The sequence below is a fragment of the Oceaniglobus sp. K40-3 genome, assembly GCF_055808395.1.
In genome coordinates this window covers 2602489-2657881 of sequence record NZ_CM147868.1, presented here as the reverse complement: position 1 = coordinate 2657881, position 55393 = coordinate 2602489, and the positions used below count along the sequence as shown (strand labels likewise).

At 62.2% G+C, this 55393-nt stretch carries 57 protein-coding genes, 1 tRNA gene and 4 pseudogenes (2 of these 62 running past the window's edge); 33 read left to right on the top strand and 29 right to left on the bottom strand.

The features are described from left to right. From AC0L7P_RS13780 to AC0L7P_RS13765, 4 genes are all read right to left on the bottom strand, one after another. Positions 1 to 176 carry the start of a recombinase family protein gene (locus AC0L7P_RS13780; RefSeq protein WP_473433260.1) on the bottom strand. Its footprint begins 1150 nt before the window's first position, so 176 of the gene's 1326 nt are visible here — the first part of the coding sequence; it begins with the start codon at positions 174 to 176; its stop codon lies beyond the left edge, outside the window. After that, positions 173 to 673, bottom strand: coding sequence for a DUF2924 domain-containing protein (locus tag AC0L7P_RS13775; RefSeq protein WP_473433259.1), 501 nt, complete (start codon positions 671 to 673; stop codon positions 173 to 175). Before AC0L7P_RS13775 ends, AC0L7P_RS13780 begins: the two co-directional genes overlap by 4 nt. Continuing rightward, a complete protein-coding gene (locus AC0L7P_RS13770; protein ID WP_473433258.1) occupies positions 670 to 891 on the bottom strand; it encodes a hypothetical protein in 222 nt (73 codons plus the stop codon). The genes AC0L7P_RS13775 and AC0L7P_RS13770 overlap by 4 nt, the downstream gene beginning before the upstream one ends. Before the next feature lie 313 nt (positions 892 to 1204). Further along, positions 1205 to 1906, bottom strand: a complete 702-nt coding sequence (locus AC0L7P_RS13765; protein ID WP_473433257.1) for a hypothetical protein — start codon at positions 1904 to 1906, stop codon at positions 1205 to 1207. A 300-nt stretch (positions 1907 to 2206) separates the two neighbouring features. On the opposite strand from AC0L7P_RS13765, the gene AC0L7P_RS13760 reads away from it, so the two are divergent. Together AC0L7P_RS13760 and AC0L7P_RS13755 are read left to right on the top strand one after the other, a co-directional pair. Continuing rightward, a complete protein-coding gene (locus AC0L7P_RS13760; RefSeq protein WP_473433256.1) occupies positions 2207 to 2935 on the top strand; it encodes a hypothetical protein in 729 nt (242 codons plus the stop codon). Position 2936: 1 nt separating this feature from the next. Next, positions 2937 to 3755: a DUF5677 domain-containing protein gene (locus tag AC0L7P_RS13755; RefSeq protein ID WP_473433255.1), complete on the top strand. Its 819-nt coding sequence runs from the start codon at positions 2937 to 2939 to the stop codon at positions 3753 to 3755. Positions 3756 to 3886: 131 nt separating this feature from the next. Here the strand turns inward: AC0L7P_RS13755 and AC0L7P_RS13750 are convergent, their stop codons facing one another. After that, on the bottom strand, positions 3887 to 4612 hold the full coding sequence (locus AC0L7P_RS13750) for a hypothetical protein (RefSeq protein ID WP_473433254.1): 726 nt from the start codon (positions 4610 to 4612) through the stop codon (positions 3887 to 3889). Between the two features lies 1 nt (position 4613). Beyond that, positions 4614 to 5291: a LexA family transcriptional regulator gene (locus AC0L7P_RS13745; RefSeq protein ID WP_473433253.1), complete on the bottom strand. Its 678-nt coding sequence runs from the start codon at positions 5289 to 5291 to the stop codon at positions 4614 to 4616. 108 nt (positions 5292 to 5399) lie between these two features. Between AC0L7P_RS13745 and AC0L7P_RS13740 the strand changes: the two genes are divergently transcribed. The 13 genes from AC0L7P_RS13740 to AC0L7P_RS13680 all read left to right on the top strand — a co-directional run bounded on the left by AC0L7P_RS13740 (position 5400) and on the right by AC0L7P_RS13680 (position 14727). After that, a complete protein-coding gene (locus tag AC0L7P_RS13740; RefSeq protein WP_473433252.1) occupies positions 5400 to 6083 on the top strand; it encodes a hypothetical protein in 684 nt (227 codons plus the stop codon). Positions 6084 to 6298: 215 nt separating this feature from the next. Continuing rightward, positions 6299 to 6508 carry a helix-turn-helix transcriptional regulator gene (locus AC0L7P_RS13735; RefSeq protein ID WP_473433251.1) on the top strand — a complete coding sequence of 70 codons (210 nt, stop codon included), beginning with the start codon at positions 6299 to 6301 and terminating at the stop codon, positions 6506 to 6508. Then, a complete protein-coding gene (locus AC0L7P_RS13730; RefSeq protein WP_473433250.1) occupies positions 6505 to 6864 on the top strand; it encodes a hypothetical protein in 360 nt (119 codons plus the stop codon). The genes AC0L7P_RS13735 and AC0L7P_RS13730 overlap by 4 nt, the downstream gene beginning before the upstream one ends. Positions 6865 to 6908: 44 nt before the next feature. Next, on the top strand, positions 6909 to 7397 hold the full coding sequence (locus AC0L7P_RS13725; protein ID WP_473433249.1) for a hypothetical protein: 489 nt from the start codon (positions 6909 to 6911) through the stop codon (positions 7395 to 7397). Next, positions 7394 to 8269: an ATP-binding protein gene (locus tag AC0L7P_RS13720; protein WP_473433248.1), complete on the top strand. Its 876-nt coding sequence runs from the start codon at positions 7394 to 7396 to the stop codon at positions 8267 to 8269. Before AC0L7P_RS13725 ends, AC0L7P_RS13720 begins: the two co-directional genes overlap by 4 nt. Positions 8270 to 8288: 19 nt before the next feature. Next, complete coding sequence (locus AC0L7P_RS13715; RefSeq protein WP_473433247.1) at positions 8289 to 8882, top strand: hypothetical protein; 594 nt, start codon at positions 8289 to 8291, stop codon at positions 8880 to 8882. A gap of 11 nt (positions 8883 to 8893) precedes the next feature. Further along, on the top strand, positions 8894 to 10579 hold the full coding sequence (locus AC0L7P_RS13710; RefSeq protein WP_473433246.1) for a DEAD/DEAH box helicase: 1686 nt from the start codon (positions 8894 to 8896) through the stop codon (positions 10577 to 10579). Beyond that, positions 10576 to 11001, top strand: coding sequence for a DUF6511 domain-containing protein (locus AC0L7P_RS13705; protein ID WP_473433245.1), 426 nt, complete (start codon positions 10576 to 10578; stop codon positions 10999 to 11001). Before AC0L7P_RS13710 ends, AC0L7P_RS13705 begins: the two co-directional genes overlap by 4 nt. Further along, complete coding sequence (locus AC0L7P_RS13700; protein WP_473433244.1) at positions 11001 to 11759, top strand: hypothetical protein; 759 nt, start codon at positions 11001 to 11003, stop codon at positions 11757 to 11759. Before AC0L7P_RS13705 ends, AC0L7P_RS13700 begins: the two co-directional genes overlap by 1 nt. A gap of 44 nt (positions 11760 to 11803) precedes the next feature. Then, complete coding sequence (locus AC0L7P_RS13695) at positions 11804 to 13237, top strand: AAA family ATPase (RefSeq protein ID WP_473433243.1); 1434 nt, start codon at positions 11804 to 11806, stop codon at positions 13235 to 13237. Beyond that, positions 13173 to 14132 carry an AAA family ATPase gene (locus AC0L7P_RS13690; RefSeq protein ID WP_473433242.1) on the top strand — a complete coding sequence of 320 codons (960 nt, stop codon included), beginning with the start codon at positions 13173 to 13175 and terminating at the stop codon, positions 14130 to 14132. Before AC0L7P_RS13695 ends, AC0L7P_RS13690 begins: the two co-directional genes overlap by 65 nt. Then, a complete protein-coding gene (locus AC0L7P_RS13685; RefSeq protein ID WP_473433241.1) occupies positions 14129 to 14380 on the top strand; it encodes a hypothetical protein in 252 nt (83 codons plus the stop codon). The genes AC0L7P_RS13690 and AC0L7P_RS13685 overlap by 4 nt, the downstream gene beginning before the upstream one ends. A gap of 113 nt (positions 14381 to 14493) precedes the next feature. Beyond that, positions 14494 to 14727: a hypothetical protein gene (locus AC0L7P_RS13680; protein ID WP_473433240.1), complete on the top strand. Its 234-nt coding sequence runs from the start codon at positions 14494 to 14496 to the stop codon at positions 14725 to 14727. Here AC0L7P_RS13680 and AC0L7P_RS13675 read toward each other — a convergent pair. After that, positions 14722 to 15875 (bottom strand): IS3 family transposase gene (locus tag AC0L7P_RS13675; protein WP_473432659.1). Its coding sequence is split into 2 segments (ribosomal slippage): positions 14722 to 15626 and positions 15626 to 15875, totalling 1155 coding nucleotides; the frame shifts between segments, so codons are not numbered across the junction. The genes AC0L7P_RS13680 and AC0L7P_RS13675 overlap by 6 nt on opposite strands. A 258-nt stretch (positions 15876 to 16133) precedes the next feature. On the opposite strand from AC0L7P_RS13675, the pseudogene AC0L7P_RS13670 reads away from it, so the two are divergent. From AC0L7P_RS13670 to AC0L7P_RS13660, 3 genes and pseudogenes are all read left to right on the top strand, one after another. Beyond that, positions 16134 to 16259: pseudogene (locus AC0L7P_RS13670) on the top strand (IS110 family transposase); the annotation flags it as partial. A gap of 484 nt (positions 16260 to 16743) precedes the next feature. Next, on the top strand, positions 16744 to 16998 hold the full coding sequence (locus AC0L7P_RS13665; protein WP_473433239.1) for a ribbon-helix-helix domain-containing protein: 255 nt from the start codon (positions 16744 to 16746) through the stop codon (positions 16996 to 16998). Between the two features lie 4 nt (positions 16999 to 17002). Next, the gene (locus tag AC0L7P_RS13660) at positions 17003 to 17320 is read left to right on the top strand and encodes a type II toxin-antitoxin system RelE/ParE family toxin (protein ID WP_473433238.1); all 318 of its coding nucleotides are present in this window, start codon (positions 17003 to 17005) and stop codon (positions 17318 to 17320) included. An 89-nt stretch (positions 17321 to 17409) separates the two neighbouring features. On the opposite strand, the gene AC0L7P_RS13655 is transcribed toward AC0L7P_RS13660, so the two are convergent. The 8 genes and pseudogenes from AC0L7P_RS13655 to AC0L7P_RS13620 form a co-directional block, all read right to left on the bottom strand. Next, on the bottom strand, positions 17410 to 17559 hold the full coding sequence (locus AC0L7P_RS13655) for a hypothetical protein (protein WP_473433237.1): 150 nt from the start codon (positions 17557 to 17559) through the stop codon (positions 17410 to 17412). 143 nt (positions 17560 to 17702) lie between these two features. Beyond that, the gene (locus AC0L7P_RS13650; RefSeq protein WP_473433236.1) at positions 17703 to 18197 is read right to left on the bottom strand and encodes a phage portal protein; all 495 of its coding nucleotides are present in this window, start codon (positions 18195 to 18197) and stop codon (positions 17703 to 17705) included. Between the two features lie 292 nt (positions 18198 to 18489). Further along, positions 18490 to 18564 (bottom strand) — tRNA-Gly (locus tag AC0L7P_RS13645). Between the two features lie 189 nt (positions 18565 to 18753). Next, positions 18754 to 20052: a xylose isomerase gene (xylA, locus tag AC0L7P_RS13640; protein WP_473433235.1), complete on the bottom strand. Its 1299-nt coding sequence runs from the start codon at positions 20050 to 20052 to the stop codon at positions 18754 to 18756. A 1-nt stretch (position 20053) separates the two neighbouring features. Beyond that, complete coding sequence (gene xylB, locus AC0L7P_RS13635; protein ID WP_473433234.1) at positions 20054 to 21493, bottom strand: xylulokinase; 1440 nt, start codon at positions 21491 to 21493, stop codon at positions 20054 to 20056. Further along, positions 21490 to 22217 (bottom strand): annotated as a pseudogene (locus AC0L7P_RS13630) (ATP-binding cassette domain-containing protein). The gene xylB and the pseudogene AC0L7P_RS13630 overlap by 4 nt, the downstream one beginning before the upstream one ends. Before the next feature lie 40 nt (positions 22218 to 22257). After that, on the bottom strand, positions 22258 to 23580 hold the full coding sequence (locus tag AC0L7P_RS13625) for a sugar ABC transporter permease (RefSeq protein ID WP_473433233.1): 1323 nt from the start codon (positions 23578 to 23580) through the stop codon (positions 22258 to 22260). Between the two features lie 150 nt (positions 23581 to 23730). Then, complete coding sequence (locus AC0L7P_RS13620) at positions 23731 to 24756, bottom strand: substrate-binding domain-containing protein (RefSeq protein WP_473433232.1); 1026 nt, start codon at positions 24754 to 24756, stop codon at positions 23731 to 23733. 193 nt (positions 24757 to 24949) lie between these two features. Between AC0L7P_RS13620 and AC0L7P_RS13615 the strand changes: the two genes are divergently transcribed. Genes AC0L7P_RS13615 through AC0L7P_RS13600 form a run of 4 tightly spaced genes read left to right on the top strand, consistent with a single transcriptional unit; the run spans position 24950 to position 27775 of the window. Next, positions 24950 to 26242, top strand: a complete 1293-nt coding sequence (locus AC0L7P_RS13615) for an ROK family protein (RefSeq protein ID WP_473433231.1) — start codon at positions 24950 to 24952, stop codon at positions 26240 to 26242. Further along, the gene (locus AC0L7P_RS13610; RefSeq protein ID WP_473433230.1) at positions 26239 to 26511 is read left to right on the top strand and encodes a hypothetical protein; all 273 of its coding nucleotides are present in this window, start codon (positions 26239 to 26241) and stop codon (positions 26509 to 26511) included. The genes AC0L7P_RS13615 and AC0L7P_RS13610 overlap by 4 nt, the downstream gene beginning before the upstream one ends. A 5-nt stretch (positions 26512 to 26516) precedes the next feature. Then, positions 26517 to 27401, top strand: a complete 885-nt coding sequence (locus tag AC0L7P_RS13605; protein WP_473433229.1) for an FG-GAP repeat domain-containing protein — start codon at positions 26517 to 26519, stop codon at positions 27399 to 27401. After that, positions 27389 to 27775, top strand: a complete 387-nt coding sequence (locus AC0L7P_RS13600; RefSeq protein WP_473433228.1) for an ASPIC/UnbV domain-containing protein — start codon at positions 27389 to 27391, stop codon at positions 27773 to 27775. The genes AC0L7P_RS13605 and AC0L7P_RS13600 overlap by 13 nt, the downstream gene beginning before the upstream one ends. 2 nt (positions 27776 to 27777) lie before the next feature. Here the strand turns inward: AC0L7P_RS13600 and AC0L7P_RS13595 are convergent, their stop codons facing one another. The 7 genes and pseudogenes from AC0L7P_RS13595 to AC0L7P_RS13565 form a co-directional block, all read right to left on the bottom strand. Continuing rightward, entirely contained in the window at positions 27778 to 29091 is a 1314-nt protein-coding gene (locus AC0L7P_RS13595; protein WP_473433227.1) for a cytochrome-c peroxidase, read from the bottom strand. After that, the gene (locus AC0L7P_RS13590; RefSeq protein ID WP_473433226.1) at positions 29088 to 29774 is read right to left on the bottom strand and encodes a TolB family protein; all 687 of its coding nucleotides are present in this window, start codon (positions 29772 to 29774) and stop codon (positions 29088 to 29090) included. The genes AC0L7P_RS13595 and AC0L7P_RS13590 overlap by 4 nt, the downstream gene beginning before the upstream one ends. 344 nt (positions 29775 to 30118) lie before the next feature. Further along, a complete protein-coding gene (locus tag AC0L7P_RS13585) occupies positions 30119 to 33448 on the bottom strand; it encodes a transglutaminase family protein (RefSeq protein WP_473433225.1) in 3330 nt (1109 codons plus the stop codon). 98 nt (positions 33449 to 33546) lie between these two features. Continuing rightward, positions 33547 to 34533: a zinc-binding metallopeptidase family protein gene (locus AC0L7P_RS13580; protein WP_473433224.1), complete on the bottom strand. Its 987-nt coding sequence runs from the start codon at positions 34531 to 34533 to the stop codon at positions 33547 to 33549. Next, positions 34530 to 35632 (bottom strand): annotated as a pseudogene (locus AC0L7P_RS13575) (pyridoxal phosphate-dependent aminotransferase). The gene AC0L7P_RS13580 and the pseudogene AC0L7P_RS13575 overlap by 4 nt, the downstream one beginning before the upstream one ends. Positions 35633 to 35715: 83 nt before the next feature. Continuing rightward, the gene (locus AC0L7P_RS13570) at positions 35716 to 38847 is read right to left on the bottom strand and encodes a valine--tRNA ligase (RefSeq protein WP_473433223.1); all 3132 of its coding nucleotides are present in this window, start codon (positions 38845 to 38847) and stop codon (positions 35716 to 35718) included. Between the two features lie 198 nt (positions 38848 to 39045). Beyond that, positions 39046 to 39486: an Lrp/AsnC family transcriptional regulator gene (locus tag AC0L7P_RS13565; protein ID WP_473435462.1), complete on the bottom strand. Its 441-nt coding sequence runs from the start codon at positions 39484 to 39486 to the stop codon at positions 39046 to 39048. Positions 39487 to 39707: 221 nt separating this feature from the next. Here AC0L7P_RS13565 and AC0L7P_RS13560 point away from each other — a divergent pair, with 221 nt between their 5' ends. The 4 genes from AC0L7P_RS13560 (at position 39708) to AC0L7P_RS13545 (ending at position 45730) form a co-directional block, all read left to right on the top strand. Further along, positions 39708 to 40850 carry a type III PLP-dependent enzyme gene (locus tag AC0L7P_RS13560; RefSeq protein ID WP_473433222.1) on the top strand — a complete coding sequence of 381 codons (1143 nt, stop codon included), beginning with the start codon at positions 39708 to 39710 and terminating at the stop codon, positions 40848 to 40850. A gap of 77 nt (positions 40851 to 40927) precedes the next feature. After that, on the top strand, positions 40928 to 43231 hold the full coding sequence (locus AC0L7P_RS13555; RefSeq protein ID WP_473433221.1) for a xanthine dehydrogenase family protein molybdopterin-binding subunit: 2304 nt from the start codon (positions 40928 to 40930) through the stop codon (positions 43229 to 43231). A 52-nt stretch (positions 43232 to 43283) separates the two neighbouring features. After that, complete coding sequence (locus tag AC0L7P_RS13550; protein ID WP_473433220.1) at positions 43284 to 44207, top strand: DUF2235 domain-containing protein; 924 nt, start codon at positions 43284 to 43286, stop codon at positions 44205 to 44207. Positions 44208 to 44392: 185 nt separating this feature from the next. Beyond that, positions 44393 to 45730 carry an MFS transporter gene (locus tag AC0L7P_RS13545; RefSeq protein ID WP_473433219.1) on the top strand — a complete coding sequence of 446 codons (1338 nt, stop codon included), beginning with the start codon at positions 44393 to 44395 and terminating at the stop codon, positions 45728 to 45730. Here the strand turns inward: AC0L7P_RS13545 and AC0L7P_RS13540 are convergent. From AC0L7P_RS13540 to AC0L7P_RS13525, 4 genes are read right to left on the bottom strand one after another with little or no spacing between them, the layout of a single operon-like run. Then, a complete protein-coding gene (locus tag AC0L7P_RS13540; RefSeq protein ID WP_473433218.1) occupies positions 45646 to 46431 on the bottom strand; it encodes a heme ABC transporter ATP-binding protein in 786 nt (261 codons plus the stop codon). The genes AC0L7P_RS13545 and AC0L7P_RS13540 overlap by 85 nt on opposite strands. Further along, on the bottom strand, positions 46431 to 47498 hold the full coding sequence (locus AC0L7P_RS13535; RefSeq protein WP_473433217.1) for a FecCD family ABC transporter permease: 1068 nt from the start codon (positions 47496 to 47498) through the stop codon (positions 46431 to 46433). The genes AC0L7P_RS13540 and AC0L7P_RS13535 overlap by 1 nt, the downstream gene beginning before the upstream one ends. A 3-nt stretch (positions 47499 to 47501) precedes the next feature. Further along, positions 47502 to 48380, bottom strand: coding sequence for a heme/hemin ABC transporter substrate-binding protein (locus AC0L7P_RS13530; RefSeq protein ID WP_473433216.1), 879 nt, complete (start codon positions 48378 to 48380; stop codon positions 47502 to 47504). Continuing rightward, on the bottom strand, positions 48377 to 49438 hold the full coding sequence (locus AC0L7P_RS13525) for a hemin-degrading factor (protein WP_473433215.1): 1062 nt from the start codon (positions 49436 to 49438) through the stop codon (positions 48377 to 48379). The genes AC0L7P_RS13530 and AC0L7P_RS13525 overlap by 4 nt, the downstream gene beginning before the upstream one ends. A gap of 215 nt (positions 49439 to 49653) precedes the next feature. On the opposite strand from AC0L7P_RS13525, the gene AC0L7P_RS13520 reads away from it, so the two are divergent. The 7 genes and pseudogenes from AC0L7P_RS13520 to AC0L7P_RS13490 all read left to right on the top strand — a co-directional run bounded on the left by AC0L7P_RS13520 (position 49654) and on the right by AC0L7P_RS13490 (position 54512). Next, complete coding sequence (locus tag AC0L7P_RS13520; protein ID WP_473433214.1) at positions 49654 to 50682, top strand: TonB-dependent receptor plug domain-containing protein; 1029 nt, start codon at positions 49654 to 49656, stop codon at positions 50680 to 50682. Continuing rightward, on the top strand, positions 50579 to 51652 hold the full coding sequence (locus AC0L7P_RS13515; protein WP_473435461.1) for a TonB-dependent receptor domain-containing protein: 1074 nt from the start codon (positions 50579 to 50581) through the stop codon (positions 51650 to 51652). Before AC0L7P_RS13520 ends, AC0L7P_RS13515 begins: the two co-directional genes overlap by 104 nt. 70 nt (positions 51653 to 51722) lie before the next feature. Beyond that, positions 51723 to 52160 (top strand): hypothetical protein, encoded by a 438-nt coding sequence (locus tag AC0L7P_RS13510; RefSeq protein WP_473433213.1) that lies wholly within the window; start codon positions 51723 to 51725, stop codon positions 52158 to 52160. Further along, entirely contained in the window at positions 52157 to 52816 is a 660-nt protein-coding gene (locus AC0L7P_RS13505) for a MotA/TolQ/ExbB proton channel family protein (RefSeq protein WP_473433212.1), read from the top strand. Before AC0L7P_RS13510 ends, AC0L7P_RS13505 begins: the two co-directional genes overlap by 4 nt. A gap of 25 nt (positions 52817 to 52841) precedes the next feature. Further along, positions 52842 to 53191 (top strand): annotated as a pseudogene (locus tag AC0L7P_RS13500) (biopolymer transporter ExbD). Next, positions 53188 to 53574: an ExbD/TolR family protein gene (locus AC0L7P_RS13495; protein WP_473433211.1), complete on the top strand. Its 387-nt coding sequence runs from the start codon at positions 53188 to 53190 to the stop codon at positions 53572 to 53574. Before AC0L7P_RS13500 ends, AC0L7P_RS13495 begins: the two are co-directional and overlap by 4 nt. Beyond that, the gene (locus AC0L7P_RS13490; RefSeq protein WP_473433210.1) at positions 53571 to 54512 is read left to right on the top strand and encodes an energy transducer TonB; all 942 of its coding nucleotides are present in this window, start codon (positions 53571 to 53573) and stop codon (positions 54510 to 54512) included. Before AC0L7P_RS13495 ends, AC0L7P_RS13490 begins: the two co-directional genes overlap by 4 nt. 39 nt (positions 54513 to 54551) lie before the next feature. Here AC0L7P_RS13490 and AC0L7P_RS13485 read toward each other — a convergent pair whose 3' ends face one another. The 3 genes in view from AC0L7P_RS13485 to AC0L7P_RS13475 are tightly spaced (at most 58 nt apart) and all read right to left on the bottom strand, a layout consistent with a single transcriptional unit that may run on beyond the window. Next, positions 54552 to 55058 carry an ATP-binding cassette domain-containing protein gene (locus tag AC0L7P_RS13485; RefSeq protein ID WP_473433209.1) on the bottom strand — a complete coding sequence of 169 codons (507 nt, stop codon included), beginning with the start codon at positions 55056 to 55058 and terminating at the stop codon, positions 54552 to 54554. A 58-nt stretch (positions 55059 to 55116) separates the two neighbouring features. After that, on the bottom strand, positions 55117 to 55311 hold the full coding sequence (locus AC0L7P_RS13480; protein WP_473433208.1) for an ATP-binding cassette domain-containing protein: 195 nt from the start codon (positions 55309 to 55311) through the stop codon (positions 55117 to 55119). Beyond that, positions 55311 to 55393, bottom strand: partial view of an iron chelate uptake ABC transporter family permease subunit gene (locus AC0L7P_RS13475; RefSeq protein WP_473433207.1) — the 3' portion only. The gene runs 859 nt beyond the window's last position; the window shows 83 of its 942 coding nt (coding positions 860-942); the start codon falls outside the window, past its right edge; the stop codon is at positions 55311 to 55313. The genes AC0L7P_RS13480 and AC0L7P_RS13475 overlap by 1 nt, the downstream gene beginning before the upstream one ends.

The following is a 55393-nucleotide window of genomic DNA, read 5'->3' as shown; positions in this document are numbered from 1 at the left end:
CGATCGCGCAAGCAGACCCAGCCCTCGGCCTTCTGGCTGGCGATATAGGCCTCACACGCCTCCCTCTGAGCGTCGAGGCTGTTGAACTCCATGTCGAGCCCTTCCTCGCTCGACTTGCGAGTGTAGATCGCGCAGCGCAGGCGGCGGGGCGGTTGCGGCTGTGTCTGGCGCGTCATTTGCTGATCCTCGGGCGTGGGGTGAAGCCAAAGAACTTCCAGCCGTTCCAGTTCGCGCCGGTGATGGCCCGGGCTGCCCCGGAGAGCGACTTGTACCGGCGGCCCTGCCACTCAAAGCCCTTTGCCAAAACGGTGACGGTGTGTTCGACGCCGTTCCACTCACGAACCAGCTTGGTGCCCGGCAAAGGACGTCGTGGGTCGCTCATCACCTGACCGGGTTCGCCGGAAGCCACCTCCGCCGCCAGCGCATCCAGTGTCCGCCGGGTGTCGCGGCCAATGCCGCCGAGGGCCAGTTCCTGGATGCGGTAGCCGAGCCGCAACTCAAGATTCTGGCGGCTGGTATTCGGCGCGGCCGCGTCAAAGATCGCCGCCCATTTCTCGCGCAGCTCCGGCACGGTCATCGCTTTCAGCGCGATCAAGTCCGCCAGGACAGCGTGGTCCTGCGCAGGGTCAAAGCCCGCAGGCTTTCTTGCTGATTTTATTTTTGTTTTCGTCATTCGTCCTCTCCAACTCGGGTTCGCAACTGGTGACGACGACGGCGAACAAGGGCGAGGATGTCCAGCGAACTGTCTGCGTCGTTAGCAGAATTCTTGTTTATTGTTGTTGGGTTGGCGCGATCCACGGCTGAAGCGAGGATCCGGGAAAGTTCCGCCAGCCGCTCATTGGCAGTGAGCTTTTCAGGCGGAGGAGCGAAATTGACGTCGTTGTCGGGCATGGCGGGCGAACCTCAGGAGCTGTTTTGTCCTGTGATGGTCGCTGTACGAATGGGATTTCAAGTTAAAACAATGGGTTGTCGTAGTTCCGCGAATTCAAGAGAAGCCGAGCGTTCATGTTGTGTCGTAGAATTGATGGAAGTGATGCTGGGTTCCGTCACACCGCGATTGATGTTGGACATGTGCAGGAAGCAGCCTTGGCAGATTAGCTGTTGGCGAGGCGGGTAGATGGGTGATCGACGAAGAGCTGCGCCTCCGAACCCGCCGACAAAGCTGCCGTGGTCCCCGTCGCGAGATTTTTGAGCCCAGCCTGACTCACATTTGGCGCTTTGCACGCTGAGCGTCGAACCAAGGTCTGGCTCGATCACGGTTTTCTTCGATCCAATCGCCGAGTTTCTCGACTTCATCTATCGCTGCGAACAAGGAAGTACGGCTGACTTTTATCGTTGGCCGTAGAAATCTGCTAAGTTTCATTTCTGAGTTGACCATGGCTTCAGCTTCCTCGGGTCGAACGAAAAATGGTTGCGGGTGCCGTTCAATGGTTTTGGGGTCAACACTGATTAGAAAGCTCGTAAGTTCGCTCCCGTGCTGGCCTTGATTTCTAGCGAGCACCGTTTGCTCAATTATCTCGAAATTGATGCCGCTCTCCAGCCAGTCTGTATTGAGAATTTCGCCCAATGCGTTCTTGAAAGCCTCCACAAAGCCATTCTTTAGTGCCTTCTTTTCCGCGGCATCGAATTTAAAACGAAACTCCCGATCCTTTATCAAGTTGAAATAGAGCTTCACGGCATCGCTGAGTAGTGACACGCAGGCTATGCCGACAAGATCAATCGAGGTGTCGGCATCCATCCACTCAGTAAGAAAAGGGGGTTCTCCATCCTCACTATAAGGCGGATTGTCGTAGGGAGCTTGGCCCTCCTCAATACGACGTTTTTTTTCGATGAAGGCCGATGCGCTGCCATCGTAGTGAGTTCGGATGAAATCTAAGCGCTGCTTAAGAAACCAACGTATGTCCATCGAATTTATGGCCTTCTCAGGTGATGCTAGATTTTCTCTATCGAGGTCAGTAGTAACGTGACGTAAGATACGGGTTACCTCAAGCCAATGTATGTCTGAACGGGCTTAGATGGCCGTGCTTTCCGAGAAGGCAGGGCGCAATGCCCCAGGTTTTTACACGTTTTGGCGTCTATCGGCGCTATCGGTTAGTCATTGTTCCAAACCGGGCTGACCAACTGTTCTTTTGTCCGCCCACCAACTATCATTTCAGCAAAACTGCACCAATTTTGGCAGCAGCAATGGTGAAGCGCTGGAGGGACTATGAGCGGCGTAAAGCCTAAGGCGGTACTCGGCGATCACAAGCGCCTCAAATCGAAGTTGGTGGCTCCCTTCAACGATGCGTTTGGGCCGATGCGCGAAGTGTCATGGATCAACATGATGATCCCGGAACTGCTGTGGATCGCGCTCCTGCAACAGGCTTGGGGTCCGCATCGCGGCGTCGAAATCATCACCGCCTTCACGCGCGACGTACGAGCGAGCGATCCGAAGCGTAACAGCACTATCTGGGCGGCGGCGGGCAAGTTCGCGGCCCTGCCGGACGGCGTTCTCAAGGGCATTATTGACGGCCGATCTTACCGGGAAGACCTATGCGGCCCGCTCGCGCCGCTCCACGCGCACTATCCCGACCATCCGATGCGCGAACTGGTGCCGACAGTCACCGCACCAACTTGGTCGCAAGACCTTGGCGTGCTCAAGGGACTTGTCGGTAGCCTTTTTGATCGCGCGTCGAACAGTTCCACCATGGTCCAGGCAACGGCCACTTGGCTTGCCTTCGATGCTCAGCGGCTCAAGGTCTCCGCAGGCCTAGCACTCGCCGATTTCCCTCGGATCGAAGATTATCCCAAGACAGAACAATCACAGCGAATAGCGGCCTCGATCCGAGCGACGCTCAATCAGATGTTTGGGGAGCTCGATCTGATGGCGTCAGAGACTGACTGGCCGATCGCATTCTGGAACCGAGGCCTCGAACTCGAACCGTGCGAGGACTGAGATGACTGATATGTCGACCGAGAGCGAGCATGAAGACGGCATTGAAATTTGGCCGCTCATCGAAAGCTATTGCGCGAACGTCAACTTCGAGCTCAAGGCGCGGCTAGACGCATGGCCGCCGGACTTTGCTCATATCTACGTGCATGAAGTTATTGGCGGCATGCTCGCACGTGAGGCGACTCTCGCCAAGGAAATCGCCCGCGCACCGACGATGTGGACAGGGCACAGCGCACCAATCCTCTTGCGCGCGATGGCCGACGTCTACATCAATATCGCGTGGCTGCTGCTCGATCCAGTGGAGCGCTGTCGCAAATTCATCTTGTTTGGGTTGGGGCAGGCCAAGCTCGAACTCGAGCATCGCCGCGCGCAGATCGGCGTACGCGAGCCGACGTTGCAGGAAGTCGCCATGCTGGAAGCTGGTGAGAGATGGATCGACAACCAGCGGATTGGCTGGTTGCTAGACGTCGATCTCGGTAAATGGTCGAGCCTGTCAGTTCGTCAAATGGCTGAGGAAGCGGGGTGCATTGATTTCTACAACTACGTCTACACCCCATTCAGCGGCTGCGCACATTCGATGTGGCACCACATTGCTCGTTACGATCTCAGGGAGTGCGGCAATCCATTGCACCGGCATCATCGCAGGCCGACAAGCGAGATACATGACCCAGACATAGACTATCTGACGCTAGCTGCGAAATACTGGAACAAAACGCTTCTCACATTCGATGGGACATACGAACTGACGATTACGGGTCCGTCATCTTATGAGACGCTAATTCAATCAATTACTGACAATAGCGCCGATCCGATACCAGATTGATTTTCGCAGTGTTCGATTGCATCGCTTGCGGCACGCGAATGGCGACTTACCGCCCAAGGCTCGCTCTTTCATAACGATAATTTGCAGGTTTGGGTTTCATTTTCTCAGTGGTCGTTATGGGATGATGACTGTCAGTGCCGCGTCGCCCTTCGCACCATCCCGTCGGTTTCCAGCCTGAGCGCCGCCTGCCATAGCGGCGTCTTGGTGAAAACGCTTTGCTCGGTGCTCCGGAAGCCCTTGGCGCGTTCCATGTGCAGCAACCCGGTCCAGCACAAAGGCCGAAGCACCTGGATGTACAGGCTGCTCAGCACATCGTCGAAACCACCGGCAGGATCGGGTTCGCCGAACAGCACCCGTCGCAGGTCAGCGCCGGTCGCGCCGTCCTCGGTCTCGACGTTCAGCACGTTCATGAACACGTCCCAGTTGCCCAAGATCGGCTCGTCGCCGAAACGGGAAAAGCGGGCGTGATTGACCTCGAACAGGTAGAACGGCGTGACGATGCCGAAGATGCGACCAGGATGCCCGACCAGCCCCTGACCCGCCTTACTCAGCTTGAACTGTCCCTTGTAGTGCCGCCCGATCTTCAGCGCGATCATCACATCGTGCAGATCCATCAGCGGGCCAAAGTCGATCTCGTTCAGCACCTTGTTGATGGCGAAGAGGTCTTCCTCGGTATAGCCGGGCCAGTCGAACTCACGCGCCGCCCAGTGCACGTACACCCGCTTGAAGGCCTTCGACGGCGTCAGCCCGATCCCGCCATGTTCGGCCATGTAGGCGAAGGTCTTTTCCAGTGCCCGCACCATCGGTGAGTGCCCCAGCGCCGGGCTTGCGTCGTCAATCTGGCGAAACTCGATCACGTCATATCTCCCGCGCGAACCAGCGGATGCGACCAATGATGTGGATCTCCTCGGCGCTGCGCTCATAGGGGCTGTAGAAACCGTTGTCGGAGATCACCCGCACAGCAGGCGGTTCGCTATTGGGGACATGCTCGAGCCGCTTGGCCACCAACCCCATGCCGTCATCCAGCACGAAGATCCCGGGCGGGTTCGGCGCGCGCCGGGTCATGTCGACAAGCACGGTGTCGCCGTCCAGAAGGGTCGGCGCCATGCTGTCGCCCTCCACATGCATGATGCGCAGTTGTGAGGGGCTCGCCTTGAGGCTGCTCTTTATCCAGGACCGGCGGAAATGGTAGGCGCGGCCGGGGGTGTCGTGATCCTCAGTCACCACCGCGCCGCCGCCCATTGATGGACGCGGACTGGCATGCGCGATCGCCACGAAGGTCTCATCGGGGTTCTCGATGAAGGGCGGCTCTCCCTCAACCTCGCCGATGCCGTGGATCAGCCACTCTCGCTCGACCTTCAGCACGTGGGCAACCTCGGCCAGCTTATCAATGCCCGGTCGCGTCGAGCGCCCGCGGAGGATGTCGTAGACGAAGGATCGATTGACCCCGGCCATTTCTGCGACATGGGCGGGGCTTAGCCCGAGTTGCTGAGCACGGGCGCGGAGGCGGTCGGAGAGCGTGTGATGCTCGGTCATGTTTTCCCCAGAGGGCTGTGGATCAAATAGGATAAAACAGGATTGATCGGAGGCCGTCAAGGATTTAGAACAAACCCTAAACACTCAATAGCAGGAATCGGGGGTCGGATGGAGATCGAGAAGGCGTATTTTACTCTGCCGGAGATCCTCGATCGCTGGTCGATTTCCGAGGCCGACCTGATCTATCTGGCGGAGAATGACAAGCTGCGGCTTTCGGTGCGTGTCTTCGGTGTGCCTTTGGAGCTGGGGGATTACGAGGAAACCCAAGAGGGCGAGCACTTTCGGGTTCCAACCGAGCAGAGCTATTACAGCGGTTTGCTCGAACTTCATGCGCGGGACGTCTTTCAGATGTTTCGTGCTGCCGAGTTGACAGTGAGCGACTTCCGTACGCCCGGGTCGGACTATGCTTCAATCTGGGGTGATCGCGATGGCGTGGCTCTGAGCATTGAGGATTTACTGCTAAGGCGCGAGGAACGTGACCGTTTCGAAGCCGAGACCGGGTTCTCTGGCGCAGAGACCGGCCCGCAGCTGCCTGTCTTCAGCGCGTCGTCCGACTATCACGAGGTGCGCTGCGGCGGGCACCAGTTCCGTCTGGGCCCCATTCAGGCGCAGGTTGTCCGTGCGCTGCATGAGGCTGCGCGCCGGGGTGAAGCATGGCAGAGCGGCAAGGCGATCCTGTCGGCGGCGGGCTCGAAGAGCCTGAAGATGTCCGACGTGTTCAAATCCCAGAAGCAGTGGCGGTCGCTGATCGAATCGAATGGCCGCGGCAACTACCGTCTGAACTGCGGTTGATTCCGACCCATCCCGTTCTGGCGCGCGTGTCCCTCCGGCTCCACAGTGGGATGCGCAGGGGGATGAGAGTGGGATGACAATCCCTCGCCACGGCGTTCGCCGCTGAGTTGCAAGGCTCAAACTGATCCCCCTCCGCATCCCACTTCGATCCTGACGACATCCCACAGCAGGATTTCGCATCTTCTTCCCAACGCAGCGAGCGACAGGAGACGAAGATGCAGCTCAAACACCTCAATCAGAAAGAACTGGCCCGGCGGTGGAACATCTCGCACCGCACGCTTGAGCGGTGGCGGTGGGCCGGTGAAGGCCCGCAGTTCATGAAGCTGGGCGGCCGTGTGGTTTACCGCATGGAGGATATCACCGCCTTCGAGCAGGACCAGCTGCGCCACAGCACCGGCACTGATTCCCATGCGGGTGCCGCATGATGGTCCGCCTCGATGACTTTACGGCCGACCGGGTGGTGCCGTTCTGCGCCGCTGGCGGTCTGGACGAGGTCGGTCTCTGCGCATGGATCGCGCAGGCCGAACCCGGCGAGACGCTGATCTATCACCGCGGGTTTCTGGCGGTCGATGCCACGGCAGTTCTCTCGAAACTGCCTGCAGACCGTCAGCGTGCATTGCGCCAGGTCGCTGCAGCCGCCCTTCGCGCCGCCGAGCAGAACCTTGTCCATCTCGTCCAGGCCCGCATTGGCCCAGACCATTTCGCCTACATCGCCGTCGCCCGGCCCAAACCCCGATCCAGCGGTGCTGCCTTGTCGGTCCGCCTGCTCGAGGCCGCGTGATGCCCGCATTCCAATCCTTTTTCACCGATCACGGAGACCATTTCATGCCATTCCCTGAGAACATCCCCACGCCTGACGATCTGCCGTCCCTCAGCGTGGCCGAGATCGCGGCCTTGCCGGTCGAGTTGCTGGCAATCCTGCAGCGCGAGATCGACGAGCGCCTGAAACGCGACAAGGCCGCCAAGACACGCTTCGATGCGGGACTGGCCGTTCGCTACGCCACCCGGGCCGCTGAGGAACGCCAGGTTCAGGCCAAGGACACCGGCACGGTCCGCTTTGATGATGGCGATTTCACCGTGGTCGCCGATCTGCCGAAGCGGGTGGATTGGGATCAGGATCGGCTGGCCGACATGGTCGCGCGGATCCGCGATTCAGGCGACGATCCGGCCGAGTATGTCGATCTGGCCTACAAGGTGCCGGAGCGCAAATATGCTGCCTGGCCTGAGGCCATTCGTCAGGGTTTCGAGCCCGCGCGCACCGTCCGGCCCGGCACGCTGAAGGTCGAAATCCTCGCGCAGGGGGCAGACCAGTGAGCCTTCCCATCATCAGCGCCGACCAGCGGCTGGCCGAGCCACGCGGCATAAAGGGCTGCATCTTCGGCAAGAGCGGAATCGGGAAAACTTCGCTGCTCTGGACCCTTGATCCCGAGCGCACGCTGTTCATGGATCTCGAAGCGGGCGATCTGGCCATCGAGGGCTGGGCGGGCGACAGCATCCGGCCGCGCACCTGGACGGAATGCCGGGATTTCGCGGTGTTCATCGGCGGGCCCAACCCGGCGCTGCGCGACGACCAGCCCTATAGCCCGGCGCATTATGACGCCGTGTGCGAGCGCTTTGGCGATCCGACCGCACTGGACCGCTACGACACGATATTCGTGGACTCGATCACTGTGGCGGGGCGGCTGTGCTTCGGGTGGTGCAAGGGCCAGCCCGAGGCGCTGTCGGAGAAGACCGGCAAACCGGATGTGCGCGGGGCCTACGGGCTGCATGGCCGTGAGATGATCGGCTGGCTCACCCATCTGCAGCACACGCGGGCTAAGAATGTCTGGTTCGTTGGGATCCTTGACGAGAAGCTCGACGACTTCAATCGCAAGATATTCCAGCCGCAGATCGACGGTTCCAAGACCGGGCTCGAGCTGCCGGGGATCGTTGATGAGGTGATCACCATGGCGGAGCTCAAGGCGGACGGCGGTGATCCGTATCGCGCCTTTGTCTGCCAGACGATCAACCCCTGGTGCTTTCCGGCCAAGGATCGCTCCGGTCGCCTGGCACAAGTGGAAGAACCCCATCTTGGCCGCCTGATGGCGAAGATCCGGACGCTCGCAACACCGGCATCCGACCGGCTGACCTACGCCCCGCCGCCTGCCGATCCGGCCGGTGCCGACCAAATCCAATCGCAATCCTGATCAGAAAAGGAGGTTCCCCATGGGTTCCTGGAACGATTTCAACGACGCACAAAGCAACACCAACCTCATCCCCAAAGGCACGCTGGCCAGGGTCCGTCTGACCATCCGCCCGGGTGGGTTCGACGATGTCTCGCAGGGCTGGACCGGCGGCTATGCCACACGCGGCTCCACTGGCGCGGTGTACCTGAACGGCGAGTTCACCGTGACCGAAGGCCAGTATGCCCGGCGCAAGATCTTCACGCTGATCGGGCTCTACAGCCCCAAGGGACCGGACTGGACAAACATGGGCCGCAGCCTGGTGCGCGGGATGCTGAACTCGGCGCGCGGGATTTCCGACAAGGACATGTCGGCGGAAGCGCAGGCCGCGCGTCGCATCAGCGGCTTTGCTGATCTCGACGGCATCGAGTTCGTGGCTCGCATCGACATCGGCACCGATGCCAGCGGCGATGACAAGAACGAGATCCGCAGCGCGGTCACGCCCGATCATCGCGACTATGCGCAGGTCATGGGGGCGGCACCGTCGCTGGGTCTTCAGCAACCTTCCGCCAATACCACCCCTGCGCCGCAACCTGCCGCCGCACCTGTACCGGGTCGCCCGGCATGGGCGCAGTAAGAGGCAGCGCCATGCGTCTTCGTCCGCGCCAGAGCCTCTTCGTGGAGCGCAGCCTTGCTGCGCTCTGCGATCATGGCAACACGCTCAGCATCGCCTCGACCGGTTTCGGCAAGACCATCGCGCTATCCGCCGTCGTTGCGCGCTCCATCGAGGGCGGCGATGCCAAGGCCTGCATTCTCGCCCATCGCGATGAGCTCACATCGCAAAACCGCAGCAAGTTCGGCCGGGTGGCACCGGGAATCACGACCTCGGTCGTCGATTCTGGGAGCAAGGATTGGGCCGGTCAGGCGACCTTCGCCATGGTGCCGACGCTGACCCGTCCCGGCAATCTCAAGGGGATGCCCGCGCTTGATCTGCTGGTGATCGACGAGGCGCATCACGCAATCGCCGACAGCTATCGCCGGATCATCGACCACGCGCGCAGCGCCAACCCCGAGTGCCGGATCTTCGGCGTCACGGCCACGCCGAACCGGGGCGACCGCAAAGGTCTGCGCGAGATCTTCGACAACGTCGGTGACCAGGTCAGCCTGGGCGAGTTGATCGCCTCCGGCCATCTCGTGCCGCCCCGCACCTTCATCATCGACGTCGGCGTGCAGGATCAACTGCGCGAAGTGCGCAAGACCGGCTCGGATTTCGACATGAATGAGGTGGCGGGCATCATGAACCGCGCCCCGGTCACCGAAGAGGTGATCTGGCATTGGCGCGAGAAAGCCAGCGACCGGCCCACGGTCGTCTTCTGCTCCACCGTCGCTCATGCTGATAACGTCGCCGCGGCGTTCAATGACGCCGGTATCGCGGCAGCCGTCATCCATGGTGATCTGGACGGGGCAACCCGGCGCCGAATCCTCGCTGCCTATGCCTCGGGCGAAATCCGGGTGATCGTCAACGTCGCCGTGCTCACGGAGGGCTGGGACCATCCGCCGACCTCCTGCGTCGTGCTGCTTCGACCCAGTTCCTACAAATCCACAATGATCCAGATGGTCGGGCGCGGACTGCGCACCGTCGATCCGGAGGAATATCCGGGGCTGGTCAAGACCGACTGCGTCGTGCTGGATTTCGGGACGTCGAGCCTGATCCACGGCACGCTGGAGCAGGATGTCGATCTGGACGGCAAGACTGGCACCGGTGAAGCCCCTACAAAATCCTGCCCGGCCTGCGAAGCGGAGATACCGCTCGCCGCCACTGAATGCCCGCTGTGCGGTGAGGTATTGTTGCAGGATGAGGGCGAAACCGGCCTGGACGCAGCGCCGCTCTCGGGCTTTGTCATGTCCGAGATTGACCTGCTGAAACGCTCCAGTTTTGCATGGGTCGACCTCTTCGGTGACGATGCAGCCCTGATGGCCAACGGGTTCAACGCCTGGGGCGGCATCTTCTTTCTTGAGGGCCGCTGGCACGCTGTCGGCGGCGGCAAAGGTCACGCGTCGCGGCTGCTTGGCGTAGGTGAACGCACGGTCTGTCTCGCGCAGGCCGACGACTGGCTCAACACCCATGAGTCCGACGAGAGTGCCTTCAAGTCGAAGGGCTGGTTGAAACAGGCCGCGACCGAAAAGCAGCTGCGATATCTGCCGCCCGAATGCCGCCATGACTTCGGTCTGACCCGCTACCGGGCCTCGGCGCTGATGACCTTCAAATTCAACAAGCGCGAGATTCGGCAGCTGGTCGGCCGGGCTGCTCCATCCCTCGGGAGGGCCGCGTGAGCCATGTCGCGGAAATCGCATCCCCGCCCGAACCGGCTGCGGCTTGCCCGGAGCGTCTTCGGCTCTGGCATCCGCGCTTCAAGCCCTGCGCCGTTTGTCTGCGCCCCGCGCGCGGCTTCGGTTTCTTCAACCCCAACAAACCCCGCCCCCGCGAACACCGCTGGTTCTGCTCGATGCACTGCCAGGCGTTCTTCGCGGCACGCCACCGGAAAGGACTGACCATGCAGGGAACCACTGATGAAGAACGCCTCGCCATAGCGATGGTGATGAAGCGGCTCGGCACGACCATGGACGAGATTGGCTGGGACAAGCGGCTGCGGGATCTGGATGCGACAGAGGTCACCGCGCTGATCGAGGAGGTCCTGGAAGGCTACAACGCCGAGATGTCGCGCATCGCCGCCAAGGGCGAGGTGCCGTTCTGATGCTGGACTTCAACCCGCGTCCCTCCACGGCCGAGCGGATCAACGCACTGGTCGACGTCGCCCTCATCGCCGAACGCGAGGCTACGCCACCCCGGACCTATCTCGGCGCTTCCCGTTTGGGTCATGCCTGCGAACGTGCGCTTCAGTTCGAGTTCGCCGGTGCGCCCAAGGATGAGGGTGCCGACTTCGGCGGGCAGACGCTGCGGATCTTCGCGATCGGTCATCAACTCGAGGATCTGGCGATCCGCTGGCTGCGCGCGGCCGGGATCGATCTGGTGACCCAAAAACGCGATGGCGGTCAGTTCGGCTTTTCCGTCGCAGGCGGTCGCATCCGGGGCCATGTCGATGGGATCATCGCCGATGCTCCGGCAGCGCTAGGGCTGCACGTTCCCGCGCTCTGGGAATGCAAGACCATGAACGCGAAGAACTGGCGCGCCTGCGTCAAGGACGGGGTTGCCTTCTCCAAGCCCGTCTATGCCGCCCAGATCGCGATCTATCAGGCCTACATGGAACCCTCGATGCCGGGGATATCGGCCGCGCCAGCGCTGTTCACGGCGATCAACAAGGACACGGCAGAGCTGCATCACGAGCTCGTCCCCTTTGATGCCGACCTGGCGCAGCGCATGTCCGACCGCGCCGTTCGGATCCTGCAGGCAACCGACGCGGGTGAGCTGCTGCCGCGCATCGCCGCCAATCGCGATTTCTTCGAGTGTCGGTTCTGCGCCCATGCCGAGCGGTGTTGGGGGCTGGCTGCGTGACCGACGAGCCCACTGATCCATCAGATCCCGACCAGGACACTCCCATGCGCGACGACACAACGCCAGATATGCCCAAGGAAAACATCGTCCATTTCAACCCGTGGCGCGACTTCAACGACGCCGCGCCGCAGGTCGACGTGTTTGGCGACGAGCCCGATCCAGAGCAGATCGCCCGGTTCATGCAGGTCGTCTTCGGCTACTGCGACGGGCTGATCCCCGTCCGCAGTTTCATTGACAAGGGTCAGGGCATCGATGGCCGCCCGCATAACATCTGGCTGGAGGCGGATCAGGCCGCCCCCGAGAAGATGGCGACCTTTGCCACATGGGCCTCGCGTGAGGGCGCGGCGGTCTATGTGATCCCTGGCACCGTGGCCGCGCCCGGTCAGGCCAAGGCTGCAGAGATCCTGCAGATGCAGACCGTGGTCGTTGATCTCGACACCGGCGACATCGCGGCCAAGCGCGCCCATCTGGAGCGTCACCTTGGGTCGCCGACGATGGTGGTCGAAAGCGGTGGCGTGACGCCAGAGGGACAGCGGAAAGCCCATGTCTGGTGGGCGCTGACCGAGCCCGCCGAGGGCGACGACATAGCCCGTGTCTGCCGTCTGCGCGGCGATATTGCCGCCAAGATCGGCGGCGACATGCATTTCCGCTCTGCGCATCAGCCGATCCGGGTGGCGGGCAGCGTCTATTACAAGAACAGCCTGAAAACGCAGGTGCGGATCGTCGAGTTGAACGCCGAGCGCGAACGCGATCTGGCCGAATTCATTGAGGCGGTCACCGACATGCCGCCCGCGCCGGGCGTGTCGTTGGCGCCCGAGTTCACCCATCCGGACAAGCCCGCCGTCGACGATGTGCTGGTCACCCCGGTCCGCGAGAGCGCGCAGGACGACTGGTCCCGCTTCGAGGGGGCGTCAGCGGCGATCGGCCATTTCATCCGGATGGTCCACGAGGGCCGGATGTCGAAGGACGAGGGCTGGGAGGGCATTTGCGGTTACAACGCCGCCATGCTGCGGCCCCAGTGGCCGGTCGAGCGGTTGAAGCGCGAGTCCGAGCGACTTTGGGAGCGGCATGTCGAAAAATACGGACCGCCCCTGATCCGATTGGATTCCGGCCCACCGGGGCCACAGGAGATGCCAGCGTTCACGCTCGGCGCGCTTCTGGACGATCAGAGCCCGATGCCGGAGGACATCATTGCGCCGCGCGTGCTGACGCCGGGCGGGCTGCTGGTGCTGGGTGGCGCGCCGAAGGTTGGCAAGAGCGACCTGCTGATTTCATGGCTGGTTCACATGGCCGCTGGCGTGCCGTTCCTCGGTTTCACGCCACCAAGGCCGCTGCGGATCTTCTACCTGCAAGCCGAGATCCAGTATCACTATCTGCGCGAGCTGGCTGAAGCAGATCGCCCTGCCGCCCGAAGTGCTGGCCGCCGCGCGCTACACCTTCGTTGCCACGCCGAAACTGAAGATGCTGCTCGACAATGAGGGCAGCGTGCGGGTCGCTCGCGCCGTGCAAACAACGTTCCCCGATACGCCGCCCGACATCATCTGCATCGACCCGATCCGGAACCTGTTTGACGGCGGGCCCGATGGCGGCGGCGAAAACGATAACACCGCCATGATGTTCTTCCTGAAGGAACGGGTGGAGGTTCTGCGTGACCATATCGACCCCGACTGCGGCGTGATCCTGATCCACCACACCAAGAAGCTGAGCAAGCAACAGGTAAAGGACGATCCCTTCCTTGCTCTCTCCGGCGCCAGCGCGCTGCGCGGGTTCTACACCTCCGGCCTGATCCTGCACCGGCCCGACGAGGATTGCTCGCAACGAAAGCTGGAGATCGAGCTGCGCAACGGTCCCGCACTGCCACCCAAGGTGATCGACAAGGTCGGCGGCCAATGGGTCGAGATCAACCCGATGAACGAGCGTCTGGTGCGCCAGGACGTCGGCGCGAAGCACGACGCAGAACGTGACCGCAAGGGGGAGGTGATCTGCGGTCTGCTGTACGAAGAAGCGCTTCAGGGTCGGATGTACACGATGACCCATTTCGCGGAGACCTTCGAGAACACCGGGGGTCTTGGCGGGCAATCGATCATCCGCGAACGGCTGAACGTGCTGACCACGAAAGGGTACGTGAAGTTCGTCCGCGGGGCCGCTGCGACAGCGCTGGATCTGGCGGCCGAGCGGAGCAAATACGGCTATCTCTGCGTCGAAACCATGCGTCTGGCCACCAGCCGGGAGCGGGTAGATCCCGAGACCGGAGAGGTCACACCAGAGCTGATCGACGTCCTGCCCAGTCACTACAAATGCCCGCAGACCGGTGCCGTTCTACCCGTCGAAAATCCGTCCGTCTGGGTCTATCGCGACGTGGAGGACGCATGATGAAACACGCCGTTTTGCCTTCCGAAATCTGCGGTTCAAAGTCCGAAATCTGGCCAGATTTTGCAAAATCTGAAATCCTGGCGAAATCTGAAATCTGGCTTTTTCCATATGATTTCAGAAGCTTGGAAGGTCCTTTCCAGATTTCGGAAGGGTGTTTCCGAAATCTGCTCCGCAATCTGGATTTGCTAAACAAAATCAGTGACCTGCGCCAGATTTCAGATTTCAGAAAAGTCCCCCTAAAGGGGTAGGTGTCCTCCCCGCTAAAGGCGGGGAGAGCCACCACCTACCCCTGGGCAATTTCTCGAGTCGTAGTCTGACCCGTTCCACCCCTCGAGCAGCCAATCACAAAAGGAGAAAGCCCATGGCGGACCAGACCATGACCAACCCCAATCAGAACGCCGTCCAGAACGTGCCACCTGCGTTTACCCGCCAGCGCACATTGCTCGCGCTCGATCTCGGCACAACCACGGGCTGGGCGCTGCATGGCACCGACGGGCTGATCACCAGCGGGACAGCATCGTTCCGCAATGGCCGGTTCGATGGTGGTGGGATGCGATACCTGCTGACCTGCCCCCCGGTCGTCCCTCATTCATAACGAGAGTCCTTGGGTTTGATAGTCGTCGATTTCGGGTGTGGCAAGCGCGCCGGGCGCGGTGCCATCATGTAGGTCAAGCGCCCGGCGCGCTTCTGCTGGGGTCTTGTTGCCGAGCGATGAGTGTGGCCTGACGTTGTTGTAATCGTAGCGCCAGAGGGCCAGCGTTCGGCGGGCATCTGCCAAGGTGTCGAAGATCTCTTCGTTCAGGCATTCATCGCGGAGGCTGCCGTTGAATGACTCGATGTAGCCGTTCTGCTGCGGCTTGCCGGGATCGATGTAATGCCACTCGACCTTGTTGTCGTTTGCCCATTTCAGGATCGCTTTGCTGGTAAACTCGGTGCCATTGTCCGAGACAATGCAGGCGGGCCTCCCATAGATCCGGACCAGCGCATCCAACTCCCGTGCGACCCTGGCCCCGGAGATGCTCGTGTCCGGGACCAGGCATAGGTTTTCGCGGCAGCAATCGTCGTTCACAGCCAGGATGCGGAATTTGCGACAGGCTCCGAAGGTGTCGGACAGGAAGTCCAAGGACCAGCGCTGGTTCGGGCGCAATGGCACTGGCATCGGTGTGCGGCTGCCTCGCGCCCGTTTCCGGCCTCTACGGCGGCGCACTGACAGACCCTCTTCCCGGTAAATTCGGTAAAGTTTCTTTTCGTTCATAATCATGCCCACGCGCTCCAGCAGGACGCCAATGCGCCGGTAACCGAACCGGCGCCGTTTCTCAGCAATCTTGTTCATTTCCAGGCGGACCTCCGGATTATCGGGCGATCTTTCGCGCCGCACGGTCTTGGGATCGACACCGATCAGGACGCAGACCCGGCGTTGAGAGATCGGATGATCCCGCATCGCCCGCAGCGCTGCGTCCCGCCGTTGCATCGGCGTCGTCAGGGCTTTCCCAGGAGATCCTTCAGCACAACATTGTCCAGCATGACATCTGCCACTAGGCGTTTCAGCTTCGCGTTCTCATCCTCGAGCTGCTTCAGCCGCTTAGCATCGGACAAATCCATCCCGCCATACTTGGCCTTCAGCTTGTAGAACGTCGCAGGGCTCAGGCCATGCTTCCGGCACAGATCAGCGGTTGGCAAACCAGCCTCCTGCTCTTTGATCATCCCGATTATCTGCGCATCGGTAAAACGGCTTTTCCTCATCTCGTCTGCTCCTTCAGGTTGGGCAGACTCTACATCAGATTGAGGGAACTTCCGGGGGGCAGGTCACTTTCCATCAATAACACCTGCTCTTCCCTCCGCACTTGAAGCGCCGATGTTAACGAAACAGGTGGGTCAATTTTACTCGCTCATAACCCACCTAAGTGGGTCAATTTCGCATGCCGATTCACAGTCAGGCGGCAACCGCCATGATGCATCGCGGGCGAGCCGACATGGCTGAGAACCTGGGTGGCGAAACCTGCGCGCCGTCGTGGTGCCAAGCGCGCGATGGTTGCGCCGGCCCGGCGCATCGCCGTGATTCTGCACCGCATGTGGAAGGATGACACCGACTTTCGCTTCGATACTCCGGTGCTTCATGCCGGCTGAAGATACAGGTTCCAAACTGCCGCCCGCCTGATCGCGGGCCTTCGAGGTCCCCACGGGACGCGGTTCCGGTGATGCCGTGCTCAGGACTGTTGCCGACCAAAATCGAGCACGCCAATGAGATGGGCACATCGGAATTGTCTTGCATCAGCATCATGTTGGCGGCCAACGCGCTGACCACGGACCGAAGCATGCGCCCGGGTCGATTTCACGAGAAGGCTACCGAACAGGAGGGCGGATCAATTGTTCAAAGGACTAGACCGCAGAGTGGCGGAGCTTTCCGCATGCGAAAAACCGCTTGACCGGGACGACCCCGTTACCGAAGTCTGGAGCCTACGTTGTTCTTGCACTTGCGGGCCGCCACATTGTCGAGGAGGCAGACGATTGAGAGGCGAACGATGATCGGCCGGAATATGCCGCAGCTCACTCTTGTTTTGTGTGCGTTTTTGGTTATATTGAATACACGCGAGATGCGAGGTACTGCGCCATGTCCCGAACGACCACGATGACCGTCCGTCTTGGTGGGGCCCTGAGTGACTTCGTGTCGGCCAATGTGGGCGATGACGGATCCTATGAAAACGTCAGCGAGTACATCCGTGACCTGATCCGGCGTGACAAGAAGAGGGCGGAGCAGGAGGCCTTCAACCGCCTGAAGGCAGAGCTGACCCACGCGTTCGCAGCGACCGAGGAGACGTATCAACCGCTGACGGCAGCCGAGGTGATTGCGCGAAACAGGGCCTGATCCGATGCCCGCCATTCGAATCCAGGAAGGGGCGTCCCACCGCCTCGATGACATCTACCGCTACACCCGTGACAGGTGGGGAGATGATCAAGCCGAGACATACATCACCGGCCTGTTCGCCGCCTTCGACAAGATCGCTGACCACGGCGTTGTGTCGAAACCGATCCCAGCCGAGTTCGGCGTCGAAGGGTTTTTCTTTCGATACGAGCGCCATTTCGTCTACTGGCGACATCTCTGGAATGGCGGCATCGGGATCGTGATCATCCTGCACGAGCGCATGCATCAGATCGACCGATTTCGGGATGACTTCGGGCTCGCATGATCGGATGCCTTTTCAAGGCGCATCCGATTTGCGCAGGGTGGTATCGTCGATGTTCGCAGGTCTATCGGTGAAGGGGCGTCGCTGCACGATCAGTGCGAATTGCTGACGCCCCTTGCTCTCTTGGCCAGAAGCGCGTTCACGCGGGCGATCACATCGTCAGACGGCTTGGCCTCGGCTTTCGCCACCTCGGACTCAAGCCGAAGAAAGATCGGCATCACGGCGGGATTGGTTCGCGTCATGCGCGCCGTCCTTTTCAGCGCCGCCCGCGGTCTGGTGAGATCGAAGTCCTTCATGCTCAGTTTGCCGAATCGACATGCTGTCAGGGGGGCGTCGGGGATTGAGGTTTGGCGATTGGTCAGGGTTTCGCCGGTGAGGTATCGTGTCAGCCGTCCACGTCCAGCCGCCCGGCAATGACCTCGCCGATCAACCAGCGCCGCCAGATCGGGCGCAAGAGCTGGGGGGCGGGGATGCCATATCGGGCTTGCTCCACCCGGGCGTGGGACGGCAGCAGGCCCGCCCTCAGCGACGAATAGTTGGCCCGGGTCAGATCGCCGGACAGCAGGTGCTCGGGCAGCCCAAGGGCAGCCGCCTGCGCCATGAGGTTCATCCGCACGAACGCCGGGGCGTCCTTGGCGGTATCGGGGGCCGAGAATTTCACATCAACACCAGCGGGCAGCACCTTGAGGGTGCCGGGTTCGAGTCCGCCTTCCATGATTCCGCCGGTCTGGTCGCCGTCAAAGGGCAGGCCGCCCGTCGCGTTCATGTCGGTGAGGAACCCGGCGAACATGGCCGAGGTCTTCGCGGCCAGCCGATCTTTGCTATAGAGCTTCTTCGGGATGTCGTGTTCAGGACCGTCGCTGGCATCCGTGCGGATCAATCAGGTCGCGAAAAATGCCTTGATTGAAACGGACCCGATACCGAAGTCTGGAGCATAGGGCGGACTGGCCAAAAGCACGTCCATATATAACACACTGAAGTCAATATATAAAAAGCATATCCCTAGCCGTGTGTAAGGTTCCGCAATCAATAACCGCCAGCCCGAAATAGAAAGTTTCGGCCAAAGCCGGGCCGGGTAGCAATCTGTTGCCCGGTTGCTACCTTGCACCGAAAAAACAAAAAGGCCGCCCGAAGGCGGCCTCTGTGTAACTAGCTGGGTTTGCTAGTTTATTTGGAGCGGGCGAGGCGATTCGAACGCCCGACCCTAACCTTGGCAAGGTTATGCTCTACCCCTGAGCTACGCCCGCTTCCTTGTGCGTCGAGATACTTAGTCTGGGGCGGGGCTGCAAGGGGAAAATTCAGCAAGAGGCAAAATTTTGGCAGGTTTTCTGTTTGCCAGCGAGAGCGCCCTTTGATGCGTGCCGTCTGGGGGGCAAAAGGCACACAACGGCGGGGTTTATCCCGCAAGATCAAAAGGTCCGACGCCCTTGGCGTTATCAGATATAGCGCGAAACCAGGTTTTCCAGAATCTCCTGCCGGCCTGAACGGGGTTCGGGGCGGATGTCGGCGGCGACCACCTGATCGTGGATTTCGTCAAGTGGGCGGTTGAGCAGGGCCTTGCCCGCGTCCCCGGCCCAGCCGCCATAGCGCGCCGCGCGGGCGTCTTCCAGCACTCCGTCGCCAAGCATGGCCGCCGCCGCCTTGAGACCGCGCGCACAAACATCCATGCCGCCCACATGGGCCGCGACCAGATCAACCGGGTCGAGCGATTGGCGCCGCAATTTGGCGTCAAAGTTGGTGCCGCCGGTCTTGAACCCGCCCGCGCGCAGCACTTCGTAATAGGCCAGCGTCGCCTCGCGCGGGTTGTCGGGAAATTGGTCGGTGTCCCAGCCCGATTGATAATCGTTGCGGTTCATGTCGATCGAACCGAAAATGCCCATGGACGCCGCCAGCGCCAGTTCGTGTTCAAACGAATGCCCGGCCAGAATGGCGTGGCCCTGTTCGATATTCACCTGCACCTCTTTTTCCAGACCGAACCGTTTCAGAAACCCATAAACCGTGGCGACATCATAGTCGTATTGATGCTTTGACGGCTCTTGCGGTTTCGGTTCGATCAGGATCGCGCCCTTGAACCCGATCTTGTGCTTGTATTCCACCACACGGTTCAGGAACGCGCCCGCCTGTTCGGCCTCTTGTCCCAGATTGGTGTTCAGCAGGGTTTCATAGCCTTCGCGCCCGCCCCAGAGCACATAGTTTTCACCGCCCAGTTTCATTGTGGCGTCCATACAGGTTTTCACCGTCGCGGCCGACCACGCGTAAACATCCGGGTCGGGGTTGGTGGCGGCGCCCGACATGAACCGGCGGTGAGTGAACAGGTTGGCGGTGCCCCAGAGACATTTCATCCCCGAACTGTCCATCTTTTCACCGATGTAATCGGTGATTTCGGCCAGATTTCGGGCATTTTCGGCAAAACTGTCGCCTTCGGGGCGGATGTCGGCGTCGTGCCAGCAGAAGTAGGGCAAGCCCAAGATCGCGAACAGATCAAAGGCGTTGTCTGCCTTCAGTTTGGCCGCTGCCATGTCACTGCCGAACCATGGCCGGTCAAACGTGCGCCCACCGAACGGATCGCCGCCTTCCCAGGCAAAGGAATGCCACCAGGCGCAGGCAAAGCGCAGGTGATCTTCCATCCGCTTGCCCATGACCATTTCGTCAGGGTTATAGTTGCGGAAACCCAGATCGGAACTGGTGTCGGAACCGGTGAATTTAACCGGGTCGATTCCGTCGAAATAGCGCATCTCAGTGATCCTTCAAAAGAGTATAGGCCGCGCGATAGCGTTGATGCTGATCGGCGAAGGCGGCCACGAGGGCCGGGTCAGGCGCGACAGTGCGCGCAATCGGGGGCAGGGTGGCGATTTCAGCGCCTGTGCCGGTGGCGGCCATCATGCCCAGACGGGCCGCCCCAAGGGCGGCGCCAAAATCGCCCGCCTCGGGCAACTCCAGCGTGATGTTCAACGCGGTGGCGATGGTACGCAGCCAATAATCAGATTTTGTCCCACCTCCCATGGCGAGCGCGTTTTCGATGGTCGTGCCGGTGGCCGCCAGCGCATCGCGGCAATCGGCAAAGGCAAATGCGACGCCTTCCAGCACCGCGCGCGCCGCTTCCTTGGCGTCGGTGGCGTGGTCGAGGTGCAGGAATTGCCCGCGCATTGCGGCATCGTTGTGGGGGGTGCGTTCGCCCCCCAGATAGGGCAGGAACAGGGTGCGGCCCGGGGCGCGCAAATCACCCAGATCGCGGGTCAGTTCGCCCGCCGATTGCCCGGTCAGGCGCGACAGCCATTGCAGGGCATCGGTGGCGGCCAGAATCACCCCCATCTGGTGCCATGTGCCGGGAACGGCATGGCAAAAGGTATGTACGCCGTTGGCTGGGTCGGGGCGGTATCCGTCATTGGCGGCAAACAACACGCCCGAGGTGCCAAGGGACAGGAACGCCGTGCCATCCCGCACCACGCCCGCGCCAATGGCGGCGGCGGCATTATCGCCCGCGCCCCCGGCCACCACCATTTGTGGCAGGCCAAGATCAGCGGCGAGGGACGCGCGCAATTTGCCCGAGGCTTGCGATCCTTCGACCAGCACCGGCATGTGATCACGGCTGAGATGGCAAGCGGCCAACAGATCATCCGACCAATCCCGCGCGCCGGTGTCCAGCCAGGCGGTGCCGGCGGCGTCAGACATTTCCGACACATGTTCGCCGGTCAGGTACATCCGCAGGTAATCCTTGGGCAGCAGCACCTTGGCGATCTTGTCGAATGTCTCGGGTTCGTTTTCGCGCACCCAATCGACCTTGGGTGCGGTGAAGCCGGGAAATACGATATTGCCGGTGATGGCGCGAAACCGTGGATCGGCGTCCATGGCTGCGGCCTGTTTCGCACTGCGGGTGTCGTTCCACAACATGCAGGGGCGCAGGGGCGCGTCTGCTTCGTCAATCAGGGTGGCACCGTGCATATGCCCGGCCAGCCCCATACCGGTGACGCCCGAACAATCCGCCTTGGCGGCAAGCGCGCGCAGGGCATCGCTGGCCGCGCTTTCCCATGAACCGGGGTCTTGCTCGGACCATCCGTCATGGGGGCGCTGCACCGTCAGGGGCACCGTATGTTCGGCCAGCACTGATTGATCCTCGTCGATCAGAATTGCCTTGAGCGAGGATGTGCCAAGATCGAGGCCGATAAACTGGCTCATGCTGCGCGCTCCGGCTTTTTACCGAGAATGATCATTCCGAGGATTTCATCGTCGGTCACATCGGCCACGTTCTCGGTGCCGACCAATTGGCCGTTTTTCATCACCGAAACCCGATCACACAATTCCATGACATCGTGAATGTCGTGGGAAATCAGGAAAATGCCCAGGCCTTGCCGTTTCAATTCCTGCACCAACTCGCTGACCATCTTGGTTTCCTGCGGCCCCAGGGCGGCGGTGGGTTCGTCCATGATCAGGATCTTGGCATTGAAATACACCGCCCGGGCAATGGCCACCGATTGGCGTTGCCCCCCGACAGGGCAGATACCGGATCAGCGAATTTCTGAAAGTTCGGGTTCAGCCGGTGCATGATCTTGCGGGCCTCTGCCTCCATCTGGGCGTCGTCCAGAAACCCCGTGGCACTGACCAATTCGCGCCCCAGAAACAGGTTGGAGGCGGCATCAAGGTTATCGGCCAGCGCCAGTGTCTGATAGATGGTTTCAATGTTGTGGGTGCGGGCATCGCGGGGGTTGTTGATTTCCACCTTTTTGCCGTTCACATAAATCTCGCCCGAATCCGCCTGATAAGCGCCGGACAGACATTTGATCAGGGTGGATTTTCCCGCGCCGTTGTGGCCCAGAAGGCCGACAACCTCGCCCGGGTACAGATCGACGCTCACATGATCGACGGCCTTGATGCCGCCAAAGGCGATCGAGATGTCGCGCATCTCGACAAGGGGGTTCCTGTGGTGTTGCTCATCTCGGGCCTCACTTGGATTTGCGGCGATAAAGAATGTCGAGCCATACGGCCAGCACAAGGACAGACCCGACGACGACCTGTTGAATGGCAGCGTCAAAGCCGATCAGGACCATGCCGGTTTGCAAGCTCTGCATGACCAGCGCGCCAAGGATCGCACCGTATATGGTGCCCACCCCACCGGCCAGCGACGTGCCGCCAATGACGGCTGCGGCGATGACGTAAAGTTCGTCGAGGGTGCCAAGGGCGTTGGTGGCGCTGTTCAGACGGGCCGAGGCGACAACGGCAGAAAGCCCCGCCAGAAACCCCATGAGCGCGAAAATCTTGACCGTCATCAGGCGCGTGTTGATGCCCGCCAGTTCCGCCGCTTCGGGGTTGCCACCGATGGCGAACACATAGCGCCCGAACCGGGTGCGATTCAGCAGGATCGTCATCAGAATGCCCACGGCAATCAGGATCAGCACCGGAATGGCAAAGCCGTGGCTGATGAACAGCCCGCCGTCGGGCATCTCAAGGCCGTTACTTTCGGTATATTGCCGCACGATCCCCTTGGGCCAGGGATAGGCGTTGACCAACAGCACGGCCCCAATGGCCACGCCACACCCAAGGGCGGCCAGAAACGTATCGGCCCAGACCGGGCGCAGGGTGAACTTGAACTTGCGCCGCTGGCGCCGTCCGTTCAGCACCATGATAATCGTCGCGGCACAGGCCAGCCCGCCGACAATCCAACTGCCCGTGGCGCCAACCGCGCCATATGGCCCGCCGCCCAGCAGGGCGAATGTGCTGTCCACGGGCGAAATCGTTTCGCCCCGCGCCACCAGAAACGCCGCCCCGCGCCAGACCAGAAGGCCACCCAACGTAACGATAAAGGCGGGTATTTTCAGATAGGCAATCAGCGCGCCCTGAATGGCCCCCACAATCGCCCCGGTCAGCATCCCGGCCACGGCGGCAATGATCCAGATCAGCGGATGTCCGAGGCCAAGAATGGGGGGCAGGATATAAACCTGCAACATCCCCATGACCACGGCGCAAAAGCCCAGAACCGACCCGACGGACAGATCAATATGCCGGGTGACGATCACCAGAACCATGCCCGTGGCCATGATCCCGATGCTGGAGGTCTGCACCGACAGGTTCCACAGGTTGCGCGGGGTCAGAAAGGCGCCAAAGTTGTTCACAAGGGCGCCATAAAGGTGAAAACCGATCCAGATCAGCGCCAGCGCGCCAACCATGCCGATCAGGCGGGTGTCAAGCTCGGTCGCCTTGAGAAAGCGGGTGAACAGCCCGTCGGACGCCTCCGGTTTCGTGGCGGTTGGGGTCGAAGTATCTGTCATGAATGGTTCCAGCGCTGCAAGGGGCTGCGGGGCAACGGCGTGCGGGTGTCGCGCAATCCCGGCTGCGCGGGGCGCGGGGCCGGGGGCCGTCGGTGGTGGTGTGGTAAAGGGTCCGGCGCGAAGGTGCCCCCGCGCCGGAAAGATCATGCCTTAGTTACAGGCGGGAACGTCGTCCATCGCGCCTTCACAGGCCTGTTCCTTGCTGATGTGCCCGGCGTCGATGGCCAGGTTCAGCGTGTCTTTGGTGATCGGTGTCGGGGTCAGGAAAATCGCGTTCATTTCAACGCCATTCTCGCCGCCCGACCACTTTTCAGCGCCGTCGATATCACCCAGCGCCGTGCCACCGGCCAGCGCAACCGCGATTTCAGCGGCAGCACCGCCCAGATCGCGGCTGTTTTTCCAGACCGAAACGGTCTGGGTGCCACGGGCCACGCGGTTCAGTGCGGCAAGGTCGCCATCCTGACCCCCAACGGGAATGTTCAGGCCCTGTGCCGAAAGGGCCGCGATCACACCGCCGGCCATGCCGTCATTTTCGGCCAGAACCGCGTCGATCTCGTTGTTGTTGGCGGTGAGGATCTGCTCCATGTTCTTTTGGGCATTCTCGGGCTTCCAGCCGTCCGAGAACGCTTCGCCGGCGATCTTGATCTTGCCGGCCTCAACATCGGCGCCGATCACTTCCATCATGCCTTCCAGCAGGAACTGGGCGTTGGGATCGCCCGGGTCGCCCTTGATGATGGCATAATTGCCGTCACCGGCAACGCCGCTTACGGTTTGCGCGATGATGCTGCCGACGCCCTTGTTGTCAAAGGTCAGGTAAAAGGCGCGGGGATCTTCGATCAGACGGTCATAGCCGACCACGGGAATTTCCTCGGCGGCGGCCTGATCAATGGCGGGGCCGATGGCGTCTTTGTCCATGGCCAGAATGATCAGCGCATCGGCGCCCTGCGCGATCAGCGCCTCAACGTCGGTCAACTGCTTTGCGGCAGAGGCCTGCGCGTCGGACGAGATGTATTTCGCGCCCAGTTCGTCCAGCTTGGCCTTGATCGCGGCTTCGTCGGTTTTCCAGCGCTCTTCCTGAAAGTTGGACCAGCTGACGCCAACGGTCAGATCCTGCGCAAAGGCCATGGATGTGAGGGATGTGGACAGCGCGGCGGCTGCCAGAAGTGTAAGACGCATAATTTTCCTCCCAAGTGCTGCCACCGCTCTCCGGCGGCAGTCAGTTGCGTAATGCAGGATTAACATGGCTCTATTTAATTCAGGTGTCAAAATAAATAGTTTGCGAAATGCAGATTTCTGCGTAACCTGCTGGGGTCAGAGCCGATTTAATGCCCGAAAAACGGGCGTAACCGGTCTGAGGGGGTAAGTTTTTATGGCTGATGAACGAATTGCGGGACAGCCCGCCGTTTTACCGCCGCCTGATCCGGGCGCCCCGGTGGGCTGTGGGCCGCTGTGTCAAACGGGTGATTCGCCGGTGCCGCTGCGTCTGTCCCTGTTTGAATCGGTGCGCGCCCATGGCGCGATTCCCCGGGTCGAACTGGCGCGCCACCTTGGCGTAAGTCCGGCATCGGTAACCGCCGCGACGACCGATCTGATTGCCGCTGGGTACCTGCATGAAATCGCCGCCCCCCGCGACGGTGACACGGCCCGGGGCCGCCCGCCGGTGGCGCTGGCCGTGCGTCCGGGGTCTGGCCATGTGGTGGGGGTGAAATTTTCAACCGTCGGCAATACGGCGGTGATCCTTGATTTCGCGGGCACCCCCCTGGCCGAGATCACCCAGCGCGACGATGCGCTTTCCCTTTCCCCCGAAGATATTCAGAAACAAACCGCGCTGCTGCTGGATCTGGCGCTGGATAAGGCGGGCCTGACGCGCGGCGATATTCGCGCCGTTGGCGTGGGCCTGCCCGGTTATATAGACAGCGATCTTGGCTGTGTTTTGTGGTCGCCGCTGATGACCGGGGCGAATGTGCCGCTGTGCGCGATGATCCGCGATCATCTGGGCATTCCCGTAGTGATTGAAAATGACACCAACCTGCTGACCCTCGCGGAACTGTGGTTCGGGGACGGGCGGGAAGTGTTGAATTTTGCCGTAATCACCATCGAACATGGGGTCGGTATGGGGCTGGTGGTGAACAACCGCCTGTATCGCGGTGCGCGGGGCCTTGGCACCGAGTTGGGCCATACCAAGGTGCAGCTTGACGGCGCGCTGTGCCGCTGCGGGCAACGGGGCTGTCTTGAGGCATATGTCGCCGATTATGCCCTGGTGCGCGAGGCGTCGACGGCGCTCAACTGGCACCCCGAGGCGGCCTCGACGGGGCAGGTGTTGGAAAAGCTTTATGATCACGCCAAGGGCGGCAATCGCGCTGCACGCTCGATTTTCCACCGGGCCGGGCGTTATCTGGCCGTCGGGATCGGCAACGTGGTCAATCTGTTTGATCCCGAATTGATTTTGCTGTCGGGGGAACGGATGCGATATGATTATCTTTATGCCGATGAGGTGATGGCCGAGCTTGCCAATGTCTGGATTCAGGTCGACCGCCCGGCGCCCCGGGTCGAGATTCACGCCTGGGGCGATATGATCTGGGCGCGGGGGGCGGCGGCGCTGGCGCTGTCCCATGTCACCACCGAAATGCTGGGGGCCGGCACGCCGGTGGCGGCACAATGATCCGCTGGTTGATCCTGGCCCTCGCGGCGACCCCGGCCATGGCCGAGGTTCAATTCATCGACCGGTCCGCCGATTTGCCGGTGCAGCATGTCTATTCCGGCGGGTGGGAACATTTCGTCGGCGGCGGTGTGGCGATCATGGATTGCAACGGCGATGATCTGCCTGATCTGTTTGTCGCCGGCGGCACAGACCCCGCCCGCCTGTTCGTCAACGCCACCACCGCGCCGGGGGCTGCGGTTCGGTTTACACTTGGGGACGGGGGGATCTGACGGGGGTGACCGGGGCCTATCCGCTGGATGTGGATGGCGACGGCACGCTTGATCTGGCGGTGCTGCGGGTGGGCGGCAATGTGATGTTGCAGGGGCAGGGCGATTGCACCTTTCGCGATGCCACCACCGATTGGGGCGTGGCACCGGGCGACGCATGGACCACCGCGTTTTCCGCCACATGGGAGGAGGGCAACACCCCGCCGACCCTTGCTTTTGGCAATTACGTCGACCGCGCCGATCCCAAAGGCCCGTTTGGCACCTGCGATGATAACGTGCTGATCCGCCCCGAGGGTGCGCGATACGGCGCGCCGATCCCCCTGTCGCCGGGGTATTGCGCCCTGTCGATGCTGATTTCCGACTGGGAAGGCACCGGGCGGCGCGATCTGCGGATTTCCAACGACCGGCATTATTATGTGCGCGACGGGGCAGAACAGATGATCCGCCTCGATACGCTGACCCCGCTGGGCAAGGATGACGGCTGGCCACGCCTGATGCTTTGGGGCATGGGGATTGCCAGCCGCGATATTACCGGCGACGGGCTGCCTGATGTGATGCTCACCTCTATGGGCGATCAATTGTTGCAGTTCGCGCGCCCCGGCGGGCGTTATGAAAACGTGCCTTACAGTTTCGGCACCTATGTGCAGCGCCCGTTCACCGGCGACGATGGCCGCCCTTCCACCGGGTGGCACGCTGAATTTGGCGATGTGAACAATGATGGGTGGGATGATCTGTTTGTTGCCAAGGGCAATGTTGATCAGATGCCGGGCAATGCCAGCAAAGACCCCAACAATCTGTTGATCCGCACGCCGGATGGGCCATTCGTCGATCATGGCGCGGCGGCAGGGGTGGCCAGCACGGCGCGCAGCCGGGGGCGGGCTTGGCCGATCTGAACCTTGACGGGTTGCTGGATCTGGTGGTCGTGAACCGCCGCGCGCCTCTTGAGGTGTATGAAAATGCAACGCCGGATACCGGTCATTGGCTGGCGCTGGATGTGCGGGGCGAGGGGGCGAACACCCGCGCCGTCGGCGCGTGGATTGAACTGCGCCTGCCGGATGGGCGGATGAAATACCGCGAAATCACCGTGGGCGGTGGCCATGCCAGCGGGCAAAGCGGGCCGCACCATTTTGGGCTGGGCGCGGCCACAGGGGCCGAGGTGCGCCTGCGCCGGGATGGCACGGCGACGGATTGGGTGACGCTTGGGGCTGACGCGCTGCGCCGCATGACCCTGCGCGCCGATGGTGACCTGGTGGTGACCCCGCGCTGAGCCTAGCGATCCACGGGCAAACCACTTGGCACGGCGTCAGGGATGCCCAGCCGCCCGGTGGTCGCCGCCGGATCGCTGAGGGTGTGCAGGAAGGCGACAAGCGCCGCGATGTCAGTGTCGCCGAGGGAGACGGGGGGCGTGGTGACCGCGCCCATGATTTCGGCAATCATCGCGGTGTCGTTCAGCGGATCCATATCGTGGCCCTTGCCGATGCCTGCGGGTAATTGGACATTTGCAACATAATGGGGCCGCACCGCCACAGGATCGGCGTGAAACTTGATGAATTCTGACAATTCCGCGAATGCGCCCGTGTGGCCATAGGGGGCCGTCAGGGCGATATTGCGCAAGGGGGGCGTGCGAAACCGAAAGGCATCTTCGGGCAGGCCGGTGACTTCCATCCGGCCTTCATCGCGCTGATGGTTTTCAAATCGCGCGGCCTTTCCGGGGCCGAATTGCGGGGTGCCCATGGCGTGGAACCCCTGATCGCTCAGGAACGGGCCGCTGTGACAGGATGAACAGCCCGCAGCGCCGTAAAACAGATTCGCGCCTTTGGCGGCCGCGCCCTGCAATGTCAGTTCGCCACGCAACACCGCATCGAAGGGTGATGTGTCGCTGCGCCATTCAAAGGCCATAAAGGCGGCAAGGGCGTTGGAAATATCCGTAAACCCGATGGGCCGACCAGCGGCGATTTCGGGGTAAACGGCAGCAAACTGTTCGGCATAGGCGGGAATGGCGGCCACGCGTTTGCTCAGGATATCCCAGGCGCCGCCGTCGCCGGTGATCATGCCCAGCCGCACCGCCCGGGCCACATCGTTTTCCGAATAATGCCCGGCCATTTCATCCTGACTGACCACCGGGAACATGGTTTGCGCCGCCAAAACACCCGAGAACCCCATGACCATCTCGTCCTCCATGGGGGTGCGCAGGCCGGAGGGGCGGGTTTTGTCCTGCTCGACACGGCCATCATCGAACATGATGGTGAAATCCCGCGCGCCCAGATTGAACAGGGGCGTTGCGTTACGCGGCACCCGTTCCTCGGGCGGGTTCGCCGGATCGGGGTGGCGGTCGGGGCCAAGGCCGATGCCCCCCTCGCCAACCCCCAGCGCCAGCCCGTCACCGGTGCCGAACCGGGGATGATGGCAGGTGCCGCAGGCGATGTTGCGGTTGCCCGACAGGACCGGATCCCAGAACAGGAGTTGCCCCAGTTCCGCCTCGGCCCGGTTTACCGGCACGAACATGTCATCGGTCACGGGGGGCGGCAGATCGCCCGCCTGCGCCGCACCTGCCACCATCAACACCCAGAGCCAAGATTTCATGTCACACTCCCATACCGCACAAAGGCAAAGCGGGTGCCGCAGGGCGCCCAGCAGGGCACGTTGATCGTGCCTTGTCCGCCGATCATATCCAGCAAAACCCGCGGTGCGCCACCCGTCGCGGGCATCAGATGCAGTTGAACATTGCGATCACGGGGGTGATATTGGGTGCCCGGCTCATAGGACAGGTACAGCACATGATTACCCCGGGGCGAGGGATGGGGAAACCAGTTCACCCGCGCGCCCTGGGTCATCTGGCACAGATCACTGCCATCGGGGCGCATCCGCCACAGATGCATCCGCCCCGCGCGTTCACCATTGAACCAGATCCAGCGTCCATCGGGGGTGTAATCTGGGCCATCGGCATGATCAAACCCATGGGTCAGCCGGGTTTCGGCGCCGCCATGGGCGGGGCAGGTGTGAATGTCATAGCGCCCCCCACGTCGCCCGACATAGACGAGGGTTTCGCCATCGGGCGACCAGCCATGCCAATAGGACGGCACCTTGGGCGTGATCCGGGTTGCCACGCCGCCGGACAGGGGCACCGTATAAATGCAGGCCTCGCCGGTTGCGGTCTTGTCGCTGAACCCCAGCGTGGCACCATCGGGCGAAAATCCGTGGTCGTTGTTCAGCCGGTGCAAATCGCCGGTTTCAACCGGGGTCAGCGTGGGGGCGTCCAGCGGCACGCGAAACAACCCACCATCGCCGTTGACGATCAGAAAGGTGCCACAGGGCGACCAGTTTGGCGCTTCGATCAGGCGATCCGTGGCAAGCAGGCTGCGCGCCTGACCGCTGACAAGATCAAAGATGGCAAGGTCGCTGTGCAGGGGGGACGGGGGTTCACCACCCCCGGGGCGCCACCTGATGAACGGGGGCCTCCGGGGGCAGCGCCGATGGCGGGTTTCCCTGAGCCACTTGGGCCACGGGAAAGTTCGCGTCTCCTCCCACGAACGCCATCAGATTCGGCAATTTCTCTGAAATCACATGCCTGTGTTCTGATGAAAAGTCCATAGTTATGTTCACAAACTGGTCATGTATTGGGCGCCCGGCGTAAATCGAGGGTCATCGGATATTCGGGATGGGGGGATTCAGCGACGGGATGCCAGGAGCCACCGCTGTGCCCGAAGGGTTGGAAGCGGGAAAGGCGGCGCGCCTCGGCCTCGTTTCCGTTGACCGGGAAGGTATCATAGCTGCGCCCGCCCGGGTGGGCCACGTGATAGGTGCAGCCGCCAAGGGATTTGCCCGTCCATGTATCGTAGATGTCAAACACCAGCGGCGCATCCACCGGCAAAACCGGGTGCAGCGCCAGCGGCGGTTGCCACGCCTTGAACCGCACGCCGCCCACGGACACGCCCGATGCGGCGGTGCGGGTCATTGGCACCCGGCGTTTGTTGCAGGTCACGATATAACGGTCAGGATCGGCGCAGGTCAGTTTTGCCTGCATCCGTTCGACCGAACTGTCGGTGTAACGCACCGTGCCGCCGATCGCGCCGGTTTCGCCCAGAACATGCCAAGGCTCCAACGCCTGACGGATTTCCAGATGCACGCCCTCGTATTCCACCTCTCCGCAGAAGGGAAAGCGGAACTCGGATTGCGCGGTGAACCATTCGGGCGACAGATCGAACCCGTGATCCCTGAGGTCGCGCAGGATTTCAAGGAAATCTTCCCAGACGAAATGCGGCAGCATGAAGCGATCTTGCAAGGTGGTGCCCCAGCGGGTGAGATTGCCCTTGATCGGGTTGTGCCACATGCGCGCGATGATGGCGCGCAGCAGGAGTTGCTGGGCAAGGCTCATGCGCGGATCGGGCGGCATCTCGAAGCCGCGGAATTCCACCAGCCCAAGGCGCCCGGTGGGGCCATCGGGCGAGTACAGCTTGTCGATGCAGATTTCGGCGCGGTGGGTGTTGCCGGTGACATCGACCAGAAGGTTGCGGAACAGCCGGTCCACCAGCCAGGGCGCGGGCGCGGGGCCTTCGCCGGGCAAAGGCACCTGGTTCAGCGCGATTTCCAACTCGTAAAGGGAATCGTGGCGCGCCTCGTCGATGCGCGGGGCCTGTGATGTCGGCCCGATGAACATGCCCGAAAACAGATAGGACAGGGCCGGATGGCGCTGCCAATACCGGATCAGTGAGGCGAGCAGATCAGGGCGGCGCAAGAACGGGCTGTCCGCCGGATTGGCCCCGCCGACGACCACGTGATTGCCGCCACCGGTGCCGATGTGGCGCCCGTCGATCATGAATTTATCGGCGGCCATGCGGGTGTTGCGGGCCTCGGCGTAAACGGCCTCGGTGATGGCGCGCACCTCATTCCAGTTGGCGGCTGGATGCACGTTCACCTCGACCACGCCGGGGTCGGGGGCGACGCGGATCACGTTCAGGCGCGGATCGGACGGCGGCCCATAGCCTTCGATATGCACAGGGAGGCCCTGCGCATGGGCGGCGGTTTCGGCGGCGGCGACCAGTTCGAGGTAATCTTCCAGTTTTTCAACCGGCGGCATGAACACGCAGAGCCGCCCGTCGCGCGGTTCGACTGACAGGGCGGTGCGCACGGCGCCGCCAAGTTCTCCCAATTCCTGTTCCACGCGATCCTGGGTTGCCTCGGCGGCGGTAAAGCTGCTGCGCGCCTGTGTGCGCTCGGCGGCCTCGTTGTCTGTCTTACCATCGAAATCAGGCAGGGCCGGGCGGGCATCGAACGGGTCTTGCGGAATCACGTGGGGATAGGCGGAATCAGGTACATGGGGCAGGGTGCCAAGGGGCAGGCGGTACCCAACCGGGCTGTCACCGGGAACAAGATAGAGGTGATCGCGGCGCAGTGACCATTTTTCGCTGCGCCAGCCTGCGGTGGCCCGGGTCTGCCATTTTTGCACCGGCAGGACAAACCCCGAGGGTTCGGTCAGGCCCCGGCCGAACACGCGCGCGATGCGCTGGCGTTCTTCGGGGTCTTTCAGGTGGGAATTTTCCGGGGTCACATTTTCCGGCAGGTTGCCTTCCTTGATGATCCACTCGGCGGGATCCTCGAACGCGGGGGTGACATTTTCGGCGGGCACGCCAAGGGTTTCGGCCATGCTGGACAGGAGCGCGCGCGCCTCATCGGGCGTTGCCGTTCCGGCGCCTTCCTCTTTGGCGATCAGGGCGGGGTTTTTCCACACCGGTTTGCCGTCCTGGCGCCAGTAGAGCGAAAACGTCCAGCGGGGCAGGGTTTCGCCGGGATACCATTTGCCCTGGCCATAGTGCAGAAACCCGCCCGGCGCGAAGCGATCGCGCAACCGGCGGATCAACTGATCGGCAAAGCTGCGTTTGGTGGGGCCGGTGGCATCGGTGTTCCACTCGTCCGCCTCGAAATCGTCGATGGACACGAAGGTGGGTTCGCCCCCCATGGTCAGGCGCACATCGCCCTCGGCCAGGGATGTGTCGACCTTGGCGCCAAGGGCGTTCAGATCATTCCAGGCGTCGTCCGAAAAGGGTTTGGTGATGCGCGGATGTTCGGCCACGCGTTTCACGTTCATGTCAAAGGCGAAATCGACCTCGGCAAAGCTGGCCACGCCGGAAATCGGTGCGGCGTTGCGGTAATGGGGGGTGGCGGCCAGTGGGATATGGGATTCACCGGCCAAAAGCCCGCTTGTCGGGTCAAGGCCAACCCAGCCGGCACCGGGCAGATACACCTCGGCCCAGGCGTGCAGATCGGTGAAATCCTTGTCGGTGCCGGCGGGACCGTCCAGCGCCACCAGATCGGGTTTCAACTGTACCAGATAACCCGACACGAACCGCGCGGCGAGGCCGAGGTGGCGCAGGGCCTGCACCAGCAACCATGAGGTGTCGCGGCACGATCCCTTGCCACTGGTGAAGGTTTCCTCGGGGGTCTGCACCCCCGGCTCCATGCGGATGACATAGCCGATTTCGCGCGAAAGCCGGGTGTTCAATGCGACGATGAAATCGTTGATCGGGGTCTTTTCACGGGGCACTGTGGCAAGGAATTCGGCCAGTCTCGGGCCTGCCGGTTCCGGGGTCATATAGATTGACAGATCGGGGCGGATGTCTTGGGCGTATTCAAACGGCCAATGTTCTGCGGTATCCTCGACGAAGAAATCGAAGGGGTTATAGACCGACATATCCGCCGTCACGTCGACCTCGATCTTCAGTTCGCGCACCGGTTCGGGAAAGACATAGCGCGCCAGCCAGTTGCCGTAGGGGTCTTGTTGATGGTTCACGAAATGCGGCTGCGGCGACACCTTGAGCGAATGGGAAATCACCCGCGTTCGGCTGTGCGGTGCGGGACGCAGGCGGATGATTTGCGGCCCCAGAGTGACCGGGCGGTCATATTTATAATGGGTCAGGTGATAGATGCTGGCATAGATCGACATGATAATCCCATGGGTTAGGCACGTGTTGCCCCAAGCGTTTCACAGATTGCCGCTCTGTGCCAGTGCAACGCCGGAATGTCACATGGTCTGCCTGAAATTCAGGCGCGGAAGGGGGCGATCAGGTTGTGGATGAATTGTAACTTGTCGATCACCGGCGCCGAGAGAACGAAAGGATAAAGATCGGGCTGCCCGAGCGAGCGGTTGACGGCGTTGATCGCGATGGTCACCGGCACCCAGGCGTCGATCACCGATTGCGCATCCGGGGCTGCGTATGGGTCGAACTTTGCGCCACGCTGTCCGGCGTTGATGCCATAGGCCCAGGCGGTTTCCAGCCCGTCCACCATATGAAGCCAATGGGCGAAGGTTTCGGCGAAATCCTCCCAGGGGTGTGCGGCGGCATAGGCGCTGACGTGGGATTGGGGCCAATCATGGGGCGCGCCGTTGGCGTAATGGCGTTGCAGGGCATCGGCATAATCCTGTCGGTCATCCCCGAACAGCTGACGGCATTGGGCAAGGACCGGAGTGTCGCGCACCAACAGCTCCCAGTAATAATGGGCGATCTCGTGGCGCAAGTGGCCGATCAGGGTGCGGAACGGTTCGCCCATGGCGGTGCGGCGTGCCTCGCGTTCGGCATCATCGCCTTCTGCGATATTAAGGGTGATCAGCCCGTTGTTGTGACCGGTAAGGACCGGTTCACCCTCGGCGGTGGCCCCGTCAGCCAGAAAATCGAAGGTCAGGGCGGGGCGGGGGCCATCGGCGGCAACGGGTGTGGGCAGATTCCAGCGGATCAGCGAATAAAACAACCGCCGTTTGGCCCGTTCGATGGCCCCCCAGCGGGGGCGGTTTTCCGGCTGGTCCAGATCGGGCACCGTGCGGTTGTGCTGACAGGCGCGGCAATAGGTGCCGCCCGGCGCGGCCAGCCAGTTGCAATCGGCGGTTTTGGCATTGGCACAGCGGGTCAGGCCATCGGCCCGCACCAAGGCAATCTGGCCCGGATCAAACGCCAGATCTGTGGCGCAGACCACGCAATGGGCATTGCTGAAATGCGCCTCGGCGGCGCAGGACGGGCAGGTGAAACGCTTCATTGTGTGGTGGCCGCCAGCGCGCCGGGCAGATGATGCGCCAGCAGATCGAGTTCATGGTCCCGGCCACAGCCAAACCGGATGCAGCGATCCTGTGGGGCGACAAAGGGCATGCGCACAAAGACGCCCCGCTCATTCAGCCCGCCCAGAACCTTTCGGGCAAAGGGACCATCCTTGCCGCAATCGACAGTGACGAAATTGGTTGCGGATGGGATGGGGCGCAGGCCATTTTCATAGGCGATCTGCGCGATACGGCTGCGGGCATTGGATATTCTGGCAAGGGTTTCAGTCAGATGATCCTGCGCGCCCAGGGCGGCCAGCGCGCCCGCCTGCGCGATGCGGTTCATCCCGAAATGGTTACGGATGCGATCAAACGCGGCGATCAGATCGCGCGGCCCGATGGCATAGCCGACCCGCGCCCCGGCCATTGCGTAAGCCTTTGAAAAGGTGCGCATACGGATCATGTTTGGCTGTTCGGGGGCCAGTGGCGGGGCGGTGCCAATGGGGGCGCATTCGACATAGGCTTCGTCAAGGACCAACAGGGTTTGCGAGGGAAGGTTGGCGATCATGTCGGAGATCGCCCGGGCGCTGTGCCAGGTGCCCATGGGGTTGTCCGGGTTGGACAGATAGATCAGCGATGCACCAGTGGTTTTTGCTGTGTCTACCAGCGCTTGCAGGTCTTCGTGATCGTCGCGGTACGGCACCTTGTGCAGGGTGCCGCCGTAGCCTGCGACGTGGAAATTGAAGGTGGGATAGGCGCCGTCCGACGTAACGACATGGGTGCCATGGGTGACGGTCATGCGGCAGAGATAGCCCAACAGGGTGTCGATGCCTTCGCCAACCTGGATATGAGCCGCGTCGATGGCGTGATGGGCGGCAAGGGCATGGCGCAGATCGTAGCTTTGGGAATCGGCGTATTTCCAGATGTCATGGGATGCTTCCTGCATCGCATGGATCGTGGCGGGGGCAGGGCCAAAGGTGTTTTCATTGGCGCCGATGCGGGCGTCAAAGGGGCGCCCCTTTCGCGCTCTGCCGTTTCCGGGCCGACAAAGGGGACGGTGGCGGGCAGGCTGGCGATGTGATCGGTCAGAAAACGGGACATGGGCGCGCCTTTGTTTCAAACGGGATCGCCGGGGGCGGATGTGCGCCTCCGGCGGGAGTATTTTTCGTCAGTAGAAAGCCGGATCAGTCGATTTCCGCAAGGCGGTTGATGGCTGCCTCAAGGCGTTGTTTTTCTTCGGTTTTGACGGCAGCCTGTGCTTCGGTTTCCTCGATCACCTCGGGGGCGGCATTTGTGCGGAACTTGGGGTTTTTCAGACGGCCCGACAGCCCGCCCAGTTCTTTTTCAATCTTTTGCAAGGCTTTGGACAGGCGCGCCTTTTCTGCTGAAACGTCGATGATTTCGGCAAGGGGCAGGGCGAATGTGCCACCCGCAACCGGAATTGTCGCGCTGCCTTTTGGGGCGGTTTCAGCGCGGCTGACCGTTCCGAGTCGGGCGAGTTTTTCGATCATCGGGGCGTTGTTTTCCCATGCGGTCTGGCCGGCGGCGTCGAGATCAAGCATCAGAAGATCGGCCTTGAGCGCGGCGGGTACGTTCATTTCACCGCGTACCGAGCGGATACCTTCGATCAGGGAAATTACCCAGTTCATTTCGCGGTCGGCGGTTTCGTCAATGAGTTCAGCGCCATAGGTGGGCCAGTCGGCGTGGATCAGCATTTTGGCGCGGGTGGTCTGGCCCCAGAGTTCTTCGGTGATGAAGGGCATGACGGGGTGCAGCAGGATCAGACATTGATCCAGCACCCAGGCCAGGGTGGCGCGGGTTTCTGCCTTTTGCTCATTTGTGCCGTCAAGGAGGAGCGGCTTTGACAGTTCCACATACCAATCGCAGACCTTGCCCCAGACAAAGACATAGAGCGCGTTGGCGGCGTCGTTGAAGCGGTAGGTTTCCAGGGCGGCGTCCACCTCGGCGCGGACTTTGGCGGTTTCGCCCATGATCCAGCGGTTGACGGTCTGGGTTGGCGTGGGCATTGCGCCGGGCATTGCCTCGTTCATTTCGGCAAAGCGGAAGGCGTTCCAGAGCTTGGTGCCGAAATTGCGGTTGCCGGCAATGCGTTGCGTGCTGAGTTTCAGATCGCGGCCCATGGAAGCCATGGCCGTGACGGTGAAGCGCACGGCATCGGCGCCGTATTCGTCGATCAGTTCCAGTGGGTCGAGGACGTTGCCCAGGGATTTGGACATTTTCTTGCCCTTCTCGTCGCGCACCAGGGCGTGGACATAAACCGTTTCGAAAGGTTTCTGCCCTACGACTGCGTATTGCATCATCATCATCCGGGCGACCCAGAAAAAGATGATGTCAAACCCGGTGATGAGAACGGATGTGGGAAAGTATTTTTGCAGCGCCTCGGTGTTTTCGGGCCAGCCGAGCGTGCCAATGGGCCAAAGACCGGAGGAGAACCATGTATCGAGCACGTCAGGATCGCGCCAGATGGGATAGACCAGCTTTGTCGGGTCCTGGGTGACATTGTAGTCGGACAGGGAAACCGCAAGCTGGTGAATGGCGGCTTCACGGTCGGCTACTTCGATCACGCGGGCGGCGTGCAGCGGGCTGGGCAGGCTGGCAAGATCGTTGCGGAACCTGTCGGTGATCGTTTCCAGGTCGGCGGCACAATGGAGGCGGCGACCCGAATGCACCAGATGATCGCGGGTGAGCAGGGCGTGCAGTTCAACCTCGTCCAGTGCATTGTCGCCTTCGTCGTCGTGGAAGGATGAGGTGTGCAGGTCAAGCCCGTACCACACCGGAATCTGGTGGCCCCACCAGAGTTGGCGTGAAATGCACCAGGGTTCGATGTTTTCGAGCCAGTTGAAATAGACCTTGCGGTCTTGTTCGGGCAGGATCGTGACGTCGCCGTTGCGCACAGCATCAATGGCTGGCCCGACGATTTTCGCGGTGTCGACGAACCACTGATCGGTCAGCATGGGTTCAATCACCACCTTCGAGCGGTCACCGAAGGGCTGCACGATCTTCTTACGCTCGACCAGGGGGCGCTCTTCGGTTGTTTGCACGCCCTCATCGCTTTCTATCAGCGTGGGGATCGTGACGGCGAGGCCTTCTTCGGTGATCTGTTGCACGATCTGTTCGCGCGCTTCAAAGCGTGTCAGGCCGCGCAGATCATCGGGCACCAGGTTGATCTGGCTGACATCGGGCGCTTGGGGGTGTTCATTGTTTGCAGCATTGGCGGCGATCCATGTGCGGGCCAATTCGCCCGCCTGCTTTGCGGAATCTTCGTATGGCTGCCCATCGGCGCGCATCTGCCCTTTGGTGTCGAGCAGGGCATAGAGCGGGATGCCGTTGCGCGAGGCAACGCCGTGGTCGTTGAAATCATGGGCGCCGGTGATTTTCACGGCGCCGGACCCGAAGGTGGGGTCGGGGTATTCATCGGTGATGATCGGGATCAGGCGGCGGTGTTCTTTCGGTCCCACCGGGATTTCGCAGAGTTGGCCGACAATGGAGGCATAGCGTGTGTCGGAAGGATGCACCGCCACGGCACCGTCGCCCAGCATGGTTTCGGGTCGGGTGGTGGCAATGGAGATGTAATCGCGGGTCTCGCGCAGGGTGACATTGCCGTCGTCGTCTTTTTCGACGTATTCATAGGTCGCACCACCCGCCAGCGGGTATTTGAAATGCCACATGTGGCCGTCGACTTCGATATTTTCGACTTCGAGATCGGAAATCGCGGTTTCGAAATGCGGATCCCAGTTGACCAGCCGGGTGCCGCGATAGATCAGCCCTTTTTCGTGCATATCCACGAAGACCTTGATCACGGCATCGTGGAAATTGCCCTCTTCGCCCTCGGGGGAATCGGGGGCGCCGGACATGGTAAATGCTTCGCGCGACCAATCGCAGGAGGCGCCCAGACGTTTGAGCTGACCGATGATGGTGCCGCGGGATTTGATCTTTTGCTGCCAGACCCGTTTGGTGAAGGCCGCGCGCCCCATTTCGCGGCGGGTTGGTTCCTGATGCTCGGCCATGTCACGTTCGGTCACCATCTGGGTGGCGATGCCGGCGTGGTCTGTGCCCGGCTGCCAAAGCGTGTCGAACCCGCGCATCCGGTGCCAGCGCACGAGTATGTCCTGCAACGTGTTGTTGAACGCGTGACCCATGTGCAGGTTGCCGGTGACATTGGGCGGGGGGATCATCACGCTGAAGGTTTCGGTGCGTGAGGCATTGGCGCCTGCGACGAAACAGCCGGCCTTTTCCCATGCGTCATAAATGCGCCCTTCGGCGTCGGCGGCTTGGAATGTCTTGTCCATCGGCATTGCGCGTTCCTTCCTCGTGTTGGCTTTGATTTATCGACAAGGCGGGGCGAGGGAAAGGGGCGGTTGTGCCGGGGGAGGGGGCGGGAGCCTCCGGCGGGAGTATTTTGGATCAGCAAAAAGCAGGTGATGCGGAAAGAACGTAACGCGGCGGTCTGGTGCCAGACGGGGAATGGAATGCGCCGCAGGCGCGCCTTTTGGTCAGACCCCGGTGATCGAGCGGTCGAGTTTGGTGGAGAGGTGGATCAGGCTTTCGGTGTCGATCACACCGGTTATTGCGCCCAATTTGTCGAGCGTGTCGTCCAGTTCCTGGGTGGATTCGGCGGCCAGTTGCACGATCATGTCAACGCGCCCCGAGGTGGTGTGGACGATTTCGACCTCGGGGAGTGCCCTGAGTCGGGTCAGGACCGCCGCGCCGCTGCGCGGTTCGATCTTGACCAGGACCGTGGCGCGGATGCGGCGCAGGGTCATCGCCTGCCCCAATCGCACGGTATAGCCGCCGATCACGCCGGTGCGTTCCAGCCGCTCGATCCGGGCCTGCACCGTGCTGCGCGCCACCTTGAATCGGCGCGCCAGACGCGATGTCGAGGTCGAGGAATCGGCCGCGAGGGCCGCTAAAAGGCGTTGGTCCAGGTCGTCCATCATTCTGCCCGCTGTTTTCGTCAATTTAACGAGGATATCGCACAATTCAACTCTTTTCATCGGTGAAATCAGCCGTCATATGGTCCACAGACTTCAGGAGATAAGGGCGGCGTTCTCGCGTACCTGGCCTGGTGTGGTGGACCTTCGTGTATGCCTCCCAACCGGGCCTTCCGGGCAAGAGAAAGCAGCGGCTTTTAATCCTTCTGAGGAGACCTGACCCCATGGGACTGTCAAAAACCATCTTTGCACATCCGACCGAATTTCTGGTGCGTGAGCAGCCCGATGATCCGGTCCTGTTCTTTGCGCCCATGGTTCTGCAAGCCACGGCCAAGCGGTTTCTGGCGGGTTTTCCCGGCCTTGTGACCTATGCGGTCAAGGCGAATCCTGATGAGATGGTGATTGCCAACCTCGCCGCTGCGGGCATTCGCGGGTATGATGTGGCCTCGATTCACGAGATCGAGATGATCCGCCGGGTCGCTCCGGGATCGGCCATGCATTACAATAACCCCGTGCGTTCAAAGGCGGAAATTGCCCGTGCGGTTGCCCTTGGCGTGCGGTCGTTCTCGGTGGACAGCCACAGTGAATTGGCCAAGCTGGCGGCGCTGGTGCCGGCGGGTGCGGAAATTGCCGTGCGGTTCAAGCTGCCGGTCAAAGGCGCGGCCTATGATTTCGGCGCCAAGTTCGGCGCCACCGCCGAATTGGCCACGGCGCTGCTGGCCGAGGTTGGTGCGCTGGGCTTTACCGCATCGCTCACCTTTCACCCCGGCACGCAATGCACCGATCCTGCTGCATGGGATGCGTACATCCGCACGGCGGCCACCATTGCCACCGACGCGCGGGTGCAGATTGCCCGCCTGAACGTGGGCGGCGGTTTTCCGGCCCACCGTCTGACCGCCGTGACCCCCGAGCTTGAGGCGATCTTTGCCCTGATCGACCGGGTGAGTGGCGAAGCCTTTGGCGATCAGCGCCCGGCGCTGGTATGTGAGCCGGGGCGCGCCCTGGTGGCCGAGTGTTATTCGCTGGCCACGCAGGTGCGGGCAATCCGCGACGGGGAACATGTGTTTTTGAACGACGGGGTTTATGGCGGGCTGACCGAACTGCCGCTGATCGGCAACCTTGACCGTATCGAAGTGCGCAACGGTGAGGGCGCACGCCGCACCGGTGCCCCCTGCGCGCGGATCGTCTTTGGCCCGACCTGCGATTCGGTCGATCGGCTGCCCGGCGACGTGAATCTGCCCGACGATATGGACGAGGGCGATTATGTGATGTTTCATGGCGCGGGGGCCTATTCCTCGGCCACGGTGACGCGGTTCAACGGCTTTGGCAATTTTCACATCATCACGGTTATGGCGCTGCAAAGCTAACTATCCTGCGGGCGGGGCTGGACACTGCCCCGCCTGCCGCTAGTGTTCCCTGCAAATGTTGCGTGCAGGAGAAGACCATGGACAGCTTTGGAAAATCGCAATCCACCACCCGGGTAGAGGATGTTCGGTTTGTCACCGGCGCCGGGCGTTATGTGGATGATATTGCGCCCGCAGGGGCGCTGTTCGGGTTTGTTTTCCGCTCATCCGTGGCCCACGCCGAGATCACGACGCTGGATCTGGAAGAGGCCCGCGCGGCACCCGGTGTTCACATGGTTCTGTGCGCGGCGGATGTGCGCGCGGCGGGCGGCAAGCTGGGCATGTCGGCCGCGCTGGTGGATAACCGTGACGGATCGAAAGGGGCAAACCCCGAACGCCCCTATCTGGCCGAGGGCCGGGTGCGGTTTGTCGGTGAACCGATTGCCTTTGTGGTGGCCGAAACCCTGGCACAGGCCCGGGATGCGGCGGACCTGATCGAATTCGATTACGACGATTTGCCGGTCAAGGTGGATGTCACGCCCGGCGGCGATGCCATTCACCCTGAGGCGCCCGAAAATGTGGCCTTTGATTTCGGCATGGGCGATGAGGCGGCGACAGAGGCCGCGTTCAATGCCGCGGCCCATACCGTTAGCCTGCGGATTGACGACAACCGGGTCATTACCAATTCGATGGAGCCACGCGGCGCCTGGGCCGAATGGGAAAATGACCGTCTGCACGTCTGTTACGGGGGGCAGGGGGTTTGGGTTCTCAAGAATGAACTGGTCGCGGCCTTTGATCTGACCCCTGAACAGGTGCGCGTGACCACCCCTGATGTGGGCGGCGGGTTCGGGATGAAAGGCTTTGCCTATCCTGAATATCTGATGGTTGCCGCTGCTGCCCGGGCGCTGGGACGGCCGGTGCGCTGGATGGGCGAGCGGACCGAATCCATGCTCAGCGACAATGCCGGGCGTGATCTGGTGTCGGTGGGCGAGTTGGCCTTTGACAGCGATCACAAGATCACCGCCTATCGGATCAAATCCCTGTGCAACATGGGCGCTTACAATTCGGGTTTTGCGCAATTCATCCAGACCGAGCTGTTCTGCAAGGTTCTGATGGGCACCTATGCGGTGCAGACCACATGGATGCAGGCCACCGGCATTTACACCAACACCACCCAGGTTGATGCCTATCGCGGGGCCGGGCGCCCCGAGGCGATTTTCGCGCTGGAACGGCTGATGGATTACGCGGCGCGCGAATTGGGCGTTGACCCGTGGGAACTGCGGCGGCGCAATTTCATTCCCGCCGATGCGTTTCCCTATACCAGCGCCACGGGCGAAACCTATGATGTGGGTGATTTCCACCGGGTTCTGGCGGCGGCCGAGAAATTCTCGGACAGGGCCGGGTTTGCGGCGCGGCGCGCGGCATCAAAGGCCAAGGGGCGGCTGCGCGGGCAGGGGTTGTGTTATTATATCGAGTCGATCCTGGGCAACCCGAGCGAAACCGCAACAGTCGAGTTTCAGGATGACGGCACGGTGTTGATCTTTGTCGGCACCCAAAGCAACGGGCAGGGCCACGAAACCGTCTATGCCAAATTCCTCAGCGATCAGACCGGCATTCCCATGGAGGCGATCAGCGTCGTGCAGGGTGACAGTGACCGTATCGCCACCGGCGGCGGCACGGGCGGATCACGCTCGGTCACCGTGCAAAACAACGCCACGCTGGGAACGGTGCGCAAGATCGTCGAAGAATTCAGCGGGTTTCTGGCGGGTGAGCTGGGCGTTGATGCGGCGGATATTGAATTTGATGATGAACGGTTCCGCGCCAAGGGCCGTAATGAAACCCCATCCATGCTGGATGTGGCGGCCATGGCCCGCGACAAGGGGCGGCGCGATCTGTTGCGCCAGACCCAGACTGAAACGCTCCCGGCGCGCAGCTATCCCAACGGGGCCCATGTGGCCGAGGTTGAGATTGACCCGGAAACGGGGCAGGTGACGGTTGAAAAATATTCGGTCGTTGATGATTTTGGCAACCTTATCAATCCGATGCTGGCCGAAGGTCAGGTGCATGGTGGCGTGGCCCAGGGGGTCGGGCAGGCATTGACCGAACAGGTGGCCTATTCCGAGGATGGGCAGCTTTTGACGGCAACCTTCATGGATTACGGGCTGCCGCGTGCCGACGATTTGCCGATGATTGCCTTCACCACCGAGGCGGTTCCCTCGACCGCCAACATCATGGGCATGAAGGGGTGCGGCGAGGCGGGAACCGTGGGCGCGCTGGCGGCTGTGTCGAATGCCGTGCTTGATGCGGTCTGGGACCGTGGCATTCGCCAGATCGACATGCCCTTCACCCCGATGCGGGTTTGGGCCACCCTGAATCCAGAGGATGAAACGACTGCCGCGGCATAGGGCACGACGCCCCGCCGTTCGGCAATCCCCATGGCGCGAACGGCGCGGCCCGGTGACCCATGTGATCCTGCTCGACGGGACCATGTCGTCGCTTGAACCGGGCTGCGAAACCAATATCGGGCTGATCTATAATCTGCTTGAGGAACTGGCGCCGCGCGCCGATCTGTCGGTGCGCTATGAGCCGGGCATTCAGTGGGTCAACTGGCGCCACGTGCGCAATGTGATTCTGGGGCGGGGGCTGGATTCACAAATTCAGCGGGCCTATGGCGCGCTGGCCTCGCGGTATCGGCAGGGCGACAGGATATTTCTGTTCGGCTATTCCCGGGGGGCCTATGCCGTGCGGTCGCTGGCCGGGGTCATTGACCGGATCGGGCTGGTGCGCGCCGATCACGCCACGGCCCGCAACATCGCCCGCGCCTATCGCCACTATCGTGACCTGAGCGATCATTCCGCCTTCCGCGCCGCCCATTGCCACGATCATGTCGAGGTCGAGATGATCGGCGTCTTTGATACGGTCAAGGCGCTGGGCCTGCGTGCGCCCATCCTGTGGCGGTATTCCGAGCCGGCCTATGCGTTTCACAACCACAAACTGGGCCATACCACGCGCCACGGGTTTCACGCGCTGGCGCTTGATGAAACCCGCCGCGCCTATGCGCCGGTGCTGTGGCACAGCGTGCCCGAATTTACCGGGACGCTGGAACAGGTGTGGTTTCGCGGGGCCCATGGCGATATCGGCGGCCAGCAGGGATGCCGCCCAGAATGCCGGCCCCTGGCCAACATCCCACTTGTGTGGATGCTGGAAAAGGCCGACGGCTGTGCGCTGCCCCTGCCTGAGGGGTGGCGCGCGCGGTTTGTGATGGATGTGACCGCACCGTCAATCGGCACGACCTTTGGCTGGAGCAAGATATTCCTCAGCCGGGCGCGGCGCATCACCGGCCAAGACCCAAGCGAAAGCATTCACCCCACTGCGCGGTGATCTTCGCCTTGTTTCCGCCCGGCAGCCCAACTGGTGGGGCGGTGGCCCTTGACCATCAGGCACCCCCGTGCAAAGTCTGCCGTTGCACTGCCGCACGGCATTTGGCCGGGCAGTGCCGTATTCTCGCAAACTTCTGCTTTGTCGCCAAATCAGAGCGCCATAGCGACCGATGATGAGTGATAAAAATGAATTCTGTTCTCAGCCATAAACCCGCCACGTCATATTCCATCATATTTGCGGTCAGCGGTGCGCATCTTATCAATGACCTGATTCAGTTCCTTCTTCCCGCGCTCTATCCGCTTTTCAAAGCGCAATACGATCTGGATTATTTTCAACTGGGCCTGCTGACTCTGGCGCAACAGATTACGGCTTGTGTGTTGCAGCCGGTCATGGGGCTTTATGGTGATGTGCGGCCAAAGCCATTCACGCTTGCCGTTTCGCTTGCGATTGTTGCTGTTGGAGTATTTTTTCTGGCGACGGCCAATTCCTTTGGGCTGTTGCTGTTGGCGGCGGCCATTCTTGGGATCGGGTCGGCCCTGTTTCACCCCGAGGCGTCGCGCGTATCGCGTATGGCATCGGGCGGAAAGCTGGGTTTTGCGCAATCCAGCTTTCAGGTGGGTGGCAATACCGGCACCGCTTTGGGGCCGTTGGCCGCTGCATTGTTCGTTTTGCCGCTGGGGCAGTACAGCACGATCTGGTTTGGTCTGCTTGCCGTGATCGGGGTCATGGTTCTGGTGTGGGTTGCCCGTTGGTATGCCAATCACCAACGCATGACGAATCTGAACCGGCAGGCCCCGGTGGCAAAACCGGATATCAGCAACAAGACCCTGATTGTGTCTTTCGCGGTTATCGGCGCGCTGCTGATGAGCAAGTTTGTCTATATCGAAACCTTCAAAAGCTATTACATCTTCTTTCTGATCGAGAGATTCGGCGTCGAAATCCGCGCGGCGCAGGGGTATCTTTTTGTGTTCCTCGGGGCGGTTGCCGTTGGCACGTTTTTTGGCGGGCCGATCGGTGACCGGGTCGGGCGGCTGAAGGTGATCTGGGGGTCCATTCTGGGCGCGCTGCCTTTCGCGCTTTTCCTGCCGCACATGAATCTTTTCGGCACCGTTGTCCTGAGCATTCTTGTCGGCCTGATCCTGTCTTCGGCGTTTTCGGCAATCGTTGTTTATGCGCAAGAATTGTTGCCGCAAAAGGTGGGTATGGTTGCGGGGTTCGTTTTCGGATTTGCCTTTGGAATTGGCGCGATCGGCGCGGCGCTGCTTGGCGCGGTTGCCGACCATTTGGGAATTCAGCAGGTGTTCAGCCTGTTGGCGTTCCTGTTGTTTCTGGGGGGCTTACGATCTTTCTGCCCGACATTGAAACACGGCAGTAACGCCCCGCGATCCGGCCACCGGCAAAACGCCATTGCCATTTCGCGGGGCATGTTCGGACGGCGTTATTCGACCGCAGACGCCGTATGGGGCAGGATAAACGTCGCGCCGGGCGGTGGGGCCGCATTGACCCGCAGCGCACAGCCATAGGCCCGGGTCAGCACCGCATCGCACAGCACGTCGGGGGTTGGCCCTGCCGCCAGCACCCGACCGGCGCACATCACCGTAACGGCATCGGCGAACATCGCCGTCAGGTTCAAATCGTGCATTACCGCGATCACGCCGCCGCCGCGGCGGGCGTAATCGCGCGCGATCCCCATCACCTGCAACTGATGCGCGATGTCCAGACTGGCGACCGGTTCATCCAGCAACAGCCACCGGGGCTGTCCGTCGGCCACCGGATGCCACACCTGGCACAGCACGCGCGCCAGTTGCGCACGTTGTTGTTCGCCGCCTGACAGTTCCTGGTAAAACCGATGGGCAAATCCACCCAGCCCGACAGATTTCAGCGCCCGCGCAGGCAGGTCCGTTTCTCCGCCCGATGTTCCCGATTGCAGGCCCATACGCACCACTTCGATCACTGTGAACGGAAAGGCAAGAACGGCAGCCTGGGGCAGCACGCCGCGCCGCGCCGCCAGTTCCCATCCCTTCATCGTGGTGATGTCGGTGCCGTTCAGGGTAACTCGCCCGCCGTGCTCCACGTCGCCGGTCAGCGCCTTGAGCAGGGTCGTCTTGCCCGATCCGTTCGGCCCGACAATGGCCGTCAGTGCCCCCGCCTGCGCGGCGATATGGCTGGCGTGCAACACCTGCTTGCGCCCGAAGATGACATCGATGTTTTCTGCCCGCAGCATCACAGGTCCACCATCCCGCGACGGCGTAGCAGGATCCACAGAAAGACCGGCGCGCCAAGGATTGCGGTGACGATTCCGATAGGCAGTTCCGCAGGCGCAATCAATGTGCGGCTGATCACGTCGGCCAGCAATAGCAGGCTGCCCCCCAACAGCGCCGCATTGGGCAACAGGGTGCGGTGATCCGGCCCGGTTGCCAGCCGCAACAGGTGGGGCACCACGATGCCGATGAAACCGATACCGCCCGAGACAGCCACGGCCGCACCGGTGGATGCGGCCACGGTCAGGATGGCGATGGATTTCAGGCGTTGCACCGGAACGCCCATGTGCGCCGCCGTCGCTTCGCCCAGGGCCAGCCCGTTCAGACCGCGCCCGAGAAACGACGCCGCAACGATCGCCGTCAGAATCAGCGGTCCGGCCACCAGCGTCTTGGCCCATGTGGCCCCGGCCAGCGATCCCAGCCCCCAGAACGTCAGATCACGCAGTTGTTGGTCATCGGCCATATAAACGAGGATGCCCGACACGGCCCCCGCCAGTGCGCCCAATGCGATGCCGGCCAGCAGCATGGTCGCAACCGAGGTGCGTCCTTGCCGGGTGGACACCCGATAAAGCAGCAGCGTCGACCCCCAACCGCCAAGGAAGGCGGCCAGCGGCACCAGATAATTCCCCACCGTGTCGATCAATGCCAGCGGCAAGGTTGCCCCCAGCACGATCGCCGTGATCGCGCCCAACCCGGCACCGGCCCCGACGCCCACCAGGCCCGGATCGGCCAGCGGGTTGCGGAACAATCCCTGCATCACCGCCCCGGCCACGGCCAGCGCCGCACCGACACAGACGCCCATCACCATGCGCGGTGCGCGAATGTTCCACAGTACAATGCGCTCGGTCTGATCGAGCGGTTGCCCGCTGGCGATCTTGCCGATGGCGCCCCACAGCGATGTCCCGGACGCGCCCCATGCCAGGCTGAGCACACAGCAGCCCAGCAACAGCAACGCCAGCCAGAAATGTGCGGCCCGTGCATGGGCCGCGCGGTCGCGGAGCGGCGCTTCGAATGATGTGACGGCCGCCATCGTTCAGCCTCCGTAAAGGGCGTTGGCCAGATCGCTCACCGCTTTGGCGGTGCGCGGGCCAAAGCCCAGCAGATACAGGCCGTCCATTCGGATCACAGCGCGCGTTTTCGCTGCCGGGGTGGTGGCAACCGCGGGCATGGCCAGCACCTCGTCCGCCGCTGCGCCGTGGTCGCCGCCACGGTCCATCATCAGAATGACATCGGGCGCGGCCATGGTCACAGCCTCGTCGGTCAGGAGCTTGTAACCTTCGAACCCGCGCTGGGCGTTTTCGGCCCCCGCCATGGTGATGATTCCCGCCGCAGCGGTGCCAGAGCCTGACGCCGTGATCCTCCCGCCCTGGGTGCTGAGGATGAACAGCACCCGTTTGGGGTGATCGCCCGCCATGGTCCGGGCCTGATCTTCGGCGGTCTGCAATGCGGTATCGACCTGTTGGGCCAGGGCTTCGGCGTCAGCGTTGTCGTTCAGGGCCACCCCGACGGCGCGGATCTTGGCGACGATGCCCGCACGGTCATATGCGTCGGGCACCGTAACGAATGGCACGCCGGCGTCTTTCAGCAGGCCGACCGCTTCGGGCGGCCCTGCATCGCTTTCGGAAATGATCAGATTGGGTGCAACCGACAGCACGCCTTCGGCGGACAAGGCCCGCATATACCCCACATCGGGCAGGGTCTCTGCCTGCGGTGGAAAGGTCGAGGTGGTGTCGCGCGCTGTCAGCCGGTCCCCTTCGCCCAGGGCATAGATGATTTCCGTGACAGAGCCGCCGATGGAAACGATCCCGTCGGGTTTTGCGGTGTCCGCCGCAACCACTGCCGTTCCCGCTGCGATCATGACTGTGGCCAAGGCGGTGCAGGCAACAAACCTTTTGCGTGATTTGCAACTCATGCCGACACCTGTTCGGCAAGCCCGGGCAGCCCGGCAACCAGGTTGCCCCATGCCGCACGGCTGTCGCGGCCTTCCTTGCCCACACCGAACACCTGAAAAATCAATCCCCCGTCGACGTCGAACGCCTCAAGCGAAATGGCCGGTCCGCGCTGGGTTGGCTTTTCGACGGCCCAGACCTCGGCCACCCTGTCGGCGCGCAGATGCAGGTTGAAACCGGGGTCGATGACATTTTGCCAGGGGCCCATGGGTTTCAGGGTGCGGATCGGGCCGCTGTGGATCTGGATGCAGCCGCGATTGCCGACAAACACCATTACCTCGATCCCCGAATCGCGCACCTGTTCCAACATCGTGACCGCGGCAGTTGGGGCCAGCGCGCGCACAAAGGGGGCGCCGACACTGCGATAGGCCCCCAGACGGTTCATCCGCAGTTTCGATGTCAGGCGCATGAATTGGTGGGTGTCGGTCATCCGGCCCCATTCCGCGCGCAGGATATCGATCTTTTGCGGGTTTTCCTTTGCCCCTTCGATGGGGTTGCGCGGTTCGGTATCGCAACGCGGTGCCTGATCGGGCAGGGCATGGGCCGATTTCGCGGCGTCCCACGCCGCAAGGTCGGACCCGTCGCGCAGGAATATCTTGTGTACCGCATCGCCAGCGGCATTGAACACCTGAATGCTGCGCCGCACGCTGTCGTCGACAGTCTTTTCCACCATAAAGGCATGGCACCATTGTGACGGGAAAATCCGCAGATCAATGTCGTCGGTCAGGACGATCGCGGCATGCTGGCCGGTGCTGTAATTGTCATAGACGCCGATTTTTTCATGAACCACATGATCGTTGCGGGTCAGGGCCATCACTTCGCCGAAGGTTTGCGCCGCGCCGATCACCGCGTCGGGGTGCGCGGTGATCCGCGTTACGCCGTCGCCGCAGCGGGCGGCGACCAGTTCGGCCTCGGTGATGCCAAGGGTTTCGGCCAGGTCACGGGCGCGCAGCCCGGGGTTGCGTCCTCGCGGGAGCGGATGTTTTCGGCAGACGGGCGTGTTGTATCGGGCATGGTGCACCTTGTGATTTGTTGAGGGAATGCTGGCGCGGCACAAGGCCCGGCTGGCTTGCCGATGATCTTTGGATCGGGCGGCAAATGTAGTTGACAGTTTTAGTAGGTCTTTTTATGCACCTCAAGCGGCAATCGTCGGAATTGACATTCGCCGCTGAAATTTATGCCCAGCCAGCCCAACGCGAGCATCCCGGCACCCACGTCAATCCTTGGGGATGCAGTATGACCAGATCACAGATGAAAACCGGGCTGCGCAGCTCGACCGCGCTTGCCGCGCTTGTCCTTTCGATGGTGCCCGCCACCGCCCAGCAGGCCGACGGCGAATTTCTTGGCACCATCGTGTTGGGCGAAGGAAAACGCGCGGTTCAGACCGGCACCGCCACCCCGGTGACCGAAATCGACAAGAAAGAGATCGACGACCGGCAGGCCAACACCGTGGCCGAGCTGATCGATTCCGTGCCGGGTGTGGCCCTGGTCAACGGGTCGACGCCACAGGGATCGGGAATCAATATTCGGGGCTATGGCGCCAACGCGACCTTTGGCACCGACCAGAAGGTCGCGGTGCAGGTTGATGGCGCATCGGTGGGCGCGGAAGAACTGTATCGTATCGGTACGCAATTGTTCACCGATCCGTTCCTTTACAAATCGGTCGAGGTGATCCGCGGCACGGTGGGCAGTTTCGAATATGGATCGGGCATCGTCGGCGGTGTCGTGCGGCTGGAAACCAAGGATGCGTCGGACTTCACACTGGGCGAGATCGGCTTTGCGGGCAGCCAGACGTTGCAGTTTGCAACCAACGGCGATGGCATCACCAGCTCGACAACCCTGGCCTGGCAACCGACCCAAAATCTGGAGTTCCTGGCGAATTATACCTGGCGCGATCAGGACCAGCAGGACGATGGCACCGGTGCCACCATTGGCAACAGCGATTTCACTCTGCCATCCTGGCTGGCCAAGGCGAAATACACGTTCGGCGCAAACCGCGACCAATATGTCAGCCTGATGTATTCCGACACCACGTCGTCAGAACGCGATGTCCCCTATGACACATTCGAAACGACCGCCGGATTTTTCGGCAACGTGGATCGCGATATCGATCTCGCGCACAAGTGTGCTGACCTATGGCTGGAACCCCGCGGCCAACGATCTGGTCGATCTGACCGTCGCATTGTCCTATGCCGATCAGGTGATCGAACAAACGGCCGTCGGCCCCGGTGCCGACGATCTGCGCAATGCCGATCACCGGTATGAAACGACCAAGCTGTCGTTCCACAACACCAGCCTGTTCGACACCGGCGCAGTTGCCCATGAATTGCGCACCGGGCTGGAATTCATCCGCAAGGACCGCCAGAATGCATCGTCGGCCCCCGGCGGGCGCGACGACCGGATCGCGCTGTTCGCCGTAGATGAAATGCGCATTGGCAGCGCCTGGACGATCACCCCGGCCCTGCGGTTTGAAACATCAAAGATCAGCGCCAGCGATCCCGCCTTTGGTGGTCCGTTCAAGGACAGCGCGCTGATGGGCGGTGTCTCGGCGCGCTATGCCTTTGGCAACGGGTTTGCGGTGTTCGGCAGCGCCGCCTATACCGAAAACCTGCCCATCCTTGACGATCTGGGCGACCCCGCCCTTATCGTGCAAAGCGAAAAGGCGCGCACGTTTGAACTTGGTGCCTCCTGGGATCGCACCGATCTGTTCGTCTCGGGCGATACGTTTGCGATCAAGGCGAACCTGTATCAAAGCACACTTTATGATGTGACATCCTATTCCTCCAGCTTTGGGGCCAGTTCGGCCGATCGCCCCGACGAGATTGAAACCAAGGGACTTGAACTCGAAGCGTCCTATGCGCTGGAAAGCGGGCTGTATTTCGACGTGAACGCGAACATCACCGACGGCACAGAACGCGATGGCGCGCAAAGCGGACGCTGGCGCAACACCCCTGCCGACAGCCTGCGCGCGACGGTGGGCAAAAAGTTCGGCGATGCGCTCGATCTCAGTTGGGAACTGGTGGCGAGCCTGGGGGTGAACGACGGCACCCAACAGGCGTCGGGGTTTGGTGTTCATAATCTGCGCGCCACCTATGCGCCGCAACAGGGTGTTCTGGAAGGCACCGAAATTCGCCTAGGAATCGAGAATGCCCTGGATCGCGACTATACGCCGTTCCTGTCCACCCGTCCGGCACCGGGGCGCAACATCAAGCTGACTCTGGCAAAAAAGTTCTGATCTTGGCCCCTGTATCTGATCGCCCCCGCACCCATCCCCTGGCGCCATCACACCGCAGAGTGTGTTTGTCATGACGGACCGAACCCAAGGGCCACTGGCGGTGCTGATCGCTTTTGCGATGACCGCCGGTGTGGCCACAGCACAGGAAACGGACGTGGCCCCCGGCCTGTCCATCGAACTGAACGCGGCAACCACAGAGGCGGGCGTTTGCACGCTCACCTTTGTGGCGATCAACGGGTATGCCGCCGCAGTCACCCATGCGGTGTTCGAAACGGTGCTGTTTGACACCGACGGCGATGTCGAGCGCCTGACCCTGTTCGACTTTGCCGATCTGCCGCCCGCGCGTCCGCGCGTCCGCCAGTTCGTGCTGGATGGGGTCGGTTGCGGTGATCTGGGCCGGATCCTGATCAACGGCGCCAGCACGTGTGACGCGCCCGATCTTGCGGCTGGGGCCTGTGTGGACGGGCTTCAATTATCAAGCCGCGTTAATGTGGAGCTGATCGGATGAATGATCTTGTCGACCGGCTGGCCGGAATCGCCGATCTTGGCGGTCCGGTCGTGCTGTTGCTTGTGTTGGTATCTGTGGTGACGCTGGCCACCGTGTTGTTCAAGCTTTGGCAGTTTGCGGCCAGCGGCGTAGGCCGCCACCGTGAATTGACCCGGGCCGTCGCGGCGTGGGATGCCGGTGATAGGGCAGGGGCGCGGGCCGCCCTGATCCGGTCGCGCAGCTATCTTGCACCGGTGATCGGGATGGCGTTTGGCGCACCGGGCGATCCGGCCGCCGCAACCCGCCTGACAACCGAGGCGGAAACCCGGTTCGCCCGCCTGGAACGGGGGCTGCGGTTTCTGGATGCGGTGGCGCAGCTTGCGCCGCTGCTGGGGTTGTTCGGCACGGTTCTGGGCATGATCGAGGCGTTCCAATCCTTGCAGGACGCAGGCGCGCAGGTCGACCCGTCGATCCTGGCGGGGGGCATTTGGGTGGCGCTGCTGACCACCGCGGTCGGGCTGGCCGTGGCGATGCCGACCGCCCTGATCCTGACCTGGTTCGAGGGCCGGATGGAGGCCGAGCGCGTCCTGGCGGAACGCGCCATTGCCACCGTCCGATCGCCGTTGGGCAGCACCGGCAGGACCACCCCGGATACGGCTGTACCGGCCCATGGGTAGGGCGGCGCGGCGCCGCAGGCTGTCGATGACGTCGTTGATCGACGTTATTTTCCTGCTGTTGTTGTTCTTTATGCTCAGTTCGACCTTTTCGAAATTCGCCGAGGTCGAACTGGCCTCTGCCGCCGCAGGCGCGGACGTTGCAGAGGGGGAGCCACCGTTGTTCCTGCAACTTGCCGCTGGTGGGCTTACGCTGAACGGGGGGCTGTCACGCTTGCCGGACTGCCTGCCGCCCTGACAGAGCGGGCGCCCCATGGCGACCGCGCGTTGCTGGTGTCGCTGAAACCCGGTGTCGATGCGCAGCGGCTGACCGATGTTCTGGTGGTGCTGCGCCGCGTACCCGGCATTTCGCCCACCGTTCTGGGCGGCGACACATGAGGCGTCGGCGCAGCTCTGGTGGGCGCGAACCGACCATCGCCCTGATCAACATCGTGTTTCTGATGCTGGTGTTTTTCATGGTCGCCGGAACGCTGGCCCGCCCGCTGGACCCGACCCTGTCGTTGGTGCGCACCGCTGATCTGGATGGGCGCGCGCCGCCGGACGCCCTTGTTGTGCACCCCGACGGCAGGATCACCCACCAGGGCAGGGATATTGCATCGGTTGCCGCCTTTGTCGCGGGGTTGGCGCCGCCAGATCGTGCTGTGCTGCGTGTCGTGCCGGATCGCCGGCTTGACGCGGCGCGGCTGGTCGGGCTGGCGGGCGAGCTGCGGGCGGCGGGGGCCGAAAAAATCGTGATCGTTACGCAAAGGGCCATGAAATGAGCATCCGGGCAGGCATGATGAAAACGCTGGCTGTTGTTGGTTCGGTCGGGCTGCACGCGGGGCTGGCCGTGGCTCTGATCCGCCCTGAACCGATCATGATCGAAGGCGCTTCGGGGGGCCGCGCGGCAAGCCTGGGCAACAGTTTCGCCGATATGGCCGTCGGAACCGTCGCGCCGTCGCAAGCGGTGGAAACTGCGGTAGTTGCACGGGCGGCGCCCATGGCCGATGCGCCGCCACCTCTGGCTGCGGCCCCGAAACCTGTGGCGCAGCCCGCAACCCCGGCCAAACCGGCAAAGGTCGCCCCGAACCCGATCAAGGCCCTGACGCCATCGCGCGCCACAATCACGGCGGCCGCCACTCGGGAACCTTTGGCGGTTGAAACGGCGCCGAAGGTAGAGCCTGCCCGGACCCTCGATGTCGACCGGCAAACCAGATCAGCCGAAATCGAACCTGGGGTCGTTGTCCAATCGCCCCGCCCGGCACCGCGCACGGCACAGTTTGAAAAAACGAACCAGACAATGCCACGGCACCAGGCGGATGCGACACAGCCCAAACGCCCGGCACCGCCAAAGGGGAATGCGGCGCAAAACGCCCGCGTGGGCGCATCGGATGGGCGCCGCAACGCCGCAAAGGCACCGAAAAGCGCCGGCGGCGCCGCCACCCGCCGTGCCGGAAACGCCGCCGTCAGCAATTATCCCGGGCAAGTCATGGCGCGCCTGTCGCGGGTGCCCAAACCCCGGGCCGGGGCGCGCGGCACGACGACCGTGTCATTCCGCATTGCCGCGAACGGCGCACTGTCGGGGGCGGCCATCGCCCGCAGTTCGGGGTCGACGGCACTGGATCGCGAGGCCCTGCGCCTTGTGCGCCGCGCCGCGCCGTTTCCGCCACCGCCTTCTGGCGCGAAAACCCGGTATTCCGTTGCAATTTCAGGGCGCTAGATGTGAAGAATCGCCGCGCGGCCCATCCGGTCGGCATCGCTAGACCGGCACGACGACATCCTGTCCGGCCACATTCTTGATCGCCAGGCCGGTTCCGAACAGATCGCTCAGCATGGTGCCGGTCATTTTCAGAACCCGTGGGCCAGATGTGACCAGCCGCCCGTCTTTCAGCGCGACGATGCGGTCGGCATAGCGGGCGGCGACGCCAAGGTCATGCAAGACGATCACCACGCTGCGCTGTTGGGCGCCCTGCCGCGTCAGGGCGTGCAGGCGGTCCATGATGTCGCGGGCATGGCGGGGGTCCAGCGCCGAAAGCGGTTCGTCCAGCAACAGCCAGGGCGTTTCCTGCGCCCATGCCATTGCCACGAATGCCCGCTGGCGCTGACCGCCGGACAGGGCATCCAACCGCCGATCCGCCAGCGCGGCAAGATCAAAGGTGTCGATGGCTTCGGTGATCTTGATCAGGTCGGTGTCGCGGGGGCGCCCGTGGTGATGGGGCCAGCGCCCGAAACTGACCAGATCGCGCACCGTCAGCCGCGCTGTCACCTGCTCATTCTGGGCCAAAAGCGCGACACGGCGCGCCCGTTCCGGGGGCGGGCGCGGGTCATGTCAATGCCTTCGACCTCGACCAACCCACGGGCAGGGGGATCAGCCCGGCGATGGCATGCAGCAGCGTCGATTTGCCCGCGCCGTTCGGGCCGATCAGGGCGGTGATGCCCCCCTGACCAAAGGCCAGCGACACGTCTGACAGGATCGCGCTGCCGCCTTTGTCGACGCTTACTTTGTCCAGTCTTATCATCACCGGGGCCTTTTCAGCACGAGAAACAGAAACAACAGACCGCCGAGAAACTCGACGATCACGGTTAGGGTCGATTGCAGGC

What these genes read in the sequence shown, in the direction of transcription:
- AC0L7P_RS13775 (WP_473433259.1), bottom strand. Translation starts at nt 673, where the DNA reads ATGACGAAAACAAAAATAAAATCAGCAAGAAAGCCTGCGGGCTTTGAC.
- AC0L7P_RS13770 (WP_473433258.1), bottom strand. Translation starts at nt 891, where the DNA reads ATGCCCGACAACGACGTCAATTTCGCTCCTCCGCCTGAAAAGCTCACT.
- AC0L7P_RS13765 (WP_473433257.1), bottom strand. Translation starts at nt 1,906, where the DNA reads ATGGACATACGTTGGTTTCTTAAGCAGCGCTTAGATTTCATCCGAACT.
- AC0L7P_RS13760 (WP_473433256.1), top strand. Translation starts at nt 2,207, where the DNA reads ATGAGCGGCGTAAAGCCTAAGGCGGTACTCGGCGATCACAAGCGCCTC.
- AC0L7P_RS13755 (WP_473433255.1), top strand. Translation starts at nt 2,937, where the DNA reads ATGACTGATATGTCGACCGAGAGCGAGCATGAAGACGGCATTGAAATT.
- AC0L7P_RS13745 (WP_473433253.1), bottom strand. Translation starts at nt 5,291, where the DNA reads ATGACCGAGCATCACACGCTCTCCGACCGCCTCCGCGCCCGTGCTCAG.
- AC0L7P_RS13740 (WP_473433252.1), top strand. Translation starts at nt 5,400, where the DNA reads ATGGAGATCGAGAAGGCGTATTTTACTCTGCCGGAGATCCTCGATCGC.
- AC0L7P_RS13735 (WP_473433251.1), top strand. Translation starts at nt 6,299, where the DNA reads ATGCAGCTCAAACACCTCAATCAGAAAGAACTGGCCCGGCGGTGGAAC.
- AC0L7P_RS13730 (WP_473433250.1), top strand. Translation starts at nt 6,505, where the DNA reads ATGATGGTCCGCCTCGATGACTTTACGGCCGACCGGGTGGTGCCGTTC.
- AC0L7P_RS13725 (WP_473433249.1), top strand. Translation starts at nt 6,909, where the DNA reads ATGCCATTCCCTGAGAACATCCCCACGCCTGACGATCTGCCGTCCCTC.
- AC0L7P_RS13715 (WP_473433247.1), top strand. Translation starts at nt 8,289, where the DNA reads ATGGGTTCCTGGAACGATTTCAACGACGCACAAAGCAACACCAACCTC.
- AC0L7P_RS13710 (WP_473433246.1), top strand. Translation starts at nt 8,894, where the DNA reads ATGCGTCTTCGTCCGCGCCAGAGCCTCTTCGTGGAGCGCAGCCTTGCT.
- AC0L7P_RS13700 (WP_473433244.1), top strand. Translation starts at nt 11,001, where the DNA reads ATGCTGGACTTCAACCCGCGTCCCTCCACGGCCGAGCGGATCAACGCA.
- AC0L7P_RS13695 (WP_473433243.1), top strand. Translation starts at nt 11,804, where the DNA reads ATGCGCGACGACACAACGCCAGATATGCCCAAGGAAAACATCGTCCAT.
- AC0L7P_RS13685 (WP_473433241.1), top strand. Translation starts at nt 14,129, where the DNA reads ATGATGAAACACGCCGTTTTGCCTTCCGAAATCTGCGGTTCAAAGTCC.
- AC0L7P_RS13680 (WP_473433240.1), top strand. Translation starts at nt 14,494, where the DNA reads ATGGCGGACCAGACCATGACCAACCCCAATCAGAACGCCGTCCAGAAC.
- AC0L7P_RS13665 (WP_473433239.1), top strand. Translation starts at nt 16,744, where the DNA reads ATGTCCCGAACGACCACGATGACCGTCCGTCTTGGTGGGGCCCTGAGT.
- AC0L7P_RS13660 (WP_473433238.1), top strand. Translation starts at nt 17,003, where the DNA reads ATGCCCGCCATTCGAATCCAGGAAGGGGCGTCCCACCGCCTCGATGAC.
- AC0L7P_RS13655 (WP_473433237.1), bottom strand. Translation starts at nt 17,559, where the DNA reads ATGACGCGAACCAATCCCGCCGTGATGCCGATCTTTCTTCGGCTTGAG.
- xylA (WP_473433235.1), bottom strand. Translation starts at nt 20,052, where the DNA reads ATGCGCTATTTCGACGGAATCGACCCGGTTAAATTCACCGGTTCCGAC.
- xylB (WP_473433234.1), bottom strand. Translation starts at nt 21,493, where the DNA reads ATGAGCCAGTTTATCGGCCTCGATCTTGGCACATCCTCGCTCAAGGCA.
- AC0L7P_RS13625 (WP_473433233.1), bottom strand. Translation starts at nt 23,580, where the DNA reads ATGACAGATACTTCGACCCCAACCGCCACGAAACCGGAGGCGTCCGAC.
- AC0L7P_RS13620 (WP_473433232.1), bottom strand. Translation starts at nt 24,756, where the DNA reads ATGCGTCTTACACTTCTGGCAGCCGCCGCGCTGTCCACATCCCTCACA.
- AC0L7P_RS13615 (WP_473433231.1), top strand. Translation starts at nt 24,950, where the DNA reads ATGGCTGATGAACGAATTGCGGGACAGCCCGCCGTTTTACCGCCGCCT.
- AC0L7P_RS13610 (WP_473433230.1), top strand. Translation starts at nt 26,239, where the DNA reads ATGATCCGCTGGTTGATCCTGGCCCTCGCGGCGACCCCGGCCATGGCC.
- AC0L7P_RS13595 (WP_473433227.1), bottom strand. Translation starts at nt 29,091, where the DNA reads ATGAAATCTTGGCTCTGGGTGTTGATGGTGGCAGGTGCGGCGCAGGCG.
- AC0L7P_RS13585 (WP_473433225.1), bottom strand. Translation starts at nt 33,448, where the DNA reads ATGTCGATCTATGCCAGCATCTATCACCTGACCCATTATAAATATGAC.
- AC0L7P_RS13580 (WP_473433224.1), bottom strand. Translation starts at nt 34,533, where the DNA reads ATGAAGCGTTTCACCTGCCCGTCCTGCGCCGCCGAGGCGCATTTCAGC.
- AC0L7P_RS13570 (WP_473433223.1), bottom strand. Translation starts at nt 38,847, where the DNA reads ATGCCGATGGACAAGACATTCCAAGCCGCCGACGCCGAAGGGCGCATT.
- AC0L7P_RS13565 (WP_473435462.1), bottom strand. Translation starts at nt 39,486, where the DNA reads ATGGACGACCTGGACCAACGCCTTTTAGCGGCCCTCGCGGCCGATTCC.
- AC0L7P_RS13560 (WP_473433222.1), top strand. Translation starts at nt 39,708, where the DNA reads ATGGGACTGTCAAAAACCATCTTTGCACATCCGACCGAATTTCTGGTG.
- AC0L7P_RS13555 (WP_473433221.1), top strand. Translation starts at nt 40,928, where the DNA reads ATGGACAGCTTTGGAAAATCGCAATCCACCACCCGGGTAGAGGATGTT.
- AC0L7P_RS13545 (WP_473433219.1), top strand. Translation starts at nt 44,393, where the DNA reads ATGAATTCTGTTCTCAGCCATAAACCCGCCACGTCATATTCCATCATA.
- AC0L7P_RS13540 (WP_473433218.1), bottom strand. Translation starts at nt 46,431, where the DNA reads ATGCTGCGGGCAGAAAACATCGATGTCATCTTCGGGCGCAAGCAGGTG.
- AC0L7P_RS13535 (WP_473433217.1), bottom strand. Translation starts at nt 47,498, where the DNA reads ATGGCGGCCGTCACATCATTCGAAGCGCCGCTCCGCGACCGCGCGGCC.
- AC0L7P_RS13530 (WP_473433216.1), bottom strand. Translation starts at nt 48,380, where the DNA reads ATGAGTTGCAAATCACGCAAAAGGTTTGTTGCCTGCACCGCCTTGGCC.
- AC0L7P_RS13520 (WP_473433214.1), top strand. Translation starts at nt 49,654, where the DNA reads ATGACCAGATCACAGATGAAAACCGGGCTGCGCAGCTCGACCGCGCTT.
- AC0L7P_RS13510 (WP_473433213.1), top strand. Translation starts at nt 51,723, where the DNA reads ATGACGGACCGAACCCAAGGGCCACTGGCGGTGCTGATCGCTTTTGCG.
- AC0L7P_RS13505 (WP_473433212.1), top strand. Translation starts at nt 52,157, where the DNA reads ATGAATGATCTTGTCGACCGGCTGGCCGGAATCGCCGATCTTGGCGGT.
- AC0L7P_RS13495 (WP_473433211.1), top strand. Translation starts at nt 53,188, where the DNA reads ATGAGGCGTCGGCGCAGCTCTGGTGGGCGCGAACCGACCATCGCCCTG.
- AC0L7P_RS13490 (WP_473433210.1), top strand. Translation starts at nt 53,571, where the DNA reads ATGAGCATCCGGGCAGGCATGATGAAAACGCTGGCTGTTGTTGGTTCG.
- AC0L7P_RS13480 (WP_473433208.1), bottom strand. Translation starts at nt 55,311, where the DNA reads ATGATAAGACTGGACAAAGTAAGCGTCGACAAAGGCGGCAGCGCGATC.